Origin of the sequence: Lutibacter sp. (assembly GCF_041596795.1) — a bacterium.
Classification (GTDB): Bacteria; Bacteroidota; Bacteroidia; order Flavobacteriales; family Flavobacteriaceae; genus Lutibacter.
This window is the reverse complement of sequence record NZ_JBFHHX010000004.1, coordinates 1-57671: the sequence shown is the minus strand read 5'-3', so window position 1 is coordinate 57671 and position 57671 is coordinate 1. Positions and strand designations below refer to the sequence as shown.

The following is a 57671-nucleotide window of genomic DNA, read 5'->3' as shown; positions in this document are numbered from 1 at the left end:
GTATCTACTCTTTAGCAAATAAAAAATCTGATGATACAACACAAGCTATTATAACATTATCAGAGTTAATGCGCTATATGTTATATGAAACGGATAGAGAATATGTATCTTTAATAAAAGAAGTAGATTACATAAAAAATTACATTGCACTTCAAAATTTAAGATTAAAAGATTCTAGTGGTGTTAGGTTTAATGTTCGTGGTAGTTTAGAGCATTATATAGAGCCTTTATTGTTAATTTCATTTATAGAAAATGCATTTAAACACGGTACAGACTATACTGGTAAAACTAGTATTAATATTCAAATTTCAATTGAAAATCATCAACTTACTTTAAATATAAATAACTATATTTCCATAAATCAAAAAAATAAAGAAAGTTCTGGTATTGGGTTGCAAAATATTATAGGTAGATTAAATTTATTATATCCTAATTCTCATACCTTAAAAATTGAGGAATCAGAGAAATTGTATACTGTAGAATTAGTACTAAATTTAAAGAAAAAATGAATTGTTTAATTATAGATGATGAACCTTTAGCAGTAGAACTGTTAGAAGATTTTGTATCAAAAGTACCTTTTTTAAATTTAGAAGCAAGTTGTTCAAATGGTATTGAAGCAATTTCAATTCTTAAAAACAACACTATAGATTTAATTTTTACCGATATTGAAATGCCTGATTTTTCGGGTATTGAATTTATAAAATCTTTAGATGTAAAACCTTTGTTTATTTTCACAACGGCATATTCACATTATGCCATTGAAGGTTTTAATTTAAATGCTGTAGATTACTTGGTAAAGCCTATACCATTTCATCGGTTTTTAACAGCGGTAAACAGAGCTCACGAAATATTTTTATTAAAAAAAGAAGGAGGTAAAAAATTACTTCAGCCTGCGGTTCCTGCAACCGATGCTTGTAATTTTATTTTCGTAAAATCCGATTACGAAAATATTAAAATAAATTTTGATGATATTAAATATATTGAAGGGCTAAAAGATTATATAAAAATTTTCTCAACCTCTCATAAACCAATATTAACGTTAAGTAGTTTTAAAAAAATTGAAGAAAAACTTCCGGCAAATTTATTTATAAGAGTGCATCGCTCTTATATTGTTTCGTTAAAATATATCCATTCAGTACAGCGCAATAGAATATTAATAGATACTATTAGAATACCAATAGGAAATAATTATAAAGACGATTTTTTAAAAATGATTGGTGGATAAGCAAAAATAAAAAAGAGAGGTGAAAACCTCTCTTTTTTATTTTTATTACTTCTGTCTGAAATAAATTACAATTGGAACACCTTTAAAATCGAAAATTTCACGCATTTTGTTTTCAATAAAGCGTTTATATGGTTCTTTTACATATTGAGGTAAATTTGAGAAAAATACAAATTGAGGCGTTGGTGTTGGCAACTGCATACAGTATTTTACTTTTACAAATTTCCCTTTGTTAGATGGTGGCGGATTGTGTTTAATAATCCCTAACATAGTATCGTTTAATTTACTTGTTGTTATACGTTTCTTTCTGTTTTCAAAAACTTCAACAGCAGTTTCAATAGCTTTAAAAATACGTTGTTTTGTAAGTGCGCTAATAAATATAATTGGCACATCAGTAAAAGGAGCTATTTCTCTTCTAATTTGGGCTTCAAAGTCACGCATAGTATTAGTTTCCTTGTTTTCTACTAAATCCCATTTATTAACTAAAATAATAATTCCTTTTTTGTTTTTTTCAGCTAACCAAAAAATGTTCTCATCTTGCCCTTCAAAACCTCTGGTTGCGTCAATAATTACTATAGCAACATCACATAATTCAATAGTTTTTACGGCACGCATTACCGAGTAAAACTCTAAATCTTCTTTTACTTTCGATTTTTTTCTAATTCCGGCAGTATCAACTAAATTAAACTCAAATCCAAATCTATTGTATTTTGTATCAACGGTATCACGTGTTGTTCCGGCAATATCGGTAACAATATTTCTTTCTTCACCAATTAATGCATTAATAAAAGATGATTTTCCAGCATTTGGACGACCAACAACAGCAAATCTAGGTAGTTCTGTAACTTCTTCTACAGTTGCTTCCATTTCTTCCGTTATAGCATCTAATAATTCACCAGTTCCACTTCCGTTAATAGATGAAATGGTGTAATATTCTCCTAAGCCTAAATTGTAGAATTCTACAGCATCTGCATCACGCATAGCGTTGTCTACCTTATTTACTGCAATAAAAACAGGTTTTGTTACCTTTCTAAGTAGATTAGCAACTTCTTCATCCATTGGCGAAATACCTTCTTCTACATCAACTACAAATACAATATAATCTGCTTCTTCAATGGCTAAATTAACTTGTTTTCTAATTTCTTCTTCAAAAATATCATCAGAACCTACTGTATATCCTCCAGTATCAATTACTGAAAATTCCTTACCGTTCCAAAAACTTTTTCCGTAATGTCTATCTCTGGTAACCCCGCTCACGGCATCAACAATGGCGTCTCTTCGCTGTACTAGACGATTAAACAATGTTGATTTTCCAACATTTGGTCTTCCTACTATGGCTACTATATTACTCATTCTTATTTTTATAATTTTTTGCAAAATTACATAATTTTATTTTGGTATTTTAAGTATTAATCGCTCTAAATTAGTCATTTGATAATTTTGTGTATATTTCAAAACTAATTTTAATAGTTTATGACTGCAAAAACCAATAGTAATATTCACTTACGACCTAGATTTAAAATGGAATTTAAAGAAAGTGATGCTGTTTTAATTTCTAAGTTTAAGAATAAATTAAACAAAGGAGATTGTAACTATTGCGTAAAAGTAGTTGATGGTCATGTGGTAATTGATATTCCAAAAGAAGAAAATTATTTTTGGTCGCCACAATTAAATATTGAAATTGAAAAAGTTGAAGATGGTAAAACAATTGTAAAAGGATTATTTGGCCCAAAACCTACAGTTTGGACACTTTTTATGTTTTTTCATTTTGCAGTAGCCGTTGCTTTTATTGGTTTTTCTGTAATGGCTTACGTGCAGTGGAGTTTAAAAACCGATAATTCTTTTGCGTTAATAATGGTTTTAGGATTACCTGCAGTTTGGATTTTGATGTATTTTTTAGGTAGAATTGGTAAAAGCAAAGGAAACCAACAAATGGACGATTTGTACCAATTTATGATGAAAACCTTGAATAGTTAATTTACAAAGGCGTAAATAAGAAAAGGTACTTAGCATTGAGAGTAAGCTCTGAAAAAAGTTCCTTTTCTTAAGTGTGGGCTAGTAACAAAAATTTACTCGTTATACCCAAACCTACGTAACTGACGCTTATCATTTCGCCAATCTTTATTCACTTTAACGTATAATTCTAAATGAATTTTTTTATCGAAGAATTTCTCCAAATCTTTTCTAGCTTCTGTTCCAACACGTTTTAAAGGAGCGCCTTTATGGCCAATAATAATTCCTTTTTGAGTTTCTCGTTCTACCATAATAACAGAACGAATTTTGATGATTTTATCACTTTCAAAAAATTCTTCAGTATCAATTTCTACAGAATATGGAATTTCCTTTTTGTAGTTTAATAATATTTTTTCACGAATAGCTTCGTTTACAAAAAAGCGTTCTGGTTTATCTGTTAATTGATCTTTTGGATAAAATGCTGGCGATTCTGGTAATAATTCTATAATTCTATTAAAAACACCTTCAACATTAAAATTTTCTAAAGCAGAAATTACAAACAGTTCAGCATTTGGAACCTTTTCTTTCCAATACAATACTTTTTCCTCAATTATTTCCTGAGATGAAGTGTCTATTTTATTAATTACTAATAAAACAGGAATTTTAGAATGCTTAATTTTATTAAAAAATTGTTCGTCTTTTAATTCTTTTTCGCCTGGTTCTACCATGTAAATTAACACATCGGCATCTTCAAAAGCCGATTTCACAAAATTCATCATAGAGTTTTGAAGCTCGTAAGCAGGTTTTATAATTCCTGGTGTGTCGGAAAATAAAATTTGAAAATCTTCTCCATTCACAATTCCTAAAATACGGTGACGAGTTGTTTGTGCTTTTGAAGTGATAATTGATAATCGTTCACCTACAAATGCATTCATTAATGTTGATTTTCCAACATTAGGATTTCCAATAATATTTACAAAACCTGCTTTATGTGCCATATTTTATTGCTCTAAAACGGCAAAGTTAGTTCAATTAGCTCTTATTTAAATAAAAATTAAGTAAAAATTAGCAATTTAACCATTTTATAAAGTACTTTATATAGGAGCGTAAATACCGTAGCTATTTGTTATTCATAAGTTTAGATGGGAGTATTTTTTTAATGTGATTTTAAAAAGATAAAAAAGTTTAATTATATAAATAAAAAAATTGTTTTATTCCAATTTAGTTGTATCTTTGCAATCCAAATCGCGGGATAGAGCAGTAGGTAGCTCGTCGGGCTCATAACCCGAAGGTCACAGGTTCGAGTCCTGTTCCCGCTACTAAGGTACAAATCCTTACAAATCGCAGTTTAGTGTTCGCTAAACTGCTTTTTTTATGTCTAATTTGAACGAATTAATTATCTTTGAAGGCGAAAGTGCATACGATTTTGCATACGATTTGCCAATGAATAAAGATTTTTCTAACCCCAAAATTTACACAGCCAATGGTGATTTAAGCAAACGTTGGTATGTGTACTTTTCTTACCGAAATCCGAAAACTGGAAGACTAAAACGGATCACTCCATTTTATGGAGAAGCACATAAGTATAAAACAAAAGAAGATCGTTTATTTGTTTTATCAGCGTATTGTAAAAAAATCCAAGAAGTATTAAAAAAAGGATACAATCCGTTTGAAGATAATAATGAATTTCATCAAAAAAGTAAAGAGCAAAAGAACGCACTAAATTCCAAAAGTTCTGAAACTTTCATTGCTGAACAAAATAGTGCTTCTATTCAACAAAAAACTGTTGAAGAAAAACATAAAACTATTGAAGAGGCTTTCCAATTTGCACTATTAATCAAGAAAAAAACAGTTGGAATTAGAACACATTCTGGATATTCAAGCAGGGTAAAATTACTGCAAGAATATATTGTTGAAAATTATCCTGAAATAACCCATATAAACCAGTTAACCAAAAACGTAGTAGTTCAATTTTTAAATGAAGTACTTCAAAAAACCAGCGCACGTAGTAGAAATAACTATCGAATAGATTTAAGTAGTTTAATGCAAACGATGGAGGACAATGAAATTATTGCAACAAACTTCATAAAGAAAATTCCTGTTCTAAAGGCCATACCTGAACGGAATAAAACCTATACAAGCCAAGTTGAAGAAAACATCTTTAACCATTTAAAGGAAGTGGATCCTACATTATTGTTATTCATAAAGTTTATATCTTTTAATTTTTTAAGACCTATTGAAGTGTGTCGACTAAAAGTTGGAGACATCAACTTAATTGATAAAACAATTCAATTTAAAGCAAAGAACAGCCCTTTAAAAACAAAGATTATTCCTGATATTTTAATAGATGAGTTACCAGACTTGTCAAATTTAGACACTGCACATTCTTTATTTTCACCTGAAGGAATTGGGAAGGAATGGGATGTTATGGATGAAAATAAACGAGATTATTTTAGTAAGCGATTTAAAAAAGTGGTGAAAGATCATTTCGGGTTAGGGAAAGATTATGGATTATACAGTTTTAGACATACGTATATTACAAAATTGTATAGAGAGATCGCTAAAAACGCATCGCCTTTTGAAGCTAAAAGTAATTTGATGTTGATCACAGGTCATTCTTCTATGACAGCATTGGAAAAATATTTGAGAGATATTGATGCTGAATTGCCAGCAGACTATTCACATTTAATTAGAACAAAATAAGATGAAGCAACACACGACTATTTCTTTTGTAAATGATTTGATTGGAGTACTTCTTGACAATCTTTTATACTATATACCAAGTGAATTAATAACTGGGGAAGTTTTAACTCAAATGGAAGAGAATATACCTGATAGCTTTTTTGATGAATTAAGTTTATTCGACCTTGAAAAGGGTGTTTTTTTAATACATAATGAAGATACATTAGCCATCAATAAAAAACTTCTTGAAAAACGCGCATTACTTGAAAACAATCTAATTTCACTGCTACAAAAAAGAAAAGAAATTTCACCAGCCGAGTTTGAATTTATGCTTCAAAAATACTATGATCAATTAGTGTTTTTTATATTTATTACAGACTGGCTTGTTTCAAATATAAAGAAATATCATAAAGAAGTTTCAACCCTTCCGTTAATTGGATCCTATAAATTGCAACACGAGTATCTTTTAAATCACACAAAAGAGATCAACAATTATTTTACAGATGTAATTGACATTGAAAAGGAATATTACTTTACTGCTGAAAAATTGGTAATGGAATATTTTCCAGACTTAATTTCGAGGTATCAACAGGTAACACAATCAAATGAAAATAGTGTTGATGATAAACCGATACTTGAAAGCGAAAAGAAAGAAATAGTTTCCGATACAGATAGCGAACAACAAAAAATCAAATCTGGTACAAGACAAAATAAAAAGCGAGTAGGACCTCAACTTGACGATGAAGAGATAGAAAGAATGATTTTGACAAGTATTTTTAAAGTTAAAATGGATTCATAAAAATAAAATTATACATCAATTATACGTTTAATTGACGCTTAAATATGAAAAAAGATCGAAAAATCACAGAAATTTGTTTACAATGTAATGAACATTATGTACCAACAAGAAAAGGTGTTCAAAAATTTTGCGGAGCATCTTGTAGATCCAGATATTGGTTTATTCATAATCAAAAATCGACAGTACCGCAAAAATTGCAATCTGAAAAATCGGAATTAATCGTTCAGTCAAGTATTGAAAGTGAACAAAAACCAACTAAAATAGAAGAAGTAAGTTTAGCTGGTATTAGTAATGCAGCTTTAGGAACAATTTTGGCTAATTCAGGAACAGCATTTGTGAAAAGTAGATTTACAAAAGAAGAGGATAAACCTGCAACTAAAGGAGATCTTAAAAAATTAGAAGATTTAATAAACAAACAATACTTTGAAGTCTATAATGTTTCACCAGATATTTACGGAAGACGTGCTTATTTTGATATGGCAACCTCAAAAATTGTTTATTATGATGAACGTCAAAGACGCTTTGAATTTCCTCCATTTGATTTGCAATAATAAAAAACGATTGCTTTTTAATAGGTTATTATATATAGGGAAGTAATCAGTATCTCATAGGTAATGTTTAATTATATATGTCCAGTTTATTAATTAATAAACTGGACATATATGCGCTTCATAATAATTAGTAAACTCAATATTTGTATAGGGTAAATAAAGTATTCGGTCAGATAGAAGACCTTTCACTTATGTGAATTTTATACCACTGGTGATTATTGAAATAATGTAGCAAAATTGCTCTGAAATGAGTTTAACTATTTTAATTTTTGAAATAGACTTTCTAAAAGCCAATTCCTTAAGTCCAAAATATAAAATAACAAAACTCCAATAAAAAAAGATTTGTATTACCTCAATAAAAAATAGTCCAAACCCAACTCATTATGTCATAATTATTAAAAGTAATTCATTGCTGCAAATTCTCAAAATACTTTAAAACACGTCAGAAATAATTCTTACATTTAGCTCTTATTTAGTTGTCAAGATTCATCTTTGACAATCAAAGTATAATTGCTTATGAAAAGCTTATGATATTTACCGAAGACTCCAGAGTAAAAATCCCTTCTATATTACACCTAATTCAGTTAGGGTATACTTATTTGTCTTTAAAAGATGCTGTTTGGGATGAAAGCACCAATATATTCACAGAACTGTTTCATAAACAACTGCAAATCATCAATCCTGGACTTTCTGAAAATGAACTTAAAAAAGTATATGATGACGTATCTTTATCATTAGAAAATGAAGATCTAGGTCGTGCTTTTTACAATAAATTAATAGATCAGTCTGGTGTTAAACTAATAGATTTTGAAAACTTTGAAAAAAATAACTCCTTTCACGTTGTAACTGAGTTACCCTACCAAAAAGATGATGAAACCTTTAGACCCGATATTATTCTATTAATTAATGGAATGCCTTTGGTGTTTATTGAAGTCAAAAAACCGAACAATAGAGATGGTATTTTAGCGGAACATAGACGAATGAAAATGCGTTTTAAAAATAAAAAGTTCCGTAAATTCATCAATCTTACGCAGCTAATGGTGTTTTCTAACAATATGAAATACAGTGATGAAGACAGTCAGATGTTAGAAGGTGCTTTTTATAGTACCACCAATTATTTTAAACCAGTTTTTAATTATTTCAGAGAAGAAAAAAAGTTTGATTTAGCTAAAATTTTAAAACCAATTTCAGACGAGGAAGAAAACACTGTTTTAAAAGATACCAATCTGTTAAGTATCAAAAATTCAAAAGAATTTCTATCCAATAAAAACCCCAATTCACCAACAAATAGCATTTCAACATCGTTATTTCAAAAAGAGCGATTAAAATTCATTTTACAATATGCCTTCGCTTATGTGGAAGAAGAAAACGGATTGGAAAAACACATTATGCGTTATCCGCAACTGTTTGCAACAAAGGCAATAGAAGACACACTGGAAAAGGGCAATAAAAAAGGAATTATTTGGCATACACAAGGTTCTGGTAAAACAGCTTTAGCCTATTTTAATGTAAAACATTTAACAGACTACTATCAAAAACAGAATGTCATACCAAAGTTTTATTTTATTGTAGATAGAATAGACTTGTTAAACCAAGCTGCTAAAGAATTTACGGCACGTGGCTTAATAGTTTACAAGGTAAGCAGCAAAGAGGCTTTTTCAAGAGATATAAAATCTACGAAAGTAATTCACAACAGTTCTGGAAAGGCTGAAATTACAGTGGTAAACATTCAAAAATTTGAAGATGATCCTGATGTTATAAAAAACAACGATTATAATTTAAACGTTCAACGTGTATTTTTCTTAGATGAAGTTCACCGCAGCTATAACCCAAAAGGAAGTTTTTTAGCAAATTTAGAACTTGCAGATAAACATTCAGTGAAAATTGGTTTAACAGGTACACCTTTATTGGGTAAAGAGTATAATTCTAAAACCTTATTTGGAGATTATATTCATAAATATTACTACAATCTTTCCATTAAAGATGGCTATACATTGCGTTTAATTCGTGAAGAAATTGAAACCAATTATAAGTTAACCTTAAAAAAAGCCTTAGAAGAAATTAAAATTTTACAAGGCAATGCAGAAAAGAAAAAAGTATATGCACATCATAAATTTGTAGAGCCAATGTTGGACTATATTGTAAAAGATATGGAACAAGCCAGAATTTCTATGAACGATAACAGTATTGGAGGTATGGTGGTTTGCGATTCATCTGAACAGGCAAAAATGATGTTTGAAATTTTTCAAAATAATTATGCATCTACTGAAGAACCTGTTTTAAATTTAGCAGCTGAGGAACCAACAAGTTACGGAGCTAAAAAGAAAGAAGAAAGCAATATAACCAATGCGCAAGTAATATTACACGACATTGGCACCAAACAAGAACGTAAAGATTGGGTGTCTAACTTTAAAGCTGGGAACATAGATTTTCTATTTGTCTACAATATGTTATTGACTGGTTTTGATGCCAAGCGTTTAAAAAAACTATACATAGGTCGTAAAATAAAATCCCATAATTTACTGCAAACCTTAACACGAGTTAATAGAACTTACAAAACACATAAATATGGTTATGTGGTTGATTTTGCCGACATTCAAAAAGAGTTTGATAAAACCAATCAAGATTATTTTAACGAGTTAAAATCAGAATTGGGTGATGAAATGGAACATTACTCCAATTTATTTAAATCTTCTGAAGAAATTCAAGAAGAAATTGAAATCATTAAAGATGTGCTTTTCAAATTTAATACGGAGAATGCAACTGTTTTTGGAGAGCAAATTTCAGAAATAAATGAACGTTCAGAAATAAGAGAATTAGCCAAAGCCTTAAACAATGCAAAAGAATTGTATAACATAATTCGTTTGTCGGGTAATTTTGAATTATTGGAGAAATTGGACTTCAGAAAACTAACGGTGTTATCTAGGTTAACCAATGATAGATTAGGTTTAATAAACACCAGATTAGCATTAGAAAACAATGTTGAAACGGAGAACATTTTAAATACAGCGTTAGAAGATGTTATTTTTGCCTTTACCAAAATCAAGGAAGAAGAAATGGTACTGGCAGATGAATTAAAAGACATCTTACAAAAAACACGTGAAATGTTAGGTGGTAACTTTGACCCTCGTGATCCTATTTTTGTATCGTTAAAAGAAGAGTTAGAACGTTTGTTTAAAAAGAAAAATTTAAGCGAGGTTACCAAAGAAGAAATGGAAGCCAACATAAAAGCCTTAAATGACATTTATGACAAAGCAAAAAAACTGGAACGTGAAAACCAATTGTTAAAAGCAAAATACGATTACGATGCTAAATACGCACGCATTCATAAACGTTTAATGGAAAAAGACCCATTAACAGATAGCGAACGTAAATTATTTGAAGCATTAAAAGGATTGAAAACGGATGTAGATAAAGAAATTCTTCAAAACTCAAAAATATTAGAAAACGAGAGTTATGTAGAGAAAATGGTAATGCGATTGATTGTTAATCAATTTAAAAATAAACAACATATTGAAATTAATACGGCTGATGTAAAACGCATTAACCGCATTATAGTAAAAGAATATTTAAACGAATACAACGGAAACGTTGCTTAAAAATTAAAAGAAACTGTTCGGGTTTTCCGAACAGTTGAAAGTAAAAGGTAAAATGACAGTACAAAATCAAATAAAAATATTTCAAGCTAAAGACAATCAAGTTGAAGTTTCTGTGATGCTTGAAAATGAAACGGTTTGGTTAAGTCAAAAGCAGATGGCTGAATTGTTTGATAGAGATAGGAAAACAATTACAAGGCATATTTCAAATATTTTTAAAGAAGAAGAATTATTTGAAAAAGAGGTATGCTCGTATTTTGAGCACACCACTCAACACGGTGCTATAAAAGGGAAAAGTCAATCAAAAAAAGTAAAATATTACAACCTAGACGTAATAATATCTGTAGGTTATAGAGTTAAATCGCAAAGAGGTACACAATTTAGAATATGGGCAAATAGCATTTTAAAAGACTATTTAGTTCAAGGGTATGCTATTAACCAAAAACGTTTAGCGCAAAAAGAACAAGAAGTACAAGTATTAAAAAACGGTATTCACATTTTAAGCAGAGCTATAGAAGAAAAAACAGCGGAGAATGAATGGCTCTCTATTTTTGCGAATGGTTTAAGCTTATTAGATGATTATGATCACGAAGAATTAGACGCAAAAGGTTTAACTACAAAAGAAACCGATTACCCAAGTTTAGCCGACTATCAAGAACTTATTAACCAAATGCTAACTGAATTTGATTCAGGAGTTTTTGGTAAAGAAAAAGATAAAAGTTTTCAAAGTTCTATTGCTCAAATTGAAAAAGGATTTGATGCAAATGATTTTTACCCTTCAATTGAAGAAAAAGCTGCAACGCTTTTATATTTAGTAGTAAAAAACCATTCGTTTGTAGATGGTAATAAACGTATTGCAGCAGCTTGTTTTTTGAAGTTTTTACAGCAAAATAAGATGCTTTTTAACAGCCAAAATCAACCCATAATTAGTAACGATACCTTAGCAAGTTTAACACTGTTCACAGCTTCTAGTAAACCAGAAGAAATGGAAACCGTAAAACGTTTAGTAATTAGTGTGCTAAATAGAAATAAAAGTAATTGAGAATAAAAAAGTAAATTATTCGTCATTCTGAACTTGTTTCAGAATCTCATCATAATGATAGCCAACCATTATGAGAACCTAAAATAAGTTCAGGTTGACGAGATTTTTTTAATAAAAAATAGAAAAGAATTAATAAATGACAGATACTGCAAAATTTGAAACCCAAACCAAAGCACTGATAGATGATTTAAAAAGCGTGTGTGCAAACTACGGTTTAGGAAATGATGGAAATGAATTTAAAATAATTACCCAAGTTTTTTTATACAAGTTTTTAAACGATAAATACGTGTATGAATTAAAGCAACTGGAACCTGCTTTAGCAACTGCAGAAGATTTTGACAAAGCCTTAGCCAACTATACAGATGATGAATTAGAGTTGATAGGAATGCAAATTAGCCAAAACACAGCGCAATTTGCACCTAAAAATTTATTATCAAGACTGTTTGAACAACAAAATACAGCAAAGTTTGCCGATATTTTTGATGAAACATTACTGGATGTTGCCAGAGCTAACAACGATATTTTCTCGGTATTGACACAAGGAGGCGAAAAAGTAACGCTGTTTGAAAACATAAGTAAATATGTAACCGACAATAGAGATGCTTTTTGCAAAGCATTGGTTAATAAATTGGTTGGTTTTAGTTTTGAACATATTTTTACCCAAAAGTTCGACTTTTTTGCAGCAATTTTCGAGTATTTAATTAAAGATTACAATACCAACAGTGGCGGTAAATATGCCGAGTATTTTACACCACACGCAGTAGCCAAAATTATGGCAGCTTGTTTAGTAACAGACACCAACGTAAACAATGTAACGTGTTACGATCCTAGTGCAGGTTCTGGTACCTTGTTAATGAATATTGCACACGCCATTGGCGAAGATAAATGTACCATTTACTCGCAAGATATTTCTCAAAAATCATCTGCCTTGTTGCGTTTGAATCTTATTTTAAACAACCTGGTACATTCCATACAAAATATTATACAGGGCAATACCATTTTACATCCGTATCACAAACAAGAAAACGGACAGTTAGAACAGTTTGATTATATAGTATCTAACCCACCGTTTAAGTTAGATTTTAGCGATTATAGCGCAGATTTAGACACCAAAGCCAACGAAAAACGCTTTTTTGCAGGCATACCAAATATTCCTAAAAGCAAAAAAGAATCTATGGCTATTTATTTGTTGTTTATACAGCATATAATGCACAGCTTAAGCGCCAAAGGTAAAGCAGCCATTGTAGTACCAACGGGTTTTATTACCGCACAAAGTGGTATTGATAAAAAAATACGTGAAAAAATGGTAGAAAGTAAAATGTTAAAAGGTGTAGTTAGTATGCCAAGTAACATATTTGCAACTACAGGTACCAACGTAAGTATTTTGTTTTTAGACAAAGCAAATACTAAAGACGTAGTGTTAATTGATGCCTCTAATTTAGGAACCAAAGTAAAAGATGGCAAAAACCAAAAAACATTGTTAAGTACTGCGGAAGAACAGCAAATTATTGATGCGTTTAATGCAAAAACTGCCGTTGACGATTTTTCTGTGGTGGTTTCTTATGATGAAATTAAAACCAAAAACTACAGCTTAAGTGCTGGACAATATTTTGAAGTTAAAATTGAATATGTAGATATTTCTGCGGAAGAATTTACAACGAAGATAAATGCTTTTGAAAGCAATTTAGAAACACTGTTTGCTGAAAGTAAAAGTTTGGAAAAAGAGATTCAGAATAATTTGAAAGGGTTGAAGTATGAATAAGTTTATAACAACTACCGTTGAAGAAGTTGCCGAAAACTTTGATAACATTAGAGTGCCTTTATCTTCTAAACAAAGAAAAGATCTAGCAAAGATATTTCCATATTATGGAGCGCAAAGTATAATTGATTATGTTGATGATTTTTTGTTTGATGGAGAATATATTCTTGTTGCTGAAGATGGAGAAAATTTAAAATCACAAAATAGTAATGTTTGTAATTTAGTGAATGGGAAATTTTGGGTTAATAATCATGCACATATAATTAAAGGGAAAGATGGCAATAACACTAAATATCTTTGTTATTATCTTAATCTTATGAATTTCAAGCCATTTGTTACAGGTTCTGCTCAACCAAAACTTACAAAAGATAATTTGAATTCTATTCCTTTAAAAATTCATAATAAATTAGAACAAAAACAAATAGCCAAAGTCCTTTCCGATTTAGATGCCAAAATAGAAATCAACAACAAAATAAACCAAGAATTAGAAGCAATGGCAAAAACCATTTACGATTATTGGTTTGTACAGTTTGATTTTCCAGATGCTAACGGAAAACCTTATAAAAGTTCAGGCGGTCAACTAGTTTATAATGAAGTGTTGAAACGAGAGATTCCTGAGGGTTGGAGTTGTAATCTTCTTGGTAATTTGGGAAATTTTAAAAACGGCGTTAATTATGACCCATCAAATCCAGGAGAAATAGCTTGTCCTATAATAAACGTTAGAAATATTAGCAAAAGTAGTTACTTTTTAAAAAATGAAGATTTAGACATTATTTATTTAAGTAAAAATGATGTTAGAAAATACGCTGTTCATAAAGGCAGTATAATAATTGCAAGAAGTGGAATACCTGGTGCGACAAGATTAATTGCAGATTTTGAAGAAAATACATTGTACTGTGGGTTTGCAATTCACTATGAGTTAGAAGATTTAGATCAAAAGAATCCAATATTCTTTTATTTAAAGTCGATTGAAGAATTAATAAAAAATGGTTCTGGAGGGACAATATTGAAGAATGTAAATCAAGCAACTTTAAATAACCTCAAAATAGTCTTACCAAAGACTAAAGAAATAATTGAGTCATTTAATAAAAATATTAATCCAATTTTTAGTAAAATTAATTTAATTCAAAAAGAAAACCAAAAACTTTCCGAGTTACGAGATTGGTTATTACCAATGTTAATGAATGGGCAAGTGTCAATTACGAATAAAGAATTACCAATTACGAATGTAAAAGAACAGTTGGGTATGGTTGCGGAGGATGGAGAAGTTTATAATAAGTTTTAATTTGATTATTTAATCGCATGGAGTTAGAAAATAAGAATTATACAGACTTTGATTATTTAGAATTAGCAAAAATTTATTCTAAAAATGAATGGATAAGACATAAAACTAATTTTAAAGGGTTCGAAAATCTTTGGTATGATTTTGATAAAGAAGAAAAGCTCATTATTAGAGAACTAATATCAAACTTTAATTACTTATCTAATGAAGATGCTGAAATATTTTGTGAGGAAGCTCTTGTTAAAATTATAAAGGAGTGGGAATTAAAGCCTGAAAATTGTTTCTTTGTAGGAACTAAAATAGGAACATCCCCTGATGGGTCAGAAATTTTTATAAATTTTTTAAAAGGAATATTAAGAGGTATTAATGATGAATGGGGACCACTTGAGCTATTTTCTAATATTGAAGAATCTAAAATCTTTTTAAATGGAAAAGTTAGATCAATAAAGAAACCTTCACAAATAGATAAAATTATTTTAATTGATGATTTTGTCGGTACGGGAGGGACTGCAAATTCAAGAATTGAGCATTATAAACAAGATTTAGAAGAATTAAATATTGATGCTGAAGTATACTTTTTTTCACTTGCAGGTATGAAATCAGGGTTTAATTTTTTAAAAGAAAAAAATAGAGTTTATTATACTTGTCTTCAGTTGGAAAAAGGGGTTGACTTGTCTTATGATTGTTCAAAAAGAGATAAGGTTAGAGGTAAGGTTAAAAAAATGGAATCTATTCTAAGTGATTATTTAAATAAGAAGAAATTGAGTGAATATTCTCTTGGATGGGGCGGTTCTGAAGCACTTTATTCATGGACAAGAAATAACATACCGAATAATGTTTTTCCTATATTTTGGTGGTCTAGATATAAGAATAATAGTAAAAGAAAAACAATGTTTAATCGTATGCAATAAATGATTGATAAAAAACAACTTTATGATATTATTATAAACAATAATAATATTAAAATAATTTCTTTAAAGAAACAATTTACACCTGTAGATTTAGTTACTCAATTAAACAAATTAATTGAAGAAAAATTAATTGAGGTTGATTGGGATGAAGGTGTAATTATTACTATAAAAAAAAACAAAGATTTAATAGAAGCACGAAATAAACTAAGAAGAAAAAAAGATGTTCCCGATTATATGAAAACAAGTAAACAAGAGATAAATAAACCGTATATTTAAAAAACTAAAGAGAGAGGATTAGCAAATGAGGTGTAGTCGCCTCAGTTATATAAGGAAAATTATACTCTTTATATAATATTATGAAAAACATTAGGAAAAGGTGTAGTCGCCTTTGGTATGCTTAGGCTGTTTTATCCATTTGATGTTTTATTAGATAGATCGCAAAAGTGCAATCGTGTAATCCTTTCTCTTTATTTAAACTATGAAAAATCAATATGAAATATCTGATTGGGAGGGATTAATTGAAAAAAAAGTAGTCTCAGAAGATGAAAAAAAGTTGAAATTAACTCTAGTTAAAAATGCGTATAAAAATAATGTACCTGTAATTTTAGATTTTAAGCATCTTTCTCTGCTGCTAGGAATAAAAGAGGGGATTATAGCTAGTATGATTCATAGTCCTAAAAGTTTTTATAGAGAATTTAGAATACCAAAAAAAAGAGGAGGCTATAGAGATATAGTTACCCCCTATCAATCTCTTTTAGAGATACAGCAATGGATATCAGAGCATATTTTCTCTCAATTAGAAGTTCATAATGCGGCTTTTGCATATGTAAAAAAAAGAAATGTAGCATTAAATGCCAACGAACATATTGGTTGTAAAGAAATGCTCAAAATTGATCTAAAAGACTTCTTTTTTAATATTAAAATACCTAGGGTTAGAGAATTATTTAATAGAGTTGGGTACAGTAAAGAAATAGCAGGTTATTTAACTAAATTATGTTGTCTTGATGGGGCTTTACCACAAGGAGCAGCTACAAGCCCAATAATTAGTAATATTATTTTAAATACTTTAGATAAAAGGCTTTGTAATTTCTCAAAAAACAACGGCATTAAATATACTCGCTATGCTGATGATATAGTTTTTTCAGGTGAAGCAATAACTGCCGATTTTCAAAATCTTGTTATAAGGAATATTCAAGATTCTGGTTTTAAAATTAATAGTGCTAAAACTAAAAAATATAGAGAAGAACATAGGAAAATAGTAACAGGTATTGTTGTTAGTAAAGATAATATTAGGCTTCCAAAAGTTAAACGTAGAGAAATTAAAAGTGAAGTTTACTTTCTGATAAAACATGGGATACTAGCTCAAACTGAACGGTATAATGACCTTTATTATATTGACAGAGTTTTAGGGAGATTGAGTTATTGGAAACAAATAGAACCAAAAAATGAATTCGTTTTACAATCCATTAAGGAAATAAAAAAAATGTATAAAGAATTCGCTGAAAGTTGATATTAAAAAAAAATGGAAAATAAAGAAATTGTTGAAATATGTAAAAAAGTTTTAAAACGTTTAAAAAATATTGGTTATGAGAAAAATAGCTTTGTTTCAAGCGGGCAACTTATTTTTCCTTCCAAAAGCGATGTTAAAAGAATTTCAGAACAAGAACTTAAACAATTATTTATTGAAGTATTTATAAAAGATTACACCAGTTTATTTTATTCTATTGAAACTCCAACTGTAAATAAATATAGTTTTACAAATGAACCTAATCAAATAAAGGTTGGTGATGATGTTGATAAAGGACAATCTGCATTACTTGATATGTGCGTTTTTGAAAATGAAAAAGAATTTTATAAAAGAATTTTAAACATAGAATTTAAGCACAAAAACGCCACTAAAAAAAATATTTCAAAAGATCTTTTAAAGTTAATTCATGAAGAACAAAATGGTGCATTTATTCTGTTACTTAAAAATACAGATAATGGTACGCTAAAAAGTGTTTTAAATAAATTTTCAAATTCATTTGTGGCTCATAATAAAAAATGGAATGGGGATAAATATATTCAACTGATTATTCTTTCACTTGAGGAAAAAAAGGATAATAATGGAAAGCCATTTTTAATTCACCGTATTATAAGAGAAAATAGTTTAACAAGTGATAAAAATTGTTTTACTATTGATAATATTGAAAGTGTTCTAGTATCAAAAGTTCCTTTGGAAGATAAATGGGGAAAGATAATAATCTAATAAAAGTTGAGATTATGAGTGAAATTAAAGAAATAAACGATGTTGTAAAAGATGGGGCGCTACTCGCTACTAAAACAGATTTTAAAATCATTTTCTAGCTATATCAATTAATGAAAATATTAGAATAGTTATGACGTATACAAATGGAGATATAAAAAGATTAGGACAACGTATACAAGGGGCTCAAGGTAAAGTAAGTCCTGATGATTTAATTTTATTACAGGAGTTTAGAACATCTTTTTCTACACCACTAACTGATACGTTTAGTAAAATTATTCAAATTAAAAACAACGTTAGACAGTCGGCTATAGTAGCGTTTAGGTTAAAACGAATTAGTACAATAATTAATAAAGTATTACGAGAACCTGAAATGAGCCTATATAGAATGGGAGATATTGCAGGAATACGATTGATTTTTGAAAATAATAGAGAGATTTACAAAGCACTAGAATTAATACAAGAACAATTTGAACAAAGTGGAAAACTAAGAGACTATGTTAATAAACCAAAAGAAATTGGTTACAGGGGCGTTCATATCTATATAAAAGATAAAACCACAGGGAAACGGATAGAAATTCAGATTAGAACTACCGAGCATCATAATTGGTCAACATTAGTTGAGATAACTGATTTATTATATGAAACTAGACTAAAAGAATTAGGGTACCAATCTCATCCTAAGTTTGCGAAATTTCACACTTTAATGTCTAGTGACAAAGAGCTAACAGATTCAGAGGCTGATTTAGTTTATGATATTTTAGATGAATATAATTTTATAACAAATTTAAGTAAATTATTCAGGAAAAATATTAATGAGGTGAGGAATCAATGGACTTCATTAAGGAAAAAGAGTAGATACTTTCTTATTGAAGCTTCAAAAAGTGAAATACCCAACCTAAAAGCATTCAAAAATTATATAGATGCAGAAAAAGAGTACTTTGAAGCCTATAAGAGAAATGAACAAACTGAAATTGTTTTAACGGCTATTAGTAAACCTTCATTTCAACAAATTTGTATTGCATATGCAAATTATATTTTATCCTACCATACTTTTATAAATGATGTAGAACCTATTATTAAGAATTTAGCTATTAGAGCATTAGAAGAGCACAATATTAATAATTTTAAAAAAATCTTTGAGACTTATGAAGAACTTCAAGCAAATTTGATTTTAGATATTGTTTTTGAAGGTATAGAATTATTTAGTGCTAAAATGGTTGGTCCTAAAATTGTTCTGAGAGCTAGTGGAAATTTAACCAAATCTAAAGAAAAACTGTTAATCAAGAGATTAAATGATAAACTACGAGAGAGAGCAAAAAAGCACAAAGAGTTTTTGAATGAAGTTAAATTATATATACCTAAAAATTTCATTAAACAATATCGTTGTAATTCATTTTTAAAAAAACATGCAAAGCGTATGAATAGAATTGTAAAAAAACAACAAATAATATTTGACCCAGAAGTTAAATAATATTTATAAAGAAAATATATAAAATATTGCCAATGGAAAAATCAGAAATAATAAAAATGGGTTATGTTATTCAAAAATTCTTAGAGGAAGAAAGATTACAAGATGCCAAACCCAAAGATTTAATGCCAATTTTAGTTGAAAAAAGTTTTTTTAACCAAGATCATAGATCAGGATTACCCTTAAGGAATTTATTGAGAGAGCTTGATGAAGATGATTTGCTTTATTTATTGCCTCAAGTTAGTGTTGAAAGAAAGGAAGTGAATAGGTTTTGGTATTTTAATGCGATAAAAATTTAAATGGATGAGAAAGTTCTACTCTTGCAGTGTTGGTGAAGAAAATAAACATTATGATGAAGATAATCTAAAACGAATAATAGATAAAAAAGCATTTGTTTTACATGAAAACACTTCGCAAAAAGGCGATTATCTCAATATAAAGAAAGAGGATATCCTTCTCTTGAAATATAGAGGTAATTTTATTGCCTATGGGGAAGCTTTAGATATAAAAAAGACAACTGATGAGGAATGGAATTTGTTAGCTCCTGTAAAGGAATGGTTTTTTCATGATATTTCAAATCCATCTGAAGGTATCGGTATTTATGGTATGAAAGATGCAACTTTAGGCGGGAGTCAGTATGGTACTGTTAAACCATTAGAAATCGATTTTTCTATTAAAAAAATTAAAAAAATCAATAATGATTCACAGCTGTTTATTACTATTAAAAACGAATTACGGATAGAAAAGGAAACTAAAAACATGAAAGGCAAAATAGATTTACTCGAATATAAAAAACAAATCATTCTTCAAGGTCCTCCTGGTACCGGAAAAACTAGATTGGCAAAAATGTTAGCTCACGAGTTAACTAAATCAGAGGTGAAATTGACCCCAGTAGAATATATTGACTGGTATATTAAAAACTTTAAAAGATCAAAAAAAGTAAAAGAAAGCAACTTATATCAATCTAATCTATTAAGAGAATTCACAAATGAATTTCCTTTAGAAAAAATTAGAAAAATGAGTTTGGATCAATATTGTTTAGGTAAAGGTTCAACAACAAGCTTCTGTTACTGGATTGAAAGAGGATTAAAAGATTTAGGAAGATTTTCACCAGGTCAAGCAGGTGCTAACGTTTATGGGGTATATTATAGTCAAGAAGATGACGCATATAAAAGCACCTCTAAATCACCAGATGAATTACTCAATGATATTCAAATTGCATTAACAGAGTTGATTGAAAATGAAGATTATAATAAAGCAAGAGACTTATTCAGGTTTAGTTTTATTCTAAAAATATTGAACAGTTATTATCCAGAAAAATACTTTCCAATTTTAAGTCAAACCCATTTAAGTTCCATAGCAAAAGTTTTTAAGATAAATACAAAAGGATTAAATGATTTAGAAATTAATAAAAAAATAAACAGTGTCTTTTATAAATTAAAGTCAAACCATTCAAGTGAAATTTCAAGTTTTGATTTGATGAGTCACATGTACAATAAATTTAAAATAAAAGAAAATCAATTTAATGAAGTTTTGATCAATGTAGTTGATGAATTAGGAGAAACTAAACTCATACAGTTCCATCCAGCATATACCTACGAGGATTTTGTTAGAGGTATTGTGGTGGAATCAAATCAAAAAAGTCAAGTTGAATACAAAGTAGTAAATAAAACAATAGCCAATTTTGCTCAAAAAGCTTTAGAAAATCCCACAACAAATTATGTGTTGATTATAGATGAAATTAATAGAGCCAATCTATCATCGGTGCTAGGAGAATTAATTTACGCTTTAGAATACCGATATGATGAAGAAAAGCAAAATGAAAAAGAAGCGATTGTAGAAAGTATGTATGCAATAAAACAAAATGAGAAAGATTTAGAAGGGGATAATACATTGATGCTACCTACGAATCTTTTTATTATTGGAACTATGAATACAGCCGACCGTAGTGTTGGACACATCGATTACGCAATAAAAAGACGTTTTGCATTTGTTGATGTATTGCCTGAAATAGAACCCGTACATCCATTGATTAAAGATGAATTTATTAAAATATCTAATTTATTTATTAAAGATTTTGACGGTACAATGATACCTAATAATATTGAAAAGTCAGATTCATTAGCTTCTGATTTTAGACCTGAAGATGTTTGGATTGGTCATAGTTATTTTATTTGTAAAAAAAATAATAGTAATGAAAATGAAGATGCTGATAAAGCAAAACCAATCTTAAGCATGAAGTTAAAATACGAGATTATTCCTTTACTTAAAGAGTATATCAAGGATGGTATTTTGAATGAAACAGAACAAGTAAAAAAAGTAATGGATGAGCTTATTTCTAAAGACTTCACAAAATAGTCATTTTATTGAGCATCATAATTATTATTATAATGATGTTGCTCAAGAATGTGATGTTCCTGAAATACCAAAACCTATTCTGTTTTTACAAAATGAAGAGGCAGTGTGCTTTGAAATTAATGTTCTTACTAGGAAAGTATATACAAACTATTATATTGGAGTTGATTGGATTACAAATAAGAAAGCCATATTTGTAGAGCCGAAACTAAATAACAATTCAAAAGAACAAACAGATTGTCTTAAAATGCTTTTTTCAGCATTAAAGCATCAAGAAGTAGCCAAACACACCGATGATTTATTTGAAATTAAATGGGATAAAACACCTATAGCAATATCTCAACAACAAGATTTATTGACTCCATTTTTGGTTGTTCAATATTTGCGCTTGGTTAAGGAAATAGTTCGCAAAGGTTTAAAGAAATCTTTTTACAAAGTAGAAAGTAACCTAAATGCAAAAGTAAAAGGTAAAGTTTTAGTAAGTCAAACGATCAAACATAACCTAGTTAAAAACAAAACAATACATACGTATTGTAATTATGAAGAATTGGGATTTAACAACTTAGAAAACAGATTGCTAAAAAAAGCATTAGTTTTTATTCAGCGGTATTTACCAAATATTAAAAACCTTCAAAATGAAAAATATACCACCAATATATTCAATTATATCAATCCAGCTTTTGAATTTGTTTCTGATGAAGTAAGTCTTCATGATGTGAAATATACCAAAACAAATGTCTTTTATAAAGAATATGAGGAAGCTATACGTTTGGCAAAATTAATTCTTAAAAGATTCGGTTATAATATTTCTAATACACAACAAAAAACAATAACAACGCCTCCATTTTGGATTGATATGAGTAAACTTTTTGAATTGTATGTTTATGGTTTATTAAAAGATATTTATGGCAATGAATTACTATATGGTGCAAAAGAAGCTAATTTAAATTATGGATTACCTGATTATTTAATTACAAAGGAAGGTGAAAAATGCATTCTAGATGCAAAATATAAAACTCTATATAATTCAGATGGTAAGTATGATATTGATAATATTAGACAATTGAGTGCTTATGCTCGTGATGAAAAGGCATTTAGTAAATTAGGAATAAAAGAAAAAAATGTGATAATTGATTGTACTATTATCTATCCTTTAAATATTCAAAATTCAAACTTAGATTTCAAAATTGATCTTAAACTTTCAGAAGATGTCGGCTCCTTTGTTCAGTTTAAAAAAATAGGTATTCCAATTCCAGTTATTAAAATTAATAATAGATAATATAGAGGTCATTATTAAAAATTAAAATGAATATCAAATGAACCAAAGTGAAATTCTAAATCATCTTGTTGTCAATTATCCTAATTTAATTGATGTTAGTTTCCCAATACCAAGTCCACATCCTGACTTGTCATTAATTGATCCAAAGTCAATTAAAGCGATAATTTTGGGGGCAGATCCAACACATATCGTTAATGGGAATCCAGTAGAGATAAAAAAAGTTTTTGGTTTAGATTTGAAGTATTCGCCTTATTGGAATGGAATCAATAATAATATAAAGCAAGTTGTGGGTCTTTCAGTTGCTAATGTATATGTTCAAAATGTATGTAGAAACTATTTTAAGTGTGAAACTAGTCAAAATAAAGATTGGGTAACTATTGCTCGTAAATATTGGATTCCATTTTTAAAAGCTGAACTTAACGAAAAGTTTGATAAATCGATTCCAATATTTATTACAACAGAATTTATATTAAGTGCAGCCCTAAATAATCCTGCAAAGAAAATTATAGCATCTGAACTATATGCCAATTGTAAATCAATTGAAAAAGATGATAATTTATTTGAAAGAGAAATCATTCCATTTTACCGTCATTTCAAATACAATTTGAAAAATTGGCCAGAATATAATATGTTTTTAAAAAGTAAAATAAATTCATAATATATGGAAAAGGTCATCCTATCAAAATCAACATTTATAAGAGGTTTACAATGTGAAATATCATTGTATTTGTACAAAAATAATTACAATTTAAGAGATGAAACTTCTCCACAGTTACAAGCAATTTTTAATCAAGGAACCAATGTTGGTTTATTAGCACAAGGATTATTTCCTGGAGGAGTTGACGCTTCTCCAGAGAATTATTACGAAAAGGCTAAATCGGTATTAAAAACATTAGAGTTATAAAAATGTAGAACAAATTATTTACGAAGCAACCTTTCAATTCAATGGTGTCATTGCAGCCTTGGATATTTTAGTAAAGAATGAAGAAGGATGAAAAACCTATGAAGTAAAATTAATTTGACCAAAATGTAAACTTCTATTGAATCAGCTATTGAATATTATTGCAATTATAAATATTGTGATGCTTCCTGTTTTATTGTAGATAGAAGAGAATCTTTAAATTTGGTGAAGTTTGCAAATGTTAGAATTTCATTTGTAGACATTTTTGAAATAAATAAAAAGTCATTTTTTGCATTTATTATAATAAAATGTTCTGTTAGATTTTGTTTTGTAATTAATATACTCTGGTTATCAACTATAAGCTCATAAGTGCACTTTTCAACTATCCCATTTGTAGTTATTAGAAGCTCATTATTATTTCTAAATGTATAAAGTATACTTGTTTTAGATTCATTAATCAACATCCAGGAGCAACCAGTAATATAAGCATTACTTATTTTTTGATTAACTCTTTTTTTAACTTTGTTGGCGTTTGAAGATATAAAATCTATAGAATCGTCAATAAATTGAATGTCACGTTTTTGAGTTTGCCAATTTGATTTATTCTCAACTTTAAGAGAATAGATTATAAAACCAATAAGAATAAATACAATTATAATAATAATGAAGGTTTCCATTTGTTAAAATCTATAATTTTTTATTAAAAAAAGTTGTAAGCATTCAAAAAACAGTTAAAATTTAGATGTTATAAATGATAAGCTAAATATAAATATTTTTTCATTTAGAAACTATTATTAGTATCTATTTTACCCCAGTCCTAATTCATTTTTAGCTAAGGGGTATTTGTATATAGAAATCTTTGTTTAAGTAACAGTAGTGCTCACAACTAAAAAGGTTTTAGGTGCATTGCACTTAATATTACAAATAGGAGCTGATTTATTATAATAATTTTCAAAGATTATAACTAAATGATGATTAGTTAATTAAAAATACTTATTATCTAAAATTAGACTTATTATGATCTCATAAAGATTATGGACGAAAGAACAAGAGCTTATAAGAATTTTATAACATTACTTAATAGGATGATAAAACTTTTTGTAAAAATCAAACCGAGTTAATTTGCTAGGGTAAAGATTTTGAAAATCAAAATATCCGTATAAAATTTATACCCCATTTAGCAAAATTTATAGATTTGTAATTAGAAAATATTTCTGATATAAAACAATTATTCAAACAAATTAGGTAGTATCTGAAATCATTCTAAATTAATTAAAAGTGTTGGTTTTTATAAGTGATTCAAATATATTCGTAGAAAAATTGCATTTATGATTTACATTAATATTGATAAGAATGAAAGGTAATTCTGAATTGTTAATTATTACTTTACTTATTATAATAGTTTTAATTCTTCTAAGAAATTTTAAACTGAAAAAGAATTTTTTAAGTGAGGCAAAGGAAAGAGAAAAGGCAAATGAAAAAGCAAAAAAAACAGCGATAGAATTAGAAAAACAAAAAATTCAAAATTTACGATTTTCTTTAAATCCACATTCTTTCAAAAACACGCTTCAAACAATAGAGCATTTATCAAAACAAGCATATGATTCTGTCCATAGCTTATCTGATATTTTTGATTACATGTTATATGATGCAAAAAATCAATTTGTTCCATTGGCGCAAGAAATTTCTTTTGCTACCCAATATCTTAAGCTTTATAGCTTAAGGTTAAGTCCTACAGTAAATGTAATTAAATCAATAGATCAAAATCATTTAGAAAAATGGGGGGATCGCAAAAAAATAGCTCCTTTAGTTTTTGCTCATTTTATTGAGAATGCTTTCAAACATGGAGATTTAAATTCTTCAGGAGCATTTGTTCAAATCACTATTGATACACTTGATGACAATACACTTATTTATTCTGTAAGAAATAAATTATCAGAAAAACCATCAATAAAAAAAGGTGGATTGGGAAATGCAAATTTTCAGGATAGATTAGAAATACTTTATAAAAATAATTATGAATATGATTATTCAATTTCTGAGAATGTATATTCCGCAAATTTAAAACTAACTATTTATGGTAGCTAAACCTAACTGTGTTATTCTTGATGATGAAGAGTATGCATTAGCTTTTTTAAAAAATAATATTGAAGAATTAAACTTGTTGAATATTGAAAGAGCCTTTTTAGATCCCGATGAACTTTTGGTTGAATTTGATAATTTAAAATCAGATATTTATTTTTTAGATATTGAAATGGCAATTTCTGGAATTGAGGTTGCTGAAAAACTTAAGGACAAATTGGTGATTTTTGTATCTGGACGAAAAGATCTAGCTTTTGAAACTTATGATGTTAGAGCAATTGACTTTGTGCCAAAGCCAATTAGAAAAAGTAGATTAAAGGAGGCAATCGAAAGAGCCTTATTAGCTTTAAAGAATAGGCAATCAGATTTTATTGTTCTAAAAACAGACACATCAACAAAAGAAGAAATTAAGCAAGAAGATATTATTTATATGAAAGCAGTTGGAAGGGATAAAGAAATATATTTTTCCAATGGGAAAAGTACAATTGCGAAAAATATAAATTGGGATACGATTCAATCTGAATTATCTGATAATTTTCTACAAATAAACCCACAGAACACAGTAAATATTAAATATGCAACCAAACTTATTAGTGCAGATTTAATAGGTGTTAACTACAATGGGAAAACAATAGAATTGAGCCTGACAGATAAGTTTAAAGAATCATTTTTTAAGGCGAAACCACATTTAAAATAAATAAGTAATTACACATTTATACCAAACGGTTACATAAAAACACCAATTCATTACATTCTGAATTTTTAAGTAATTATTCTTAGTTAATTTGATTAAACATTTAATCAAACAGCTATGAATGCAATAATTCCAAGTATCAATTATCATCTTACAAAATCTTGTAATATGAAGTGTAAATTCTGTTTTGCAACCTTTAATGATTTGGGCGTTGTAAAACACAATTTAGAAAATTCCAAAAAAATAATTTCAGAAATTGCTAAAAATGGTTTCACAAAAATCACTTTTGCTGGTGGTGAACCTACACTAATAAAAGAACTTCCTGAAATTGTTAAATACGCAAAAGAATTAGGTTTAATTACCACGATTGTAACAAATGGCGCTAAATTATCAGAAGAGCTATTGCTAAGAAAATTAGCGCCCTATTTAGATTGGGTTGCTTTGAGTATTGACACACTTAATGATGAATTGAATATAAAATCAGGTAGGGCCATTAATGGAGGAAATACTGCAATTACGGAGCCGTTTTTTGTCGAATTAATCGAGAAACTAAAACAGTTGAATATTCGTGTAAAAATAAACACCGTAGTTTCTAATTATAACTGGAAAGAAGATATGAATGCATTTATCTCTTCGGTTAAACCAGATAGATGGAAAGTACTACAAGCTTTAAAAGTAGATGGTCAAAATGATTTGTTTCAAGACAATTTTGAAATAACTGACACCCAATTTAAGAAATATTTAATCAGGAACCGAAGTGCATTGCTATCAATAAATAATGCAATTGAAAAAGTTGAATTAATTAAGGGAAGTTATCTTATGATTAGCCCTGAGGGTACACTTTATGATAATACAGGAAAAGCATACACATATAGTGAACCAATTATTAAAATTGGATTATCACAGGCCTTAAAACAAATAAATTTTGACAAATCTAAATTTATTGAGAGAGGAGGCTATTATAATTACGAGAATAAAAATAAAATGAGAGAGAAAGTAGCTTAAGTTAAATACAATATTATCCATTAAAACTAAATTAAAATAGTCGGAATAAACTGAAAAAAGACTTAAAACAGGAGTAAGTATTAAAGTAAATTAAAAATTAATAGTTATGGCAAAATCAAGCGGAATGAAAAACGCACCAAGTACAACAGGTAACCCATCAGGAGGAGGGAGATCAAATAATTCTCCTAGAACTTCAGGAGGATCAGGTTCAGGTAGAGGATCATCAAGTTCAAAGGGTAGTGGCAAAAAGTAAATATTAAAATTAATTAAATAAAAATTAAATTATTATGTCAAACAATAATCAAAAATCAAATGCAAATAATTCTAATAAAGGAACTTCAGGAGCTAACAAAACCTTTTCTAAAAACCAAGGAAATAGAGGGAAGCAAATGAACCCAAATCAAGGTGAAAAAGCTAAGAAATAATTAAAGCTATAATCAAAATAAACACCTAGCTCATTTTAGCTAGGTGTTTTATAATTTAAAAAGGCAAATTTATCGTAATCGAAGGATTAGATAGTTATGGAAAAAGATAATTGCGCATGTTTTTTTTGATTTAATTGTAAATGCGCACGTTTTTTAGTTGACCTTAACTTTTAATTATAAAGATTGCACAATGGAAAAATACATTAATTTTTTCGGTTATTTTGACTTAAAATTTCAGAAAAATTTAAAATAAAATAATATTTGAAATAGAGCATATTTCTTTTATATTTGAGTAAATAATATTTATAAATCAGAATACTAAAACTGCATACGTTTTTGCATACGATTTGATAAATTAATAGCGTGGGAGCCCAGTAAAATGGTTGCTAAAAATGGCTACTTTGAGCTCATAACCCGAAGGTCACAGGTTCGAGTCCTGTTCCCGCTACAAAGTAAAGCTTCACATTTTTGTGAAGCTTTTTTTATGTTTAAACGAAGTCGTTAAAAAAAACATTTGTTAACGAATGTATATTTTAATAATGAAGAGTTAGATAGTTCTTAATTTTAACGGATGTTAATACTACTAAGTATGAATTTTGAAATGCAAATTTGAATTAGATCATATAAATTTGGTAAAAGTAAAAGACAAAACTGGAACTTATCGTACTTTTAGTTTTGATAAGTTCTTATTGTAAAATGATCTATACTTTTTTTAATAATTAGTTATTCAGACATGAATAATTCAGATTTTTTTGAAACTCCATTATTGTTAAATGCTTCAATTTGGAAATAATACGTGTCAGCTTTGTCCATTCCAGTAAAAAAATAGTCGTTTTGTCCGTATACCATTATACTTCCATATAATTTATCAGCAGACTTTCCAAAATAAATTACATAACCATCAGCATCCTTATTTTGTTGCCATTTAATCCAGGAGCTTCTTCGTTCACCACTTTGTTTTGGTGAAGCACGTAGCACCATAAATTTTTCAACAGGGTTAGGCTTAATTCCATTTCCATAACCAAAAACTCTAAATCCGCTTAGCGCAAATTTACCAGTAGGCATAGCAATGTTTTCTAATTTTAAATAGCGAGCTTTTATGGGTGTTTCTAATTCAATATAATCGTGCGGGACATCTGTTTTGTTTTTGCTTTTATCAATAGCAACTTTCCAATTTTTTCCATCGTTTGAACTATAGATTATGTATTGATGAAACTTACCAATTGTTTTACCAAGAAACTCTGCATCCTGATCGGCATAATTAATTTGAATTGCATTTACAGTTGAAATTTCTCCTAAATCTGTTTGGAACCACTCGCCTTTATTACCTGTTTTAGCAGACCAATATGTTTTCATTTGTTCATCTACAGCAAAATTTGCCTGAAAACCTCCTAAAGTTGATGAAACTTGTACAGGTTTGTTATAATTTAATAGCATCCAACCAGTAAATAATCCGTCAATATGATTGGCGTTTTCTTTTGGTAAAAATGTTGGGTAATCTCCGTATGCAGTATTACAATACATTACATCATCTTTATCAAAGCCTGCAGGCCAAATACCAATTCTTCGTTCAAAATTGTTTTTAACGCCTAAAATTATGGTTGACACATGCCACCATTTTCCAAAATTATCTTGATATGTTGCTCCGTGACCTGCACCTCTTGCAAATCCACCAGGTTTGTAGGCAAAAGGATTATGTGATTGATATGCAAAACCTTCAAGTGGATTATTACTAACATACACGCCATCTGCATAACCACTAAATTCAGTAGCTGGTGCTCCGTATTGTAAATAATATTTATTGTTGTATTTGGTTACCCAGGCACCTTCCATAAAAGGTTGTAAAAAAGTATTATCGTTATATTCTCCAAAACGTTCCCAACCGTGAGCATCAGGTTGTAAAGAAATTAAAGGTTTAACGTAACCATCGGATTGTAATGTTTTTGTATTTATCTCTGTACCTAACAAAGGGAACTGATTGCTTGAACCCCAATATAAAAATAATTTATCTTTTTCTTCATCGTATAAAAATCCCGGATCCCAAGCACCCACTTTTAAGGAGTCAACAGCAATTTCCCATTCATCTTTTGTAGGATTTTTACTTTTCCAAATTGGAAATGTTGGTCCGTGAGTAGACCCAATAACATACATTTCATCTTTCATTACAAACACTGCTGGTGCACATAATTCATCGTAAACTTTATGTTGAGGTAATAAAAATTTTCTAGCTACAAAATTCCAATGTAACATGTTGTCACTCCACCAATAACCCCATTGATTTGTTGAAAATAAAAAGTATTTTCCTTTAAAATTTACTATAACCGGATCGGCAGTTGCTCTGTGTTTACCTTCTTCAGCAAAATTAGGAATAGGAGTGTATCCATAATCTATATTAATAGGGTTACAGTAGGTTTTTTGTTGTGCTTTTGTAGTAATTATTGAAAAAAACAATACAATTAGACAAACTATTTTAAAAGAATTATTTTTAGAATTCATGTGATTAATTTTTTAACGTAACTGTTAAACATATTAACCGTAATTAATATGTTTAAAAGTTAAAGTATTTTTAGTCCTTTAGAAGCTCAAATGTAGATTTTAAGTTTTCTGATGAATTTGTTCCAATAAAGACTTCAAAATCTCCTGGTTCATTCACGAATTTTAAATCGGAATTATAAAATTTTAAATCTTCAGCTTTAATAGTAAAAGTTACGGTTTTAGTTTCACCTTTCTTTAAATCTATTTTTTGAAAGCCTTTTAATTCCTTTACCGGTCTGGTTATGGAGCCAACCAAATCTCTAGTATATAACTGAACTATTTCTTTCCCGTTGTAATTACCTGTATTGGTAACTTCAACCGAAACGTTTATTGAGCCATTTTGAGATAACTTTTGAGAACTTAAAGTAATATTGTCATATTTAAAATTAGTGTAGCTTAAACCAAATCCAAAAGGGAATAGAGGTTCATTTCTTTCATCAATATAATTCGAAAGGAATTTAACAAATTTTCCTTCGGTATTTGATAACGGTCTACCTGTATTTTTATAGCTGTAATAAATTGGAATTTGTCCAACACTACGAGGGAAAGTTGCAGTTATTTTTCCAGAAGGATTCACAGCTCCAAATAACACATCGGAAATTGAAAGTCCTGCTTCACTTCCAGAAAACCAAACGTTTAATATTGCAGGAACAGAGTTGTTTTCTTCTACCAAAACTAAAGGTCTTCCTGTAAAAAGTACCAAAACAACTGGTTTTCCTGTTTTTAATAATGCTTTTAGTAAGTCTTTTTGAACTTGAGGAATTTCAATAGTTGTTCTACTACTACATTCACCGCTCATTTCAGCAGATTCGCCCAAAGCTGCAATAATAACATCTGATTGTGCTGCAATTTTTAATGCTTCAGCTTTTAATTCTTCATTTGTTCTATCCTCTTTTTTTAATGCCTTTCCGTGCATTGTTGCAATTGCTTCAAACTCTTTATCATAATCTAAATGGCTACCTCTGGCATAAAGTATTTTAGCTTTATCTCCTGCTACGGTTTTAATTCCATCAAGAAATGAAATAGATTCACTTTGTACAGTGGCAACGCTCCAAGTACCAGCCATATTTTCTGGAGTGTCAGCTAATGGACCAATTAGAGCTATTGTTCCAGATTTTTTTAAAGGTAAAATGGCATTGTTGTTTTTTAATAACACCATAGATTCTGCTCCAACTTTTCTGGCAAAATCTCTATTTTCTTGTGTGTAAATTTCAGTTTTAGCTCTGTTTTCGTCACAGTATTTATAAGGGTTTTCAAATAATCCTAATTCATATTTTGCTATTAAAATTCTTTTAACAGCAGCATTTAATTGCGCAATTGGTATAAGTCCTTCATCAACTGATTTTTTTACAGTAGTTAAAAATCCTTCACCAACCATATCCATATCAACACCGGCATTTAAAGCTAAAGCAGAGCTTTGTTGTAAATTGCCCATACCGTGTTCAATCATTTCGTTTATTCCAGTATAATCTGTAACAACAAAGCCATTAAAATTCCAATCATTTCTTAATAAATCTGTTAACAACCATTTATTTCCGGTAGAAGGAACACCATCAACGTCGTTAAATGCAGCCATAACTGTACCAACACCTGCATCAATAGCAGCTTTATACGGAGGTAAGTATTCATTATACATTCTAATTTTGCTCATATCAACAGTATTATAATCTCTTCCAGCTTCTACAGCTCCATACAGTGCAAAATGTTTTACACAGGCCAATAAGGTATTGTTGGCGCTTAAATCATCTCCTTGGTAACCGTGAACCATAGCTTTTGCGATTTCACTTCCTAAATAAGGATCTTCTCCAGAGCCTTCTGAAACTCGTCCCCAACGTGGATCTCTAGAAATATCTACCATTGGTGAGAATGTCCAGTTTAATCCATCTGCACTAGCTTCAATAGCCGCAATTCTTGCGGTTTTTTCAATCATTTCCATATCCCAAGAGCAAGACAATCCCAATGGTATTGGAAAAGTGGTTCGGTAACCATGAATTACATCCATACCAAAAAGTAAAGGGATTTTTAATCGACTTTTTTCTACGGCTATTCTTTGAACTTCCTTAATTTTCTCTACAGATTTTATATTGAATAAACCACCTACTTTTCCTTCTTCTATTTTTTTAGCAATATCCGAGCTTTGAGCTTGGCCGGTTGTAATGTCTCCAGCTGATGGTAAATTTAATTGGCCAATTTTTTCTTCAATTGTCATTAAATTTAAGATTGAATCAACTTTTGCATCAAAAGGACTGTAGAGGTTGGAAGTTGCGCTATTATTTTGGCTACAAGATGCTAATAATAGGCATCCTAAAAATGTATTTATTATTTTAGTTGTTTTCATTTTTTAGTTTTTAATTTTAGTAAATAACCAGGGTAAAAGGTTTGGTTCTGCAAAAGTTGAATCCCAGCTATTGTGATTGTCTTTGCCAAATAGTGTAAAGTTAGGTTTTCCGCCATTTAATAATATGCTATTAACCATATTAATTGATAAATGCGGACTTACAACATCATCGTTTCCACCATGAAATATCCAAAGTTCTGTGTTTAATGCATATTTTTTTGTTGTTTCAGGATCTCCACCACCACAAATAGGAATTGCAGCTGCAAAAGTTGTTGGCTTTCTGTATAATATTTCATAAGTTCCCATTCCACCCATAGATACTCCCATAACATATATTTGATTGTTTTTTGTAAAAGGTTTCGCAATTAACTCGTCTAACAAAAGCATAGTTAATTTTAAGGATTTATTAGGCTCTCCACCGTTTTTAAATGTAAAAGAAATTGGTTTTACAGTTCTGTCTGCTGTTAAGTTTGCCCAATAATCATTTTTAGGACATTGTGGATAAACAACTATAGAAGGGTATTTTTTTCTGTTTTCTGATGATGTAAAAAGTGAACTTCCAAGGGCAAGCTGCGTATTGTTGTCATTTCCTCTTTCTCCAGCACCGTGTAAAAATAGCACAACAGGATATTCTTGATCTTCAGAAAAATTTTCTGGGTACATTATTCTATAAAGCAAGGTGTCATTTTCTATAATAAATTCTCTTTTTTCAAATAAAGAATCTTTTAAAGTTTGCGCATTTAAATTAAATCCAGCAACTATTAGAGCTAGATAAAAGATGGATAATTTATATTTCATAATTAAAATTTAGTGTTTGTAACCCGTTTTGAACATCGGTATTTTGCATAAATAAACTCCAAATTAGCCCAGTTCTATAATTCTCAATCATAATAATTTGAGGGCCTTGGTCTATGGCTAAATATGCATCAGCCACCCAATAATTATAGATTGGACTAAATGCATCATAAAAACCAGCAACACCTAACAAAATATCCTTTTTCTGATATAGAAAATGCATAACACTTAAAGATTCTGAAGGAGTGTAAGCTATAGAACTTATTGCTGCAGTTGGTGATATAATTCCAAGGTCGTTTGTAGGGCTATGTGCTGAATAACCTATAGAACCATCGGAATTTCTGGAGTAACTAGCTGTTAAACCCCAGCAATTTTCACCATAATCCTTAAAGTTATTAGGGTTTGATATACAGTATTGTCTATTTATTTGGGTGTGATTTACAACCAGATTCCAGTAATTACCATATTCATCGGTTAAGTTATTAGGGTTTAAACCCAAAAAGGAATAATGGCTAAAAAATAGCGGTCCGCCAAAATTTGAACCTCCAACATGATTTAATACCAAAGGAAACCCATATTGAGAGTTTGATGAAACAATACTTCCATTAGATGCCCAACCATTTTGGTAAACAGTTTTTGAAATGTTATAATCTGGTGAAGCAGCAGCTAAAATATAAGTAATTAAGGTTTCATTATAGCCAGTTAATTTTAAATTAATTTCAAATCCATAATTTGGACTCCAATGCCAGTAGAGCGCATCTTGGTTTTGGGTGTACCAATTCCATTCTACACCTTTCCATAAAGCATCGGCTTTGTTAGCTAATGTTATTTCAGTATCGGTTCCATTCTTTAAATATTCTGATATGCAAATTAATCCTTGAGCTAAAAAAGCCGTTTCAACCAAATCACCGCCATCGTCGTAAGTACTAAAAGGTAAAACATTACCTGTGCTACCATCTAGCCAATGTGGCCAAGCTCCATGAAATCGATTGGCATTTTCTAAAAAAGTTAAAATTTTATTTAAACGAACTACACCTTCATCTCTTGTTATAAATCCACGTTCAATACCAACTATAATTGCCATTAATCCAAAACCAGTACCTCCTGTAGTAACTACATTCTCATTTAAAGTTGGAGTGGAAGGATGGTATCTTTCTTTTGCTGCGCCAGAATCTGCATTTGCAAAATCCCAAAAGTATTTAAAAGTTTCCTTTTGTGTAAAATCCATCATTTCTGTATCAGATAATGGCTCAATAATTGTTACGTTGGACTCGTTTGTAATAGTATCTTGAAGCTCTGATTCATTATTTGAGCTACAAGAAATTAGTACAAATACAAGAAGTATAAGGTAATAAAATTTAGCCATCGGTTATTTTTAGCTTTTTGTATTAATTGTAAATCCTAATTTATTTAATCCTTTTTTAACGTCCTCATTTTTCATAAACAAGTTCCACAACAAACCAGTTCTATAATTTTCTATCATTACAGGTATAGGACCTTGGTCTATAGCTAAATATCTATCTGTAAACCAGTTGTATTGCAGGCTAAATGCGTCATAAGGACCATACTCTCCAATTAAAGAATCATGATTTTTATATAGGTTTCTAAGCATTTGCATGCTTTCTTTTGGTGTGTACGGAAAAGATGATAATGCAGCCGTTGGTGCAATAACTCCAAAATCGTTATTTGGTCTATGACCTTTATAACCTTCAATAGAATAACTAGAGGTTAATCCCCATAAATTCTCTCCATATCCTTTATAATTTTTAGGGTTATCAATAGCGTATTTGTAATGGATTTTAGCTTGATTTTGAACAAGTTTCCAATAATCTGCATAGTTGTCAGATAAACCTTTAGGATTTAGTCCTAAATAAGAATAGTGTGCCCAAAAAAGTGGTCCAACTAAAGATTCGTCATGTTCATAATAGTTTAAAACTAAATCTTCATCGTAGAATTTTTGCGATGAAACAATTTTACCATCTTTGGCCCAACCTTTATGATATACCGATGGTTTTATTGGATGTGTTGGAGATGAAGCAGCAAGTACATACATAATCAAACATTCGTTGTAACCACCAATTGGAAAGTTCATTTCCCAACCAAATTCTGGAGACCAATGCCAATAAAGTACATCTTCACCGTTTTTTGTGTACCAATCCCATTCTACACCTTTCCATAATTTATCTATTTTGGAAACAAGCGCTTTTTCTTGTTCAGTTCCATTTTTATAATATTCAGAAACGGTTAATAATCCTTGTACTAAAAAGGCAGTTTCTACCAAATCACCTCCATTATCTTTTTTGCTAAAAGGAAGCATTTTACCTGTTTCACCATTAAGCCAATGTGGCCATGCGCCGTGAAATCTATCTGCGTTTTCTAAAAAAGTAATTATTTTTTGAAATCTTAAAAAAGCTTCTTCTTTTGATATAAAACCTCTTTCAATACCTGCTAAAATAGCCATAAGTCCGAAACCACTACCACCTGTGGTAACTGTGTTTTTAGGTGAGGTTGGATATATGTTGTCCATATGTATACGTTCTCTTGCAAGGCCAGAATTAGGTTCCGCTCCTTCCCAAAAATAGTTTATGGTTTGTTTTTGGATGAGATTTAGAAGTTCTTCATCAGACCATTCTTTGTTTGTTGTTTTTAGGGAGGTATTTTTTTTGGTTTTTGTTTTGTAATTACAGCTAGTTAAAAGTAAGGTTAAAATACAAAATATAATTGTTTTATGATGTTTTGTAATTGTCATAAATAATAAATTAAATTTTAGCTGCACTTAAGGTAAGTGCAGCTAAAAAAATTAAAAAACAAACAGATTTATTACCACCCAGGATTTTGTTCCATATCAGGTGTTTGTATTAGCTGAGCGTTAGGAATTGGAAATAATTCATGTTTACCTGTAATAAATGTTTTTCCATCTAGAGCCATAGCGCTTTCGGCCTGTCCAGTTCTTACAAGATCAAACCAACGGTCATGTTCCATTGCAAGTTCTAATCGTCTTTCACTCCACACATTTTCAAGAGTTGGATTAGTTATGCTTGTAAGTTGTACTCTGTTTCGTACCATATTAAGAGGTGTTGCTGCATCTAAACCTAAGTTAACTGCTGCCTCAGCTTTAATTAAAAGCACTTCAGCATAACGTATTATTCTTATGTTTTTATCACCATCAGATGCTCCAGCACTAGCACTAGAGTAAGCTTTTTCATTGTATCTATCGTTTTCTACAGTAAAAACTTCACGACCGTCCCATAAAGTTTCTCCTCGAAATATAATTGAAGCATTCATTCTAATAGCATCTCCTTCAGCTTCAAAAGCATCTACAAGATTTTGTGAAGGCGTATTAAATCCCCAACCCCAACCATCGGTACCTCTTGCACCTTGAGTTTGTGAATATTGTTGAACACCATGTGCAGTAGATACTCCTCTGGCTTGAACCTCAAAAATAGATTCTACGCCATTTTCGGTAGATGCTCTCCATAATTCTTCATAGTTTGGGTGTAAACTATATTGTGTAGAAAGCATAACATTATTTGCCATATCGTAAGCTTTTTGCCATTCTTCTTCGTAAAGATATACTTTAGCTAATAAGGCTTGTGCAGCTCCTTTTGTAGCACGTCCTAAATCTTCTGAATCATATTCACTTTTAAGTGGAAGTTTGTCTATTGCATCAAGCAAATCTTGTTCTATATAGTCATAAACATCTGATACGGGTTGTCTTTTTACTAAATCTATATGTTGTAAAGGAACGGCTCCAAATGATCTTACCAACCAAAAATAGTTTAAAGCTCTTAAAAATTCAGCTTCCCCTACTAATCTGTTTTTATAGGTTTCATCGGTTAAGCCATAATTTTCGGCATATATTATTGCTGTTGTTGCTCTATTTATAGATTGATACCAATGTCCCCACATGGCATTAATAGAACTTGCACTGCTTGTAAAAGTTAATGCATCTAGTACGTTTTTATCTCCTCCTGAATCGGTTGTAGAACTTCCTTTATCGGCATTATCTGAGATAATTTCAGTAATTCCAAGATAGGAAAAGGCATAATCCCAATCTGTTAACATACCGTAAACACCATTTACCATTTGTTCTGGAGTAACGGTTTCGGAATCTTCTTGTTCTAATGCATCTTTGCTGCTTACATCTAAGTAGTCTTCATTACAAGATACAGTAATAGATAGTAACCCAAGAAAGAAAAGACCTTGTATATTTTTAAAATTAATTTTCATGATAATTGTTTTTTTTGAGTTTTATAAATCTATGTTAATACCAAATAAGAAGGTTTTTGTGTTTGGATATGCAGAAAGTTCTATTCCTGATGTTCCACTAGCTCCTGTAGAGCTGCTTGAGCCTACAATTTCTGGAGTAAAACCAGAATACTTGGTAATTAAAAATGGATTTTTTGCAGTTGCATAAACTCTTATTTTAGAAATTTGGTCTATTACTGTAGGTAATGTATAGCCTATTGTAATATTATTAATTCTAACATAATCTCCATTTTCTAAATAGTAACTTGATGCGTAAGAATCTCTGTCGGCTCCAGGGTTGGTATTGGTAGAACCTTCACCAGTCCATCTATTAGCGTATGTATCATATGCAATATTTTCTCCTCCATCTATACGGGTACTTTTTAGTCCGTTATAAACTTTGTTACCACCAGCTCCAAAAGCATCAACAGTTAAATCAAAATCTTTGTAGTTAATACCTAAATTAATACCAAAGTTATATGTTGGAATGTAAGAGCCAAAGAATTTTTTATCATTATCATCTATAACACCATCCTCATTTTGATCTTTGTAACGTAAATATCCAGGAGATGGAGAACCGTAATGAGCATTAGAATCTATCTCATCTTGAGTTTGCCAAACACCATCAGCTTCCCACATCCACCAAGCGTATATTGGTTGTCCTTCTTCCAATCTTTTTGTAATTTGACCGTTAGATAAGCTACCTCCGGTTTGACCGTCGTAAGCAGATTTTACGTTTTCAACATTATTTTTATTATTAGAGAACACAACACCTACATTGTATGATAGGTCTTGAGAAATTGCATTTTTCCAGTTCAATTCTACTTCAAAACCTTTGTTAAGTACTTCTGCACCGTGATCGTAATATTTTGATTGATCTCCTGAAGTATACACTGGAGTAACATATAAAATAGCATTTTCAGTGTTTCTGTTGTAATAGTTAAAACTACCAGATAATTTAGAGTTAAAAGCTTGAAAATCTAAACCAACGTTAGTTTCTTTAGTAATTTCCCAAGAAATAGGGTAAATGGAAGCTCCTAAAGCTGCTCCATAAACTAAGTCTTGATTTGCTCCAAAAACATAGTTTACGCTACTGCTTCCGGTAGATGTTGTATATGTTGATACGTTAAAAGGAACGTTGGAATTCCCTAATTCACCCCAACCTAATCTTAGTTTTAAGAATTCTAAATTTTTTACTTCACTTAAAAAATTCTCTTTAGTTAATACCCAACCAGCACTAAAAGATGGGAAGTTTCCAAAATAATCTGTATTATTATCGTTATTAAAAGTACTTATTCCATCTCTACGAATATTTGCTTGAAGAAAATATTTTTGATTAAAGTTATATTGTAATCTTCCATAATATGATAATTGGTGAGTAGGCGTAGAGAAGTATTGTTGTGAAACTTGTTCATAATCTTCAGATGCAAAGTTTATGTTCCAATATTGTTCTTTTTCAGGAACATCATAAGCTAGTTGATATGTATGAAATATATCGTTTTTACTACCTTTTGTAATACCAGCTACAACATTAAAAGTATGTTCTCCTATTTCTTTATCAAAGGTTAAATAAGAATCCCAGTTAAATCTATAGCTATCAGATGTAGTATATGAAAGACTGTTATCTGCATAAGAAGTTGTTGATGGATTTGCTGCTTTTAAAGCATTAAAATCATCTTCAGTTTGTCCAGTATTTAGGGTTAAATATTGTGACTTAATATCATTAAATGATCTAGATCTGTAATAAGATTTTGTAGCACCAAAACGCGAATTAGCTTTTAAGTAATCTGTTATTTTAACTTCTAAGTCAAAAGATCCTTGAAGATCTGTAGTTATATCTTTTTGATTTTTATAATATACCGTTGATAAAGGGTTACCAATAGAATTTAAACTACTATTACCTTGGTAAACAACAAGTCCTGTGCTAGTATCCCATTCTGCTTGTCCAAAAGCACCATTATCATAATATGTAGGTACAATTGGAGCTTGTTTGTAAGCTTCGTCAAAAGCTCCAAATGGTTTTGGAGTTTCTTTAGATATTGCAGCACTAATATTTTGTGTAAATTTCACTCTATTATCAAAAAGATTGTATGTGCTATTAGATCTTAAAGTGTTTCTTGTTAAATTTTGTCCTGTTAAAATACCATCTTCATTATAGTTATTTAAACTAAAAAAATAGTTAACACGATCATTTGCTCCAGAAATGGAAACATTATTACTATTAGTTAAACCAACTTCTGCTAATTCATCAAACCAATCTGTATCATAAGCTTGGTTAGTTGAAAGTAAATTTGTTGATCCTAATGATGTACGAACCTCGTTGAAATAAGTAATATACTCCGATGCGTTTGCCATTTTTACTTGATTAAGTATAGTAGTTGCTCCGTAATAAGAACTTACACTAAGTTTTGCTTTACCAAGTTTACCTTTTTTGGTGGTAATAAACACAACACCGTTTGCAGCATCCATACCATAAATTGCAGCAGATGCAGCATCTTTCATAACGTCCATAGTTTCAATATCGGCAGGGTTTATGTTGCTAATACCGCTAACTTGAATTCCGTCTACAATATAAAGTGGAGTTGTGCCAGATGCGGCAGTTCCCAATCCTCTAATCATTACTACGGGTTCACTACCTGGTGCATTTGTGTTAATAATGCTTACACCAGATAATTTTCCTTGTATTGATTGTGTTGCATTAATAGCTGGTTGCTTTAAAAGGTCGTCTGATTTAACACTAGAAATAGCACCTGTAAGGTCCGATCTTTTTTGCGTTCCATAACCAATAACTACAACTTCGTCTAATGCTTGAGAATCTTCACGAAGTATAAAATTAATTGTTTTTAAACCGTTTACTTTTTGTTCAGTTGTAAAATAACCCAAGTAGCTAACAACTAGTGTAGCAGAATTGGGAACATTTTCTATTGTGAAATTTCCATCAAAATCGGTTTGTACACCAATTATAGAATTTTTTACAATAACAGAAGCTCCAGAAAGTTTATTTCCGCTTTGATCGCTTACTGTGCCTGTTACTTTTATTTGTTGAGCTAAAAGTGTAGAACAATAAAATAGTACCAGGAGTAAAAAGGTGAATTTGTTTTTCATTGTATGATGTTTTATATTTAGTTATGGTAAAGTTATTTTTTAATTTACTTGAAGTGTTGGATGTAGCCACTTCTTAACTACATCATTGTGTTAAAATGCATAAAACCTCAGTTTTTATGAAGTCTTAAGGCTGTGTTGATGAATATTAATATTTAGCAAAAAGCAGATTTGATGTATTTTTGATGTAGTATATTAACCACTTTTTTTACTAAATTGATATTTGCGGCAGGTTTTTTTAAGGGATTAGAATAAGAAGTCTAAAGTTTCATAAAAAATTCATTTAAATTTTGATCGTTGTTTAAATTTAATTTTTTTCGAAGTCGGTATCTGTGAATTTCAACACCGCGGGTTGATATTCCCATTAACGGTGCTATTTCTTTTGTAGCCAAATTCATTTTTAAATAAGCGCACAATTTTAAATCTTTTGGTGTTAACTGTGCTTCGTTATTTTTTAACAATAATTTAAAAAATGAATCATGAATTTCGTTAAAATTAGACTCAAAAACTTCCCAGTCTTTAGATGTGTTTATGTTTTTATTAATGGTTGCAAGTAGCTTGTCTAATTTTGGCTTATTAATAATTTCTTTTTTTAACTGTTCTAGCTCACTTTTAATGTTTTCAAGCAATTCATCTTTTCTTGTCATTCCCATTGCAGTATTAGCTAATTCTTTTGTTTTAGCATCTAATTCAATTTCATGTTGCATTTTTTGAAGTTCATTTAATTTTATCTCGTTTTTTAAATCTTCTTCTTTTCTTAGTATTTCCTGTTTGTGTTGAAATTGATTGTCTAAATATTTTTTATGCTTTATAAGATGGTATTTATTAATTATGGTAATAAAATAAAAAACAAAAACTAATAAACTTATTATTAAAATTACACCCCAAAAGCCCATATACCAAGGAGGTTTAATATATAATTTTAAAGAATTAACAGCACTATATTCTTTAAAATTTAAAAACGATCTTAATAGTATTTTTAAAGAGCCATAAGGCAAGCCAGTTAATTCAATATTACCATTTGTTCCGGTCCAATAATTATTTCCTAAGGAGTATTCAATAGTATTATTTGAAAGATGAGGTGATTTAAGTTCTATTTTTAAGGTGTCATTTTGTTTTAGTTCAATTTTCTGTAATAAATCTTGTGGTTTATTATTAACATAAACCCTGCTAATTGTAGGTGGGTTTACTTTAATATTTTGATTAATATTTTTAGGATTTAAAACCAAAACATCGTTATATAATGAAATAAAAATAAGACTGTCATTAACAACAACTGCTCGCTGATCGCCTTCACCTCTAACTAGTTTATCTTTATAATATTTGGTTGGTAAATATATTTGAGATAGGCTGTCCTGAATATTTTTTCTAATAAAAATGGTGTTATCACTTCTTTTTAAAACAATTAGGTTGTTTTGAAAATTGTTATTTAGTATAATCGAATTTTTATCTTTTCCTAAAACGTTGTTGAAAGAGGTAAAATCTTCAATTCTGTTTTCGATAGAATTATAAACATACCATTTTTCATTGCTATAAAAGGCAATATTTCTTTCTATATTGTATAATTTTATGTCGTAAACATTGGTAAAGTTAGCATTAAATTGTTTTTCAATTCGTAGTACTTTTTCATAATTTTCTGAAAAATGAATTCTATAAACACCTTTGTAAGAATGTAAAACCCAAGCAGTGTGTGAATTTTCAAAAGCGATATTTTTAATAGGAAAATTTACATTTTGAACATCTTTATAACTCCATTTGTCGTTATTTTTAGAATATAATGTTAATCCTGAGTAATTTGCTTGTATAAATTTATTTTGTTGACCTAAAATAGGTTTAAATACATATCCTCCATTTTTTTGACTTATAGTAGATAACTTTCCGTTTAAAATACTGTAAGTTCCAGAGTTGTGTCCACAAATAATTTCATTATTTATTAAAGTTAAAGACCAAGTGTGTCCCTGTGTATCTTTAATAAAACTTACACCGTTATTGTCGGCTTTATAAATACCTGTATTTGTTGCTAAATAAACCTCATTGTTTAATTTAACCATATCATAAACAGCACCAATATCTTCTTTATACGGATTTAAATAATACGGAAAATGGTTTGTTGGTATAGCAGAAATTCCATTGTCTAGCGCAACCCATAATATTCCTGCAGAATCTATTTTACTGGATAAAACGGTATTGTTTTGAAGGCCATTTTTTACATTTAAATTTATAAATGTATCTTGATTTATAGTATATTGATAAATCCCTTTTTTTATGGTTCCGGCAAAAACTTTACCATTGCTATATGATAAAGAGTTTAACTCGTGTTCTTTTAATAAATTATTAAATTGGTTGTTCCAAGGTTGTAAATTATTGTTTTCATACGTGTATAAACCGTGAAGCGAAGTTCCAATTAAAAGCTGGTTATTTTTAAAAGCAGAAATGGCCTGAACTCTAACTTTAGCCAAAAGTTCAGTGTTTTTTAAAACAACTAGTTTATCATTTTTAAGTTCTAATAACCCTTTGTTAACACCTTGTACAATAAAGCGATTGTTATGTACAAAAGCAGCCATTAGTATAAAGTTGGGTTTAATTGTTTTTAGTTTTCCATTTTCATAAATAAATAAATCGCTAAATGTCTTAAAAATAATTTTATCGTTAACAGCATAAATTCCCCAAATAGATTGTGATATTATTTTATTTGGCGAAAGATATTTGCTTAAACTTGTGTAAACAAGGCTACCATTATTTGAACGTGTCCAATAGCCAAATTCCTCATAAGAACCTGTAAAAATTTTATTTCCAACAACTTTAACAGATCTAATTATTGTTTTGTTTGGTAGTTTATTTAAACGCCAATTTACACCATCATATTCTAATAAACCTTCGTTGTTTGCTGAATAAATATGTTCACTATCAGAATCAATTCCCCAATTCTGATTTCCTGCTCCATAATCTCTTGAATTAAAGTTGCTAATTGGCGGAAGTTTAATTTGAGATGTAGCCGAAGTAACTGCAAATAAAATGGCGATTAATGGATATTTTAAATTTAAAATTTTGAACATAATTTATTTCTAAATAAGTGCTATTGTTAGCACAAACTAAATTATAATTATCTAGTTTGTATTTATTAATTACTGCATTTGAAATTTAATTAGTATAAAAAAAAATCATGTAAAGTTATAATAAGTACGTCATTACTACATAAAAAATAGTTAAAAAATGTTACGTGTTGAAAATAAATTATTTAGGTGTGTTGTTTATTGTTTTTTTAATATTTAGTTTAAAAGCAAGTATTATAATACGCTGTAAAGTGTAGCGTTTAATTTAATAATTTTTAACGTTGGTTTTTCATTTAAATTTAATGGAATAGTTGCACGCAAGAAAACTAAAAAACCGCTAATATTTTTATAGTGTGTTTTTAGTGTTGTTTTTAGTTTAAATTACACGGCTACATATAATAATATATAGGCAAATGACAATATAATATTACAAAAAAATAGCGCATTTAAATATCTTTATTTTTTGATAAAAAAGATTAAAAAAAGATGAAATATTTAATAAAAATTATTGGGATTATATTGTTGATTTTAATTTTTTCTTGTAAGGAAGGAAGTAGTGAAAAACCAGCAAATGAAATTGAATTTAAAACACTTTTAAAGCAAGATATTAAATATCAAGGAAGAATCGATTTTTTTAAAGATAGCACCATTGCTTTAATAAGTCCGGGAGCGTTAATTTCTTTCAATTTTTCGGGAAATACCTGTGAAGTAAATTTAAAAGGTATGTTTTTACCGCACAATTATGTTTCTTTTGAACTAGATGGTAAACATTTAGGAAGAGTAAAAATTGAAAGCGATTTTTTAAAACCTTACATCGTTAAAATTCCAGCTGAAAAAGGTGTGCATAACCTTAAAATTATTAAAGAATCTGAGGCAAGTAACGGAGCTGTAATTATTGGCGCTATAAAAGTTGATAAATTGGAGTCAATACAGCCATCCACAAAAAAATATATTGAATTTATTGGAAACTCAATTACCTGTGGAGCAGCATCAGACTCAAGTGTGTTGCCTTGTGAAGAGGGTGAATATTTTGACCATCAAAATGTGTACAATGCTTATGGACCAAGATTGGCAAGAGCATTGGATGTAGATTATATGTTAAGTTCTGTATCGGGAATTGGTATTTACAGAAATTGGAATGATGAAAATATTGATGAACCAATTATGCTTCAAGTCTATGAAAACTTATACTTAAATACAGACGATTCAAAAAAATATGATTTCAGAAAACAACCAGATATTGTAAGTATTTGCCTGGGAACAAATGATTTTTCAAATGGAGATGGTATTAAACCGCGCTTGCCATTTAATAAAGAATTATTTATTTCAAATTATATCAGATTAATTAAAATGGTGTATAGCCATTACCCAAACACAAAAATTGTGATGTTAAATAGCCCAATGATTAACGGCGAAACAAACAACCTTTTTATAAGTTATTTAAAAGAAATACAATCTGATATTGAAACTAAATTACACAAATCAATTCCAATTCTTCAGTTTAAAAATCTGTATGTAAACGGATGTTTATACCATCCGAGCGTTGAAGATCACAGGAAAATGGCTACCGAGTTAGAGCCATCTTTTAGAAATTTATTAAATAATTGAAAACAAACATCATGAAAAAAATACTGTTTACTTTACTTGTAATTATTTCAACAGTTGTATCAGCTCAAAAATTTGAAGGATTAGCACAAACACCACCTTTAGGATGGAACAGCTGGAATACTTTTGCAACAGATATTAATGAACAACTGGTAAAGGATATTGCTGATAAATTTGTAACGCTTGGTTTAAAAGATGCTGGTTATGAGTATATTGTGTTAGATGATGGATGGATGGCAAAAGAAAGAGATGCTAACGGAAATTTAGTTGCTGATCCTGTAAAATTCCCAAGTGGTATAAAAGCATTGGCAGATTATATTCACGCAAAAGGATTAAAATTTGGTTTGTATAATTGTGCTGGTAATACAACTTGTGCTGGTTATCCGGGTAGTAGAGGTCACGAATATCAAGATGCAAAATTGTATGCTTCTTGGCACGTAGATTTTTTAAAATACGACTGGTGCAATACCGAAAATATAAATGCAATTGGCGCTTATACAACAATGGGAAATGCATTAATAGCAGCAGGAAGACCAATAATTTTAAGCATTTGTGAGTGGGGAGATAATGAACCTTGGAAATGGGCTGGAACTATTGGTCAGCAATGGAGAGTTACAGGTGATATTATTAATTGCTGGGATTGTGAAGTTGGACATGGTTCATGGTCTTCAAGTGGCATTTGGAAAATAATAAATATGCGAAAAGATATTAGAAAAGCAGCTGGGCCAAGTAATTGGAATGATTATGATATGATGGAAGTTGGAAACGGAATGACAAATGCAGAAGATAGAAGTCATTTTGCAATGTGGACAATGTTAACGTCACCTTTAATTATGGGAAATGATATAAGAAGTGCTACGCCAGAAACTATTAAAACATTAAGTAATAAAGAAGTGATTGCTGTGAATCAAGATAAATTAGGAATACAGGGTTTTAGATTTACCAATGAAAATGATTTGGAAGTTTGGATAAAACCAATAGAAAACAATGCTTGGGTAATATCTTTTGTAAATATGAAAGAGGTGCCAGTTGAAATAAATTTTGATTGGACAAAACATGAAATTGGAGATAATGTTAATAACAAACAGTTAAAAGTGAAAGAAAAAACCTATAAAATAAGAGATTTGTTTAATCATAAAGATTTTGGAGATACTTCTAAAGTTTTAAAAACCACTATTGGAGTTCATGATGTATTTATGATTAAGGTGTATTAATAAACAACTATTAAAAATGAAAAACATTTTAAAAATTAAAGCATTGCGCAGCTATTTGGTTTTGGTAATTTTAGTTGTAAATACAAGTGCTTTTTCACAGTTTACGGTTTCAAAATTGTACAATAATCATATGGTTATTCAGCAAAATGAAATTATAAATGTTTGGGGAACTGCCAATTTAAATACATCCGTTTCTGTTCAATTCAACAATAAAACCTATAAAACGAAAGCCAATTATAAAGGAGATTGGTTGGTTTCTTTACCTAAAATGAAACCCGGCGGACCTTTTAAAATGATACTTAAATCTGGTAAAGAAATAATTTTAATAGATGATATTTTAATTGGCGATGTTTGGATTTGTTCAGGGCAATCTAATATGGAATGGCCATTGTCTCAAACCGAGAATGCTTCTTTAGAAATTGCTCAGGTTTCAGATACAAACATCCGGCATTTTAAAGTTCCAATTTCGTATGCTGAAAAACCTGAAAATACTTTAGCTGGAGGAATTTGGGAAGTTGCTTCTCCAACTACTGTTGGTAATTTTACGGCTGTTGGGTATTATTTTGCAAAAAATTTAAGAGCAACCAATAACCAAGTTCCCATTGGTTTAATAAATACATCTTGGGGAGGAAGTAGAATTGAACCTTGGATGAATGCCAAAACACTAAATATTGACAATCCTGAAGTTTATTTAAAAGAAGCACAACGGGAACAAAATGCAGGTTTTGAAACGATGCTAAGCAATTTAAAAAAGCAATTTCCTTACTTAACTAAAGAAGATGCTGGAACTGTAAATAATGAACCTATTTGGGCAGTAACTAATTTAGATGAAAGTGATTGGATTGCTATAAATGTGCCTGATTTATGGGAAAACCAAGGTTTTGAAGGTTTTGATGGTATTGCTTGGTATAGAACTTCTTTTGAACTTACAGCAGAACAGGCAAAAAACAGTATTACCTTAAGTTTAGGAATGGTTGATGATTCGGATTATGTGTGGATAAACGGACAAAAAGTAGGGGAAACAGTTCAACAATACAGTGCAAAACGAATTTATACGATTGATTCTAATTTTTTAGTTGAAGGGCAAAACACCTTAACAGTAAAGGTACATGATTTAAGTGGTGGAGGTGGAATTTATGGTGCAAATAATGAATTGTTTATAAAAACTGTAAACAATCAAATTTCATTGGCTAAAAAATGGAAATTTAAAGTTGGTTCTTATACTCGTTCAATGGTAGGCGTAAATCAGGTTGCAATGATGCTCTATAACAAAATGATTTATCCTTTGGTAAATTATCCAATTAAAGGAGTAATTTGGTATCAAGGAGAATCCAATGCAAATTCTACGGAGGAAGCTGTAAAGTATTCCGAATTATTTCAAGCAATGATTACACAATGGAGACAAGAGTGGAATATTGGTGATTTTCCTTTTTTATGGGTGCAATTGGCTAATTTTATGCAACCTCAAGAACCTAGTGTAGAAAGTAATTGGGCCTTGTTAAGAGCTTCCCAATCTTCAGCATTAAAATTGCCAAATACCGCTGAAGCTGTAATTATTGATATTGGTAATGCTGATGATATTCATCCTAAAAATAAAAAAGATGTTGGTTATAGATTATCATTAGGAGCAAGAAAAATAATTTATAAGGAACCTATAGTGTATTCCGGACCAACGTATAAAAGTCAAGAAATTTTAGAAGATAAAATTATTTTAAGTTTTAATACTGTTGGAAGCGGACTTAAAACTACCGATAAATATAATTATGTAAAAGGATTTACTATTGCTGGAGCGGACAAAAAATTTGTATGGGCACAAGCTACTATTAAAAATAATCAAGTAATTGTTTGGAATACTGAAGTTAAAAAGCCTTTGTATGTGCGTTACGCTTGGGCGGATAATCCTGATGATGCCAATTTATACAATAAAGAAGGATTACCTGCAAGTCCTTTTAAAACAGATTAAGGTTAGTACATTATTGAATGAAGAACAATAACTAAATAACACTTTGCTATTACAGAGTATCATTTAATTCAATTTTAATAACAAAAGCAGCATCATCAATTTTTTGGTTTGGTGTTTTCAAATGCAATCCTAAATAATCAAAGTCAAATGGCAAATTTTCTTTAGCGCCTAAAAAAGATACAGCTTTAATTTTAGGTAATTTATCACCCAAAAATTTAGTTGTAAACGAGGTTAAAGTAATTGGAATATTTTCTCCTGGCCAACCTAAAACAATAGCATATATAGTGTTTCCTTTTTTTGTATATCGGATATCTTGCGGAGTATATGTGATTTTATCTAAAAACATACCAGATTTTTCTTGAATTGTAGGACCTTCACCAAAAACGTTCCACGTTCTGGTTCCATAAATAGCTTCTCCGTTTACTTTTAACCAATTGCCAATTGTTAGTAAAACTTCTTGCTGATTTTCAGGAATAATTCCGTTTGCCATTGGTGAAACATTTAGCATTAATGCTCCGTTTTTACTTACAACATCCGCTAATACATGAATTATTTCTTTTGCAGATTTTAGCTTTAAATTGTTGGTGTAACTCCAACTTCCAATAGATATGGTTTCATCTGTTAACCAAAATTCTGTTGTTATTTTGTTCATTCGTCCTTTTTCAAAATCTTCTAAACTAACCGATTTTGGAAATTCTCCATCTTTATGTGTAAAAACAACTTGTTTATTTTTAGCAACCGCATTATTAAAATAATAGGCAACAAATTTTTTTCGGTAAGATTCAGGAATTTTTTGAGTTTGACCATCAAAGTAAATTAAATCGGGATTATAATTATCTATTACTTCTTTTAATTGACCAAACCAATCTTGGCTAAATTTTTCTTTTGAAATATTGCCATACATTTTAGCCAAAAGCGGATCTTTTGATGAGGTTGCCATTTTTGGGTTGTATGGAAAATAAGAAGTATCATTTAACCATTGTCTAGGTTCATCTTTAAAAATTTGTAGGTTTCTTGCCATGTGAAAAGAGGCAACAAATTTCATGTTTTTTTGATGAATGGCTTTACTTAATTCAGCTAAAATATCTCGGTGCGGACCCATATCAACAGAGTTCCAAGGATTAATTTTACTTCCCCAATTAGACCAACCATCATGATGTTCTGCAACAACTCCTGCAAATTTCGCACCTGCTTTTTGAAAAAGCGTTGCCCACTCGTTTGCATCAAAATTTTCTGCTTTAAACATAGGAACAAAATCATGATATCCAAATTCCGAAAGTTCACCGTAGGTTGCAATATGGTGTTTGTTTTCATTTGAACCTTCAATATGCATTAATCTTGGATACCAATCATTGGCAAAGGCAGGAACAGACAAAACGCCCCAATGTGCATAAATTCCAAATTTAGCATCTTTAAACCACTCGGCGGTTTTATTATATTGAGCTAAAGACTCCCAAGTTTCTTCATATTTTATTTCTTTTGTTAATTCTTTTTTAGGTTCTGAACAACTCATAAAAAAATTTAAAATTAACACTATTAAAACACCTACTAATTTACTCATTTCATTAAGTTTTATTAATCCTTCCAAACAGTAACGCCTCCAGATTGCAATAGTTTGTTACCAATTAAAATTTTAGCATTTGCAGGAATTTTCAATTCATAATCATTTGAAGAATAATTAACGCCTACCCAAAATCCATCTCGCCATTGAACATAAACACCTTCGGGATAATTTTCAATAGCAATATTTGCTCTTTTATAAACGTTTTTAAGAATTTCTTTTTCAAGTTTAGCATCATCTGTATCAACACCAATATAAGTTACCGTTCCTTTTCCAATTTTGTTTATTACTACTGCCGATTTTCCCGCATAGAATTGATTGGTATAAGTAGCCAAAACATTCGCTTTGGAATTTGCTTCAATTAAATCCGCCCAATTATTCCAATAATATTCTTCATTATTGCTTAAAATAGTTCCTTTTATATTTGGTAATAATTGATCAAAGTATTCAATTTTAGCATCAATTAAAGGATAGATTTTTTCACCGTATGCAGATTTAAATAAATGTCCATTTCTATCTTTAACACCTGTTCTAAGTGTTAAAACCAAATTTCCACCTTGTTTAACATAGTTAGTCCATTTTTTAATTAACACATCATCAACTAATTCAAAAGCAGGAATAATAACAACATTATAATCGTTTAAATTTTCATTTTCATAAACTATAGCTGTGGGTGCTCCAAATGATTTTGTGATTTCTAAGTATTTCTGAATAAATGATAAAGTATTCCATTCAGATGTTTGTCCTTGTCTGCTTAAACTCCAAAGATTATCATAATTCCATAACAGGGCAGTTTTTCGATCTTCAACTTTTTGGGGAATTACCGCTTTTGGAGTATAGGCATCTCGTAAAGTTTTCATTTCACTAATTGTTTGTTTATAATCTTTTCCTCCTTGCGATAATGTTTCACCATCTAAAGTTGTAATACCACTATGATACTGTTCTGCACCATAATTTATTTGACGATAGCGGTATGAACAAGCAAACGATAAATTTCCGCCAAAGCAATGGTATAACCACATACGTACAGCTCCGGGTTGCAATAATGGATTTATATTTCCCCAATTCACAAAACCTGGTTGAAGTTCCATAATGCCAGAAACATTGTTTTTTTGTTTAAAAAAACTAAATGCAAAAGACAATTCTTTTGGATCACCTAAACGAAAACCATTTGTACCGATGTTAGTATTTCCTTTATTTGGATACGAAGTAAATGAGTTAAAATCTAGATTTTTTGTTCTACGTGGATCTGCTGTTGGAATAGTTGCCACGTAATTGGTTGTTATGTATTGGTTTTTAGAAATTAATGGGCGTAAAATTGCTGCTTGAAAATCTAAAAATTCCGCTTGCATGTCAGCCGAGTAACGTTTTAAATCTAATTGAGAATGTGGATTGATTCCCCACCAACCAACTAGTTTTTCATTTGGGATTTTTATTTCATTAAAAGAGCTATACGTTTGACTCCAAAAGGCGGTTCCCCAAGCTTTATTTAGTGCATTAATAGTTTGATATTTATTTTCTAACCAATGCTGAAATGCTTTTTGTGAAGAAGGACTAAAATCTGTTTTTGCCCAAGGTTCATTGTCTAATTGCCAGCCAATTATTGTAGGGTTATTACCATAGCGTTTCCCTAATTCTATAATTATTTTTTTAGATAATGATCTCCAAATTGGATTGCTTAATGATTGCTGGTCTCTTGTACCATGCTCTTGCCGCTGATAATCTGCATTCATTAAATAAATTTCAGGATATTTAATACCTGCCCAAACAGGAACAATAGATGTTGGAGTTCCTAAAATAACTTTTAAGTGGTACTTTGTTGCTAAATTAATAACCTCATCTAACCATTGAAATGTATAAACATTTTCTTGTGGCTCCATAGCTACCCAAGCAAACTCGGCTAAGTGAATAAATTCAAAACCAATTTCAGAAATATTTTTAATATCGCGCTCCCATTCACTTTTATCCCAATGTTCTGGGTAATAGTAAATTCCCATAGACATTAAATCTTTTGCTGGAAAAAATTGTTCAGAATTTTGCGATTTAACAGTTGCAGTTAAAAAAAGAATTACAACCATTAAAATGAATTGTTTTCTCATTATTTTCAAAAAATTATTATTTCTGTTTTTCTAGAGTTATTAGAAACACATCGTTTTCATTTATTTTAAAAGTTTTGGTAAATACTTTATTTTTTTGAATTTTTATAAATTCTTCTAAAATAGGTTCTCCGTTATTTTTTTCATTAATAATTTTAACTTGTTCTTTGGTTAATTGGTTGGGTTTATTAATAGATAAATAGGTGCTGTAGGGATCATTTACCTTATAACCAATTTTATACATTTTTAATTTGTATGTACCTTTTGGCACGTCATTAACTTCAATTTTAACTGAACCTTTTGGTTTAGAGGGCAAGTCTTTTATATAATAAGTTTGATTAAGTACAGAGTCTCCAGGATGCGTATTTGTAAAATCCCACATTAATAATTGAATATCGCCTTTAGAATTTTTAGTTACCCATGAACTACTATCACTATTTTTTAGGGCTATATCGCCTAATTTATTTAAATAACTGTAAGCAAAATATGAAGGCTTTTTAATTCCTTGTGTGTTTAGCAATCCAAAGCCTCCATGAAATGGTGTGAATCTTGGTCCTGCTTCTTCAAAAATATCTGTAAAAACCCAATACGACATAGAATTTGCTGCGGTTCCAACTTGTTTTGTTTTTTCTAATATATAAGCAGCTTGATGATAACTATCATGAATTGGGTCTGATGGTGTGTAAGAAGAGCTCCACTCTGTATAATGAAGTTCTAAATTAGGTTTCGCAGATTCCGCAATTTGCTTTCTAGATTCTATTACTTTGCCACTAACACTCCATGTATCTTTATTTAAAATAGTTCCAGAAGTTCCTGATTCATCTAAATATCCATGTTTTACTCCATAATCATGGGTAGAAATAAAATCTATTGGTGTATTGTTAGCCACACAATATTCTATAGTTTCAGGTACCCAAGCAGCTCCAGCAGTAGCAGGTCCTCCAACTTTATATATTGGGTTTACACTTTTAACAGCTCTAGCGGCATAGTCGTATAATTTAAAATATTCTTCTTGGGTTCCAGACCAAAAACCATCTTTTAAATTTGGCTCATTCCAAACCTCAAAATACCAAGTTTTTACTTCTTCTTCTCCATATCTTAGTGTAAAGTGTTCTGTTAAATTTGTAATTAAATTTCCCCAATCATTGTAATTTTTGGGAGGTGTTATATTTCCTTTCCACCAAAATACAGTTTGATCTCCACTTGCCATGGCAGAGGGCATAAAACCTAATTCAACAAAAGGTTTCATACCAATACTTAATATATAATCATATAAAACATCAATATATTGATAATTATATTCTGCTTCGCCTTTTTCATTTACTCTATATACAGCCATATCATCTGTTAATAAGCCATGCATACGTATATATTTAAAGCCACAATCTTTTTTTGTTATTGCTAATTGTTGTTGCCAATCGGCTCGTAATCCTTCATTAGCTCTTCCTGCACCTATACATTCTTTAAACATGGTGTTTAATTTTCCAGATGTAGAGTTGTAGTTTAGGTTAATTATTCGCTCTTGAGCTACTAAATTGAAGCATGCAAGGAGGAATACAAATTTTAGAGCATGTTTAAATATTTTCATAATTATTTAATTTTAATAGAAATTTCCTTCTTAATATCTCTTGATGAATTTCCAATTTTAAGTTGATAAGTTCCTTTTTCTACAATCCAATTGTTTTTGATTACATTAAAATATGCCAACTCTTTAGCAGGTATTTGAAGGGTTACTTTTTCTGAAGTTCCACTTTTTACCAATATTTTTTGAAAACCTTTTAGTTCTTGCGCAGCTCTTTTTACAATTGAATTTGGTTTTGAAACATATAATTGAGCTACTTCTTTGCCGTCTATTTTTCCTGAATTTTTAATATTGAAAGAAATTTGAATGGTATCCTTTTCTGTGTAGGTAGCTTTATTGGTTTTTAAATCTGAAAATTCAAAATTGGTATAAGATAAACCAAATCCAAAAGGATATAAAGGTTCTAGGTTTTGTGTATCAAACCAACGGTAACCTACTAGAAATTCTTCTTTGTATTCAACGGTTTTATTACCAGGAAAACTTTTTGTTGCGTGTGCCGGAGAATCGTTGATGTTTTTAGGCATTGTCCAAGGTAATTTACCTGATGGATTTATTTTTCCTAAAATAACATCAGCCAAAGCATTTCCGCCTTCTGAACCATTGAACCAGCTCCAAACAATGGTTGAAGCTTTGTCTTTTACAGAACCAATATCAAACGGAGCACCAGCAATAAACACTACAATTGTATTTGGGTTTACAGCCATTACTTTTTGAATTAATTCATCTTGTCCAAAAGGCAATGATAAGTCTTGTCGGTCTGATGCTTCTGTTTCATAATCGCGGTTAGAACCTGCAAAAATAATAGCAATATCAGAATTTTTAGCTGCATTTATGGCTTTATCTAATGTTGCTTTATCTAATTTGTTTACCGTAGTTGGACCGTGCAGTGTTACTTTTTCCTTTTGATCATTTTCATTTTTTAAATAGCGTTCCAAATAACCTTCTGCATATTTAATATTAATCTCTTTTGGTAATCTATTTTGAAGACCTTCAAGCGGTGTAATTTCTCTTTTTGTTTTTACACCAGCGCCAAAACCACCCAAAGCATTTTTCTTGGTAGCATTGTTTCCAATTACAGCAATAGATTTTATTCCATCTACTTTTAATGGTAATATATTTTTATCATTTTTTAATAAAACAATAGCTTCTGCGGCAACATTGTAAGAATCTTGAAAATGAGCTTCTGTTGAAAGACTTCCTTTTGTTCTATTTTTACCATCAATGGCTTTTATTTGAAATAATACTCCTAAAATGCGCTTTACGTGTTTGTTAATTTCTTCTTCTGAAATTTCACCAGCTTTATAAGCTGCATTTAATTTATCGGCTAAATAATATTCGTTAAAAGGTTTTGGTGTTCCCATTTCAATATCCAACCCATTTTTTAATGATTTTACGGTGGAATGAACTGCAGCCCAATCGGAAATTACAATTCCTTGAAAACCCCATTCATCTCTTAATATTTTGTTTAACATTAAATCATTTTCACATAAATAATCACCTCTAAATTTATTGTATGCGCCCATTAAACTATAAGCGTTAGCATCTTTTACCGATGCTTCAAATGCAGGTAAATAAATTTCACGCAAAGTCCTTTCATCCACTAGAACATCAACTGTTCCTCTATTGGTTTCCTGATTGTTTACTGCAAAATGTTTTACACAAGCCATCACATCATTATTTTGAATACCAATAATAAAAGGCACTGCTAACTTTTTGTTTAAAAAAGGGTCTTCCGTAAAATATTCATAAGTACGTCCACCTAATGGAGTTCTAATAATATTAATTGCGGGTGAAAGCAACATATCTTTATTTCGAGCTCGAGCTTCTTGTCCAACACTGTTTCCAAAAGTATATGACAACTCAGGATTCCAAGTAGCAGCAACTGCTCCAGCTGCAGGATAATACGTTGCAAAATCGTTATCCCAACCTGCTGTAGCCCAGCTATTTCTTGAAATTTCTTCACGAATTCCTAAAGGACCATCGGCCATTTTAAGTTCAGGAATTCCTAAACGCTCAACGCCACCGTTTGCAAACATGCTATTTCCATGAAGCATTCCAATTTTCTCTTCAATGGTCATGAGTGCAATTAATGAATCTATTTTTTTATTAAATACAGCAGCATTAAATGGAATTGGTTCTGGTATTTTTTGATGAGTGATAGCAGCTGTTTTTATTTCCGTTTTATTTTCTTTACAAGAAGAAAAAACAAATATTAATAGTACAATAGATAATAAATAGTTTTTCATTTTTTGGTTATTTTTTTTTAAAACGAATAGCTGTTCCGCCTCCTTCAGCTAGCTTTATTTGTAGTATATCTTTTGAAGTTACTTCTTTTGATGAAATAACAACTTTGGTTGCGTTTTTGTTCCATGTAATACCTTCTGCATCGGCATAAATTTGTGCTTCATAGCTTGTGTTATGATTAAGGAAAGTTAACGCTATATTAAAAGAACGACTTTTTTCATTGGTTAAACTTCCTAAATACCAATCTTCGCTAAATCTATCTTTTCTAGCAGTTGTAATATATTCGCCAATTTCTGCATTTAAAACTTTTGTATCATCCCAATCTACAGGTACATCTTGTAAAAATTTAAAAGCAGGATTGCCATCGTAGTTTTCAGGTAAATCTGCCAGCATTTGAATAGGAGAATACAGCACAACATATAATGCTAATTGTTTAGCAGTTGTGGTATGTACATCGCGTCCTTCAAATCCTTGTTTAATTTCAACATCTAAAACTCCCGGTGTAAAATCCATAGGGCCTGAAAGCATTCTTGTAAACGGAATAGTTGCAGTATGGCTAGGTGGATTTCCATCACTCCAAGCGTTATATTCTTGTCCGCGAGCACCTTCGCGCGCCATCATATTTGGATACGTTCTGCGTTCTCCAGTATCTTTAATTGGCTCGTGAAAATTAACGGTTAATTTGTGTTCTAATGCCTTGTTTAACACAAATCGGTAATAGTTTACACCAAACTGACCGTGATGCCATTCTTTCATATTTAAACGAGAACCTACCTGACCAATTTTTACATCGTGAATTCCAACATCTTGGTATAATTGCATTCCAGCATCAATTTGTTCTAAATAATTGATAATATTTGAACCTGTTTCATGATACCCAATAATACTTACGCCTTTTGATTTTGCGTAATCTGTAACTTCAACTAAGTTAAAATTATCGGCGGCATCTGTAAAGCTAAACATGTGCATGGCGTTTTCATACCAAGCAGGAGTCCAACCTTTATTCCAGCCTTCAATTAATAAGTGATCTATTCCTAATTTTTCACAATAATCAATATATTCTTTTGCGTTTTTTGTAGTT

The 57671-nt window shown here is 30.0% G+C and carries 44 protein-coding genes and 1 tRNA gene (1 of these 45 running past the window's edge); 29 read left to right on the top strand and 16 right to left on the bottom strand.

The features are described from left to right. Both ABY298_RS01220 and ABY298_RS01215 read left to right on the top strand, forming a co-directional pair. On the top strand, window positions 1-509 hold the 3' end of the coding sequence (locus ABY298_RS01220; RefSeq protein WP_372744162.1) for a sensor histidine kinase. It extends 556 nt beyond the left edge of the window; 509 of the gene's 1065 nt are visible here — the last part of the coding sequence; its start codon lies off the left edge, out of view; the stop codon is at window positions 507-509. Beyond that, window positions 506-1225, top strand: coding sequence for a LytR/AlgR family response regulator transcription factor (locus tag ABY298_RS01215; protein WP_372744161.1), 720 nt, complete (start codon window positions 506-508; stop codon window positions 1223-1225). The genes ABY298_RS01220 and ABY298_RS01215 overlap by 4 nt, the downstream gene beginning before the upstream one ends. Before the next feature lie 45 nt (window positions 1226-1270). Here the strand turns inward: ABY298_RS01215 and der are convergent, their stop codons facing one another. Beyond that, window positions 1271-2575: a ribosome biogenesis GTPase Der gene (der, locus tag ABY298_RS01210; RefSeq protein ID WP_372744160.1), complete on the bottom strand. Its 1305-nt coding sequence runs from the start codon at window positions 2573-2575 to the stop codon at window positions 1271-1273. Window positions 2576-2695: 120 nt separating this feature from the next. Between der and ABY298_RS01205 the strand changes: the two genes are divergently transcribed. Next, complete coding sequence (locus ABY298_RS01205) at window positions 2696-3199, top strand: GTP-binding protein (protein ID WP_372744159.1); 504 nt, start codon at window positions 2696-2698, stop codon at window positions 3197-3199. Window positions 3200-3291: 92 nt separating this feature from the next. Here ABY298_RS01205 and era read toward each other — a convergent pair whose 3' ends face one another. After that, the gene (era, locus tag ABY298_RS01200; RefSeq protein WP_372744158.1) at window positions 3292-4173 is read right to left on the bottom strand and encodes a GTPase Era; all 882 of its coding nucleotides are present in this window, start codon (window positions 4171-4173) and stop codon (window positions 3292-3294) included. 248 nt (window positions 4174-4421) lie between these two features. Between era and ABY298_RS01195 the strand changes: the two genes are divergently transcribed. The 18 genes from ABY298_RS01195 to ABY298_RS01110 all read left to right on the top strand — a co-directional run bounded on the left by ABY298_RS01195 (window position 4422) and on the right by ABY298_RS01110 (window position 24051). Next, a tRNA-Met gene (locus ABY298_RS01195) sits at window positions 4422-4494 on the top strand. A 55-nt stretch (window positions 4495-4549) separates the two neighbouring features. Beyond that, window positions 4550-5878 (top strand): tyrosine-type recombinase/integrase, encoded by a 1329-nt coding sequence (locus ABY298_RS01190; protein ID WP_372744157.1) that lies wholly within the window; start codon window positions 4550-4552, stop codon window positions 5876-5878. A 1-nt stretch (window position 5879) separates the two neighbouring features. Next, window positions 5880-6656, top strand: a complete 777-nt coding sequence (locus ABY298_RS01185) for a hypothetical protein (RefSeq protein WP_372744156.1) — start codon at window positions 5880-5882, stop codon at window positions 6654-6656. A gap of 44 nt (window positions 6657-6700) precedes the next feature. Further along, complete coding sequence (locus ABY298_RS01180; protein ID WP_372744155.1) at window positions 6701-7207, top strand: hypothetical protein; 507 nt, start codon at window positions 6701-6703, stop codon at window positions 7205-7207. A 527-nt stretch (window positions 7208-7734) separates the two neighbouring features. Continuing rightward, on the top strand, window positions 7735-10806 hold the full coding sequence (locus tag ABY298_RS01175; RefSeq protein WP_372744154.1) for a type I restriction endonuclease subunit R: 3072 nt from the start codon (window positions 7735-7737) through the stop codon (window positions 10804-10806). Window positions 10807-10858: 52 nt separating this feature from the next. Continuing rightward, the gene (gene rhuM, locus ABY298_RS01170; RefSeq protein WP_372744153.1) at window positions 10859-11845 is read left to right on the top strand and encodes a RhuM family protein; all 987 of its coding nucleotides are present in this window, start codon (window positions 10859-10861) and stop codon (window positions 11843-11845) included. A 136-nt stretch (window positions 11846-11981) separates the two neighbouring features. Next, the gene (locus tag ABY298_RS01165) at window positions 11982-13607 is read left to right on the top strand and encodes a class I SAM-dependent DNA methyltransferase (RefSeq protein WP_372744152.1); all 1626 of its coding nucleotides are present in this window, start codon (window positions 11982-11984) and stop codon (window positions 13605-13607) included. Continuing rightward, entirely contained in the window at window positions 13600-14889 is a 1290-nt protein-coding gene (locus ABY298_RS01160) for a restriction endonuclease subunit S (RefSeq protein WP_372744151.1), read from the top strand. The genes ABY298_RS01165 and ABY298_RS01160 overlap by 8 nt, the downstream gene beginning before the upstream one ends. A gap of 17 nt (window positions 14890-14906) precedes the next feature. Beyond that, window positions 14907-15797 carry a hypothetical protein gene (locus ABY298_RS01155; protein WP_372744150.1) on the top strand — a complete coding sequence of 297 codons (891 nt, stop codon included), beginning with the start codon at window positions 14907-14909 and terminating at the stop codon, window positions 15795-15797. Beyond that, window positions 15798-16073, top strand: coding sequence for a hypothetical protein (locus ABY298_RS01150; protein WP_372744149.1), 276 nt, complete (start codon window positions 15798-15800; stop codon window positions 16071-16073). 202 nt (window positions 16074-16275) lie between these two features. After that, a complete protein-coding gene (locus ABY298_RS01145) occupies window positions 16276-17307 on the top strand; it encodes a retron St85 family RNA-directed DNA polymerase (protein ID WP_372744148.1) in 1032 nt (343 codons plus the stop codon). Window positions 17308-17319: 12 nt separating this feature from the next. Then, a complete protein-coding gene (locus tag ABY298_RS01140) occupies window positions 17320-18045 on the top strand; it encodes a hypothetical protein (RefSeq protein ID WP_372744147.1) in 726 nt (241 codons plus the stop codon). Window positions 18046-18175: 130 nt separating this feature from the next. Further along, window positions 18176-19516 (top strand): hypothetical protein, encoded by a 1341-nt coding sequence (locus ABY298_RS01135; protein WP_372744146.1) that lies wholly within the window; start codon window positions 18176-18178, stop codon window positions 19514-19516. Between the two features lie 32 nt (window positions 19517-19548). Continuing rightward, window positions 19549-19812, top strand: coding sequence for a hypothetical protein (locus ABY298_RS01130; RefSeq protein ID WP_372744145.1), 264 nt, complete (start codon window positions 19549-19551; stop codon window positions 19810-19812). A gap of 4 nt (window positions 19813-19816) precedes the next feature. Beyond that, window positions 19817-21871, top strand: coding sequence for an AAA family ATPase (locus ABY298_RS01125; RefSeq protein ID WP_372744144.1), 2055 nt, complete (start codon window positions 19817-19819; stop codon window positions 21869-21871). Continuing rightward, on the top strand, window positions 21840-23147 hold the full coding sequence (locus ABY298_RS01120) for a restriction endonuclease (RefSeq protein ID WP_372744143.1): 1308 nt from the start codon (window positions 21840-21842) through the stop codon (window positions 23145-23147). Before ABY298_RS01125 ends, ABY298_RS01120 begins: the two co-directional genes overlap by 32 nt. A gap of 37 nt (window positions 23148-23184) precedes the next feature. Next, window positions 23185-23805, top strand: a complete 621-nt coding sequence (locus ABY298_RS01115; protein ID WP_372744142.1) for a hypothetical protein — start codon at window positions 23185-23187, stop codon at window positions 23803-23805. Window positions 23806-23808: 3 nt separating this feature from the next. Beyond that, the gene (locus ABY298_RS01110; protein ID WP_372744141.1) at window positions 23809-24051 is read left to right on the top strand and encodes a hypothetical protein; all 243 of its coding nucleotides are present in this window, start codon (window positions 23809-23811) and stop codon (window positions 24049-24051) included. Window positions 24052-24215: 164 nt separating this feature from the next. On the opposite strand, the gene ABY298_RS01105 is transcribed toward ABY298_RS01110, so the two are convergent. Then, entirely contained in the window at window positions 24216-24725 is a 510-nt protein-coding gene (locus ABY298_RS01105; RefSeq protein WP_372744140.1) for a hypothetical protein, read from the bottom strand. Window positions 24726-25401: 676 nt separating this feature from the next. Between ABY298_RS01105 and ABY298_RS01100 the strand changes: the two genes are divergently transcribed. The 5 genes from ABY298_RS01100 (at window position 25402) to ABY298_RS01080 (ending at window position 28254) form a co-directional block, all read left to right on the top strand. Then, window positions 25402-26136 carry a sensor histidine kinase gene (locus ABY298_RS01100; protein WP_372744138.1) on the top strand — a complete coding sequence of 245 codons (735 nt, stop codon included), beginning with the start codon at window positions 25402-25404 and terminating at the stop codon, window positions 26134-26136. Then, a complete protein-coding gene (locus tag ABY298_RS01095; protein ID WP_372744137.1) occupies window positions 26126-26827 on the top strand; it encodes a LytR/AlgR family response regulator transcription factor in 702 nt (233 codons plus the stop codon). Before ABY298_RS01100 ends, ABY298_RS01095 begins: the two co-directional genes overlap by 11 nt. Before the next feature lie 114 nt (window positions 26828-26941). Then, window positions 26942-27829: a viperin family antiviral radical SAM protein gene (locus ABY298_RS01090; protein WP_372744136.1), complete on the top strand. Its 888-nt coding sequence runs from the start codon at window positions 26942-26944 to the stop codon at window positions 27827-27829. 106 nt (window positions 27830-27935) lie between these two features. Next, entirely contained in the window at window positions 27936-28082 is a 147-nt protein-coding gene (locus ABY298_RS01085; protein WP_372744135.1) for a hypothetical protein, read from the top strand. Between the two features lie 34 nt (window positions 28083-28116). Beyond that, on the top strand, window positions 28117-28254 hold the full coding sequence (locus tag ABY298_RS01080; protein ID WP_372744134.1) for a hypothetical protein: 138 nt from the start codon (window positions 28117-28119) through the stop codon (window positions 28252-28254). Between the two features lie 723 nt (window positions 28255-28977). Here ABY298_RS01080 and ABY298_RS01075 read toward each other — a convergent pair. The 8 genes from ABY298_RS01075 to ABY298_RS01040 form a co-directional block, all read right to left on the bottom strand. Beyond that, window positions 28978-30750 (bottom strand): discoidin domain-containing protein, encoded by a 1773-nt coding sequence (locus ABY298_RS01075; protein WP_372744133.1) that lies wholly within the window; start codon window positions 30748-30750, stop codon window positions 28978-28980. A gap of 70 nt (window positions 30751-30820) precedes the next feature. Further along, window positions 30821-33127 (bottom strand): beta-glucosidase BglX, encoded by a 2307-nt coding sequence (bglX, locus tag ABY298_RS01070; RefSeq protein WP_372744131.1) that lies wholly within the window; start codon window positions 33125-33127, stop codon window positions 30821-30823. Window positions 33128-33130: 3 nt separating this feature from the next. After that, the gene (locus ABY298_RS01065; RefSeq protein WP_372744129.1) at window positions 33131-33925 is read right to left on the bottom strand and encodes a prolyl oligopeptidase family serine peptidase; all 795 of its coding nucleotides are present in this window, start codon (window positions 33923-33925) and stop codon (window positions 33131-33133) included. Continuing rightward, window positions 33915-35288, bottom strand: coding sequence for a glucoamylase family protein (locus ABY298_RS01060; RefSeq protein ID WP_372744128.1), 1374 nt, complete (start codon window positions 35286-35288; stop codon window positions 33915-33917). The genes ABY298_RS01065 and ABY298_RS01060 overlap by 11 nt, the downstream gene beginning before the upstream one ends. 9 nt (window positions 35289-35297) lie before the next feature. Then, window positions 35298-36671, bottom strand: a complete 1374-nt coding sequence (locus ABY298_RS01055; RefSeq protein ID WP_372744127.1) for a glucoamylase family protein — start codon at window positions 36669-36671, stop codon at window positions 35298-35300. Between the two features lie 71 nt (window positions 36672-36742). Further along, entirely contained in the window at window positions 36743-38152 is a 1410-nt protein-coding gene (locus ABY298_RS01050) for a RagB/SusD family nutrient uptake outer membrane protein (RefSeq protein ID WP_372744126.1), read from the bottom strand. A gap of 21 nt (window positions 38153-38173) precedes the next feature. After that, entirely contained in the window at window positions 38174-41275 is a 3102-nt protein-coding gene (locus ABY298_RS01045) for a SusC/RagA family TonB-linked outer membrane protein (protein WP_372744125.1), read from the bottom strand. A 257-nt stretch (window positions 41276-41532) separates the two neighbouring features. Beyond that, a complete protein-coding gene (locus ABY298_RS01040) occupies window positions 41533-44328 on the bottom strand; it encodes a LuxR C-terminal-related transcriptional regulator (protein WP_372744124.1) in 2796 nt (931 codons plus the stop codon). Window positions 44329-44811: 483 nt separating this feature from the next. Between ABY298_RS01040 and ABY298_RS01035 the strand changes: the two genes are divergently transcribed. From ABY298_RS01035 to ABY298_RS01025, 3 genes are read left to right on the top strand one after another with little or no spacing between them, the layout of a single operon-like run. Continuing rightward, window positions 44812-45933 carry a GDSL-type esterase/lipase family protein gene (locus ABY298_RS01035; protein WP_372744123.1) on the top strand — a complete coding sequence of 374 codons (1122 nt, stop codon included), beginning with the start codon at window positions 44812-44814 and terminating at the stop codon, window positions 45931-45933. Between the two features lie 11 nt (window positions 45934-45944). After that, window positions 45945-47144: a glycoside hydrolase family 27 protein gene (locus tag ABY298_RS01030; protein ID WP_372744122.1), complete on the top strand. Its 1200-nt coding sequence runs from the start codon at window positions 45945-45947 to the stop codon at window positions 47142-47144. A 16-nt stretch (window positions 47145-47160) separates the two neighbouring features. Continuing rightward, complete coding sequence (locus tag ABY298_RS01025; RefSeq protein ID WP_372744121.1) at window positions 47161-49107, top strand: sialate O-acetylesterase; 1947 nt, start codon at window positions 47161-47163, stop codon at window positions 49105-49107. A gap of 49 nt (window positions 49108-49156) precedes the next feature. Here ABY298_RS01025 and ABY298_RS01020 read toward each other — a convergent pair whose 3' ends face one another. The 5 genes from ABY298_RS01020 to ABY298_RS01000 form a co-directional block, all read right to left on the bottom strand. Further along, window positions 49157-50668, bottom strand: coding sequence for an alpha-L-fucosidase (locus tag ABY298_RS01020; RefSeq protein ID WP_372744120.1), 1512 nt, complete (start codon window positions 50666-50668; stop codon window positions 49157-49159). A gap of 14 nt (window positions 50669-50682) precedes the next feature. Next, a complete protein-coding gene (locus ABY298_RS01015; protein ID WP_372744119.1) occupies window positions 50683-52767 on the bottom strand; it encodes a beta-galactosidase in 2085 nt (694 codons plus the stop codon). A gap of 16 nt (window positions 52768-52783) precedes the next feature. After that, entirely contained in the window at window positions 52784-54352 is a 1569-nt protein-coding gene (locus ABY298_RS01010) for a glycoside hydrolase (RefSeq protein WP_372744118.1), read from the bottom strand. A 2-nt stretch (window positions 54353-54354) separates the two neighbouring features. Further along, on the bottom strand, window positions 54355-56592 hold the full coding sequence (locus ABY298_RS01005; protein ID WP_372744117.1) for a glycoside hydrolase family 3 C-terminal domain-containing protein: 2238 nt from the start codon (window positions 56590-56592) through the stop codon (window positions 54355-54357). 7 nt (window positions 56593-56599) lie between these two features. Further along, window positions 56600-57671: glycoside hydrolase family 97 catalytic domain-containing protein (locus tag ABY298_RS01000; RefSeq protein ID WP_372744116.1), on the bottom strand; the 1072-nt coding region annotated here is incomplete at its 5' end.

Bases quoted from the DNA above. Each gene is read 5' to 3' on its own strand.
- ABY298_RS01125 (WP_372744144.1), top strand. From the start codon at position 19,817: ATGAGAAAGTTCTACTCTTGCAGTGTTGGTGAAGAAAATAAACATTAT.
- ABY298_RS01160 (WP_372744151.1), top strand. From the start codon at position 13,600: ATGAATAAGTTTATAACAACTACCGTTGAAGAAGTTGCCGAAAACTTT.
- ABY298_RS01060 (WP_372744128.1), bottom strand. From the start codon at position 35,288: ATGGCTAAATTTTATTACCTTATACTTCTTGTATTTGTACTAATTTCT.
- ABY298_RS01130 (WP_372744145.1), top strand. From the start codon at position 19,549: ATGGAAAAATCAGAAATAATAAAAATGGGTTATGTTATTCAAAAATTC.
- ABY298_RS01095 (WP_372744137.1), top strand. From the start codon at position 26,126: ATGGTAGCTAAACCTAACTGTGTTATTCTTGATGATGAAGAGTATGCA.
- ABY298_RS01075 (WP_372744133.1), bottom strand. From the start codon at position 30,750: ATGAATTCTAAAAATAATTCTTTTAAAATAGTTTGTCTAATTGTATTG.
- ABY298_RS01035 (WP_372744123.1), top strand. From the start codon at position 44,812: ATGAAATATTTAATAAAAATTATTGGGATTATATTGTTGATTTTAATT.
- der (WP_372744160.1), bottom strand. From the start codon at position 2,575: ATGAGTAATATAGTAGCCATAGTAGGAAGACCAAATGTTGGAAAATCA.
- ABY298_RS01040 (WP_372744124.1), bottom strand. From the start codon at position 44,328: ATGTTCAAAATTTTAAATTTAAAATATCCATTAATCGCCATTTTATTT.
- ABY298_RS01175 (WP_372744154.1), top strand. From the start codon at position 7,735: ATGATATTTACCGAAGACTCCAGAGTAAAAATCCCTTCTATATTACAC.
- ABY298_RS01110 (WP_372744141.1), top strand. From the start codon at position 23,809: ATGGAAAAGGTCATCCTATCAAAATCAACATTTATAAGAGGTTTACAA.
- ABY298_RS01155 (WP_372744150.1), top strand. From the start codon at position 14,907: ATGGAGTTAGAAAATAAGAATTATACAGACTTTGATTATTTAGAATTA.
- ABY298_RS01100 (WP_372744138.1), top strand. From the start codon at position 25,402: ATGAAAGGTAATTCTGAATTGTTAATTATTACTTTACTTATTATAATA.
- ABY298_RS01190 (WP_372744157.1), top strand. From the start codon at position 4,550: ATGTCTAATTTGAACGAATTAATTATCTTTGAAGGCGAAAGTGCATAC.
- ABY298_RS01030 (WP_372744122.1), top strand. From the start codon at position 45,945: ATGAAAAAAATACTGTTTACTTTACTTGTAATTATTTCAACAGTTGTA.
- rhuM (WP_372744153.1), top strand. From the start codon at position 10,859: ATGACAGTACAAAATCAAATAAAAATATTTCAAGCTAAAGACAATCAA.
- ABY298_RS01140 (WP_372744147.1), top strand. From the start codon at position 17,320: ATGGAAAATAAAGAAATTGTTGAAATATGTAAAAAAGTTTTAAAACGT.
- ABY298_RS01055 (WP_372744127.1), bottom strand. From the start codon at position 36,671: ATGACAATTACAAAACATCATAAAACAATTATATTTTGTATTTTAACC.
- ABY298_RS01120 (WP_372744143.1), top strand. From the start codon at position 21,840: ATGAGCTTATTTCTAAAGACTTCACAAAATAGTCATTTTATTGAGCAT.
- ABY298_RS01080 (WP_372744134.1), top strand. From the start codon at position 28,117: ATGTCAAACAATAATCAAAAATCAAATGCAAATAATTCTAATAAAGGA.
- bglX (WP_372744131.1), bottom strand. From the start codon at position 33,127: ATGAAAACAACTAAAATAATAAATACATTTTTAGGATGCCTATTATTA.
- ABY298_RS01185 (WP_372744156.1), top strand. From the start codon at position 5,880: ATGAAGCAACACACGACTATTTCTTTTGTAAATGATTTGATTGGAGTA.
- ABY298_RS01165 (WP_372744152.1), top strand. From the start codon at position 11,982: ATGACAGATACTGCAAAATTTGAAACCCAAACCAAAGCACTGATAGAT.
- ABY298_RS01010 (WP_372744118.1), bottom strand. From the start codon at position 54,352: ATGAAAATATTTAAACATGCTCTAAAATTTGTATTCCTCCTTGCATGC.
- ABY298_RS01090 (WP_372744136.1), top strand. From the start codon at position 26,942: ATGAATGCAATAATTCCAAGTATCAATTATCATCTTACAAAATCTTGT.
- era (WP_372744158.1), bottom strand. From the start codon at position 4,173: ATGGCACATAAAGCAGGTTTTGTAAATATTATTGGAAATCCTAATGTT.
- ABY298_RS01015 (WP_372744119.1), bottom strand. From the start codon at position 52,767: ATGAGAAAACAATTCATTTTAATGGTTGTAATTCTTTTTTTAACTGCA.
- ABY298_RS01045 (WP_372744125.1), bottom strand. From the start codon at position 41,275: ATGAAAAACAAATTCACCTTTTTACTCCTGGTACTATTTTATTGTTCT.
- ABY298_RS01145 (WP_372744148.1), top strand. From the start codon at position 16,276: ATGAAAAATCAATATGAAATATCTGATTGGGAGGGATTAATTGAAAAA.
- ABY298_RS01085 (WP_372744135.1), top strand. From the start codon at position 27,936: ATGGCAAAATCAAGCGGAATGAAAAACGCACCAAGTACAACAGGTAAC.
- ABY298_RS01105 (WP_372744140.1), bottom strand. From the start codon at position 24,725: ATGGAAACCTTCATTATTATTATAATTGTATTTATTCTTATTGGTTTT.
- ABY298_RS01065 (WP_372744129.1), bottom strand. From the start codon at position 33,925: ATGAAATATAAATTATCCATCTTTTATCTAGCTCTAATAGTTGCTGGA.
- ABY298_RS01205 (WP_372744159.1), top strand. From the start codon at position 2,696: ATGACTGCAAAAACCAATAGTAATATTCACTTACGACCTAGATTTAAA.
- ABY298_RS01180 (WP_372744155.1), top strand. From the start codon at position 6,701: ATGAAAAAAGATCGAAAAATCACAGAAATTTGTTTACAATGTAATGAA.
- ABY298_RS01050 (WP_372744126.1), bottom strand. From the start codon at position 38,152: ATGAAAATTAATTTTAAAAATATACAAGGTCTTTTCTTTCTTGGGTTA.
- ABY298_RS01135 (WP_372744146.1), top strand. From the start codon at position 18,176: ATGACGTATACAAATGGAGATATAAAAAGATTAGGACAACGTATACAA.
- ABY298_RS01115 (WP_372744142.1), top strand. From the start codon at position 23,185: ATGAACCAAAGTGAAATTCTAAATCATCTTGTTGTCAATTATCCTAAT.
- ABY298_RS01215 (WP_372744161.1), top strand. From the start codon at position 506: ATGAATTGTTTAATTATAGATGATGAACCTTTAGCAGTAGAACTGTTA.
- ABY298_RS01020 (WP_372744120.1), bottom strand. From the start codon at position 50,668: ATGAGTAAATTAGTAGGTGTTTTAATAGTGTTAATTTTAAATTTTTTT.
- ABY298_RS01150 (WP_372744149.1), top strand. From the start codon at position 15,798: ATGATTGATAAAAAACAACTTTATGATATTATTATAAACAATAATAAT.
- ABY298_RS01025 (WP_372744121.1), top strand. From the start codon at position 47,161: ATGAAAAACATTTTAAAAATTAAAGCATTGCGCAGCTATTTGGTTTTG.
- ABY298_RS01005 (WP_372744117.1), bottom strand. From the start codon at position 56,592: ATGAAAAACTATTTATTATCTATTGTACTATTAATATTTGTTTTTTCT.